Here is a 57,671-nt window from a genome sequence, read left to right as displayed (position 1 = left end):
TACAGTTAGTCCGCCTGTTGATTTGCCACAAGAAGAAGCTATGACATTTGCTCGTTCTTTATTTTCGGATTCATTCAAAGATATCGACCGCTTATTACAAGTGTTTCAAAACGGTGAAATTGACTCACGACAAGTATGTATGCCGTTAGAATGGTACGCGGAGCCACATGATTTTGAAACGAAAAACAACTTATATATTCAGCATGCTATTACACTTGGTAAGCAGGCGGTCGAACAATGCCTCAACAATACGACAACACTGGAGCGTCCCGTGAATGCTGCTGAAATTGACGCGATATTCTTTGTTTCGAGTAGTGGAATTGCCACACCAAGTATCGATGCCCGTCTTATTAATCAATTACCATTTCGACATGATATTAAACGTATCCCTATTTGGGGTCTCGGTTGTGCAGGTGGAGCTTCCGGTATGAGTCGTGCTTTTGATTACTGTAAAGCTTATCCTGAATCGAATGTTCTCGTCCTCGCTATAGAGCTTTGCAGCTTAACGTTTCAACGAGACGATGTATCAAAAAGTAACTTGGTCGGTGTATCGTTATTCTCTGATGGTGTAGCTTGCGCACTTGTTTCTGGAGAGCAATCTACCGTCAAAAGCACACGTCCGATGCCTCACATCCGTGCCACATCTTCACGATTTATGCCTGACTCAGAGGATGTGATGGGCTGGGATATTAAAAATGACGGCTTACATGTTGTATTTTCAAAGAGTATTCCAAACGTCATCAAGAGTTGGTTAGGACCATTTGTCCATCAATTCGTGGAAGAACATGATCTTTCAATGGAAGATGTACAGCATTTCGTTGCGCATCCTGGCGGTAAAAAAGTGTTAGATGCGTATCAAAAAGCATTGGATATGGATCAAGAGCAAACCGCTACATCGAAAAAAGTGTTGCAATATCATGGAAATATGTCGTCTCCTACTGTGCTCTATGTACTCAAGGATTTTATTGAGCAACAGCCTGTTAAAGGAGAATACGGTTTAATGGCAGCACTTGGACCAGGTTTCTGCGGAGAATTATTATTGTTGGAGTGGCAATAAGATGAGCAGGCTTTTCCTGTTTGTTTTTATTATCGTCGTCATTCAACGGTTAGTCGAACTGGTCGTAGCTAATCGCAACGAGCAGTGGATCCGCAATCAAGGTGCAATAGAAATTGGCGCGTCTCACTATAAATGGATGGTTTTAATGCATACTGCATTTTTCATTTCCTTGCTAGTCGAAGTTTTAGTATTCGACCGTCCACTCTCACCATTCTGGAGCATATTACTCGTAGTCTTCCTATTGATGCAAGTGCTGCGTGTCTGGTGTTTGGCATCTTTAGGAAAGTTCTGGAACACTAAAATTCTTATTTTACCTGGAGCAAATGTACAGAAAAAAGGACCTTACCGCTGGATCCGCCACCCGAACTATGTCATTGTAACAACTGAACTAATTGTATTGCCTTTACTATTCAGTGCGTACTTCACGGCGGCACTATTTCTATTGCTGAATATATGGATGCTGTCTGTCCGGATTCCTACTGAAGAGCGCGCACTACGAGAACTGACAAATTATAATGAAGTGTTTTGATGAAAAAAGAATGAAGACAAATCCTGGATAACGAGGATTTGTCTTCATTCTTTTCATTTTTTCATTAGCGTTAGCCTATAGGAATCCTTAAGTAGTTGATCGTAAGTACCTGCATAGGATCAACGGTATCTTGACTCTTACTTAGTCTTTATTTTATTCACAAGCTCGTCCATCTTTATTGCCATCCATCTGTTCTTTATATGCGGGGTGACCTTTTTTAACGCCCTTCGGATATACTTTACGAAGCTCTGTACAGTTCTTGAAGTCCTGTGTTTCACCGTATACAGGGATCTTCACAGAATCTGCAGGATATTTTTCACTGTCAAAACCTCGGTCTGTCGTGTAGTCTTCCAACGTCCAAATTCCGATACCCGACTTCTTCGCTTGTTGCTCAGCTTTTTCAAACGCATCCAAATGCCGTGTGTTCGGTGGATACACATAAGCGACTCTAGCCAATCCTTCTTTCAATAACTGTTCTTGCACACTCTTGCCGTCCACGTAAATATACGCCAATAACCTGTCGTATTTATCATATTTTCCGCCTACATCAAACTCGATTTCGAGCTGACCTTTTTGCAATAGTTCCTGATTTCGAACCTTTGCTTGTTGTCCATACGGCTGCTTGCCAAGACGTGGATGGTTCGTTTCCGGTGTATCAATTAATAAATACCGCACATTTTCTTCTTTACCTTCATACATAATCTTGATCGTATCGCCATCAATTGTTTTAACTAGTTCGACAGGAATTAAACCTTGACGACTCGGTTCTTTTTCTTCATCATCAAATAGTTCTGGGAAATATATAGCAACAATCGCAATTCCTATTGCGATTACGAATGAAGTAATCATTTTCTTACGTTTATTTCTTGTCGTTTTTTGCGTTTTTTTGTTATTCATCCGAACCTCTTTTCTATAAGCTAAAACCTAAAAAGGCCAAGCCTATTCCTACTGTGAACGTTACTAGTGTATAACCGACCGCTCGAATCTTCTGACCTTCAGTCCAGTACGTCCAAATTTCTTTCATTAAGGTAGAATAGGTCGTTAAAGCACCTGCTACACCAGTAGCCCCAAATAACGTCCAACCGTATGAAAGGTTTGAACCGATGATCCAGCCAATGAAGAAACTGCCAATAGAATTAACAAGTAGCGTTCCATATGGTAAACGATCACGATTAAGCTTGGCGGATACTTCAAAACGCAAAAGTGCTCCTATAAATCCGCCACAACTTACTGCGATAAGATGCCAAATTATGACGATCGCCTCCTAGCCAAGAAAAATCCAAGCGCCGCCATAGCTAATCCACCTACTACACTACTACCTACGTAGACACCGGCAAGTACAAGAAATCCATCACGTAGCAATTCAACCGTTTCTACACTAACTGCGGAAAAAGTCGTGAATGCACCGAGGAATCCTGTAGTAATTACCGTCACTGCTAGGGGGCTAAGACTTCCTACAAGACGTGCACGTTCCACAATATAGCAAAGGATAAGCGTCCCTATCATGTTGATCGTGAAGGTCGCCACAGGAAAAGAACCACTGATGATCAATAGCTGACCAATCAGCAGTCTCGTGCTTGCTCCAATAGCTCCAGCCACACCTATGTACAGTCGTTCACGACCGGCATTCATTCGATAATATATCCAAGAGAATGAAGCACATTGTTGATGAATGATTGTGTATATAAATAGACCCCTTCTTGTTCAGGTGCCTGGATGACGTCGTGTTGAACGTCTTTCCATCGCATCCATTGAAGTTCGGATAAATTTTGTGCGAATGCCCACTTACGTGTGTAATCGGTATTGGTGATTGGATCTGCTTCTCCTGTATGAAGTAACATAGGTACATCTTGAATAATTAAATCTGGTTGCATGACGGATTTCATCAGTGTTTGTAACTCGCGATACCAACCACCTGTAACGATCGGCACATACATCGGATCTTCCGCATATTGCTCCAAAAATTCGGGATTACGCGATAATAGTTCGGGTGTAATTTCATGATCTAACGTCATCGATTGAGACCATTTCGTAAACATTTTCGCACGAATTGGCGGATGATGTTCTAGATGTAGCCAAGGTGATGTACAGATCACTCCAGCGCATTCAATTCGTTCCATTTGCAATAAACGAAGTAAAAATGTTGCGCCTAATCCATGCCCAAATAAAAACACAGGCAGATTATCATCTAAACCACTACGGATCATTTTCTTGATAAATCTACGATAATCTTTAAATGCTTCAGCATGTACTTCCAATCCTTCTTTGCCATGACCCGGTAAGTCTCCTGCTACGACATGGAAACCATCGCTTTGAAATTTCTGTATAAGCCACGCATATCTTCTATGATGTTCATAAGCGTTATGTACAAGTACAATAACACCTTTCGCCTTACCTTCTGCTTCCCATTTCCACAAAGATATCACTCCTAATCAGACTATCTTATTCTATCTATTTCATTCTTATGTTTCGCAATAACTAAATGTTTGTTAGGATAAATTATACATGATTATTTAGAAAAGAGGAGATTTGATTGATTTATCCATACGAAGGTAAATTACCTAAAATTGATCCATCCGTTTATATTGCCGACTACGTAACGATTTCCGGTGATGTAACGATTGGACCGGAGTCATCTATATGGTTCAACACGGTAATCCGTGGGGATGTATCCCCTACTATTATTGGAAAAAAAGTAAATGTGCAAGATTTCTGCTGTTTACATCAAAGCCCAAAATTCCCACTAATTCTTGAAGATCACGTGACAATTGGTCATAAAGCGATGTTGCATAGTTGTACGATCAAAACTGGAGCACTTGTCGGTATGGGGGCCACCGTACTCGATGGAGCTGAAGTAGGTGAAGGTGCTTTCATCGGTGCTGGTAGTTTAGTGACGCCTGGCAAGAAAATTCCTCCGAACACGTTAGCCCTTGGTTCACCGGCACGTGTTGTCCGTGAATTGACTGATGAAGATCGCGCAGACATGACAAGAATCGTAAATGAGTATGCACGTAAAGGTCAATTATATAAAGCGTTACAGGAAGAGATTTAATCGTAGCGCCCGTGACAAGCGGACGCCTTGTTAAGTACATCCTTTTGTCCAATACATACTTCATTAACATATCATAGATTAACAGAAGGTTCGCATGACCCGCCTGTTAAACTGATAAGAAGTTTACTTGATGTAATCTAATCAATTACAAGTTTTCACTATATATATGACTTAGGATCGACTCGAAATGTTTCTACTACTTAAAAAACCAGTAATTTAAATGTATTTTTAGAAACAAAAAAGCAGCCCAAGAGCTGCTTTTTTGTTGAACTTATTTCCAGCCTACTTCATTCATCAATTCTACAGCTTTCGGATTGTACTTGCCATAGTCTGCGAAGTCCACTTTTTGTGGTGTGAATGTACCCCATTCAGCCATTACTTCTGGTAATTTAGCTTCTTCGTTCACAGGGAACTCAAAGTTTTCTTCTGAGACTTGTTCTTGTGCTTCGGTAGCCGTTAAGTACTCTATCAACTTCACTGCATTTTCTTTGTTTTTACTGTGCTTAATTAAGCCAGCCCCACTAATATTAATATGTGTTCCTGTTGTTTCTTGGTTCGGGAAGAACACGCCGATCTGGTCGAACACCTTCACATCTTCCGCTTCGTCTGAAACCGACATACGACCTACATAGTAACTATTCATAATCGCTACGTCACCAACACCCGCAACGATTGCACGCGCTTGGTCGCGGTCTCCGCCTTCAGGTTCACGCGCTAAATTATCCGCAATTCCTTGCGCCCACTCTTTAGCTTTTTCTTCGCCATCAATTGCGATCAATGACGCCATTAATGATTGGTTATACAAGCTGTCAGATGAACGAACAAGTAATTTGTCTTTCCATTTGTCTGTTGCAAGATCTTCGTAAGTAGATAATTCTTCAGGCTTCACGCGATCTTTTGAATAGACAATCACACGTGCACGAGTAGATAATCCAATCCATTGGTTGTCTGTGTCGCGAAGCTCGGCTGGTACTGTTTTTTCAATTTCTTCAGATTCAACCGGTTGCAATAGACCTTCCTCTTTTGCAGTGTTCAAGATCCCGCCATCAACCGTGATAAATAGGTCGGCAGGTGTATTTTGCCCTTCGCGTTTTAAACGCTCCATCAATTCCGGTGCTTTTGCTTCGATCACGTTTACTTTAATGCCAGTTTGCTTTGTAAAATCTTCATAAAGAATGGCATCTACGTCATAATGTCTAGCTGTATAGACGTTTACTTCTCCACCCGTTTTCTCATCTTTCTTTGCATCTGTTGCATCTTCAGCAGGAGTTTCCTCTTTTGCTGGGTCTTCCTTTTGTTCCTCTTTATCTGAACTTGCGTTACATGCGCCCAAAATTGCTGCAAGCATTAATAGAGCGAATGCCCATAAAAACTTTTTCAAATGTATTTCTCCCCTTATTATCTCACTTATTTCACATGTTAATGAGAATCATTTTCATAGCTAAAGTGATTGTAATACAATTCCGAGTATAAGTCGAGCTTTCATCTTTCTTTTACTTCTGTAAATCTAAAAAGAGTGCCAGAAGTTTATCTGGCGCTCTATAAGACGACGTTATAAGGTTACAGTCTCTTTATCGGAACCAACATAGGATGCACAATCAATATAAATTGTTCGATCACAAATTGCGTCTACATCCGCTTGATCATGGGAGACGAATAGACACGTGATATTCGCTTTTTGTAAAATATCTCGTACTTCCATTCGGATCAACGATTTTAGATTCGTATCCAAATTACTGAATGGTTCATCCATCAACAGAATAGAGGGTGAAGGTGCCAATGCTCTGGCAAGTGCTACACGTTGCTGTTGTCCCCCGCTTAGTTCATGGGGATAACGCTTTGCGAATTCACGCAATTGGACTAGTTCTAACATTTCATCCAAGCGTTCCTTTCTTTCGGCCCGCTTCAATTTATGCAAGCCAAAGCAAATATTTTCGCTTACTGTCAGATGAGGAAATAGTGCATAGTTCTGGAACACCATTCCCACACCTCGCTTTTCTGCTTCTATATACGTGTTGTCTCCTACTATGAGTCTGCTATCGAGTTCAATACTGCCCGCCGTAGGATCTTCCAAGCCTGCAAGTAATCGCAATAATGTGCTTTTCCCGCTACCGCTCGCACCTACAATCCCTACAATCTCCCCTTTTTCAATCCTAAATGAAAAGCGATCAATAACTGGCGGCTGTTTTTTTGAATACTGAAATGATAAGTTTTGAATGTCTACGAACATATATCTCACTTCTCCTCAAATTTCAAAATAATAATCACCGACACGATGCTTAAACAAATTAATAACAAAGAGGATGGAGCTGCTTCATAAATCCGTTCATCAATCGCATATTGATACGTCCGTGTAGCTAACGTGTCAAAGTTGAACGGTCGCAATAATAAAGTTAATGGCAATTCCTTCATTATTTCAAGGAAGGCCAGAGCAAATCCAATTAAAATCGAACCACGTAATAATGGAAACTCCACTTTCCAAAACGTGTACGTTAAACCGCGCCCTAATAAGAATGATGCTTCTCGATAAGACGGTGGAACTTTCGTATAACCCGATTCAATTGCATTAAACCCTTGTGCCATAAAACGTATAACGTATCCTGTGATCAACATAGCAATCGACATGCTTAAAACGAGGGTGCCCGATTCTACACCAAATAACTTCGGATAAATAAATGCTAGTTTCTCATCTAACGTAATGAATAACGCAAGGACACCTATTGCGACGACCGCACCCGGTACTGCATAACCGGATGTCATAATACGCGCAAGTAAATTAGACGAAGCCGATGGATACAAGTTAATCGTACGAGCAGCCAAGATTGCAAAGAAGCTAATAATTAATGCACCGACGAAAGCGGCTAATAAACTATTGGTTATTAAACTAATAAAGTCCGAGCGCCATACTTTTTCATATGTTTTTAGTGACCAATAGATCAGTTGAGCAAAAGGAATGAGAAAGGCACTCAAGAAAATAATAGAACAAGAAAGGAATGCTAGCCAAGCAGTCCATCCACGTAGCTTTTTGCGTGCGAGAGGTCTACTTTGTGTCACGTTCGTATCGTACTTTCGACCTTTGCGTAAAAAACGCTCGAGCATGAAAATCCCCAATATAATGACAAGCAACCAAGCAGCCAATCGCATAGCCGCGTTAATATCATACATCCCGAACCACGTCTGGAAAATCGCCGTGGATATCGTTCGCACACCAAAGAAACTGGCTACACCATAATCACTTAATACTTCAAAGATGACTAACATCGATCCTGCAATAATTGCAGGTCGTGCGATGGGGAGCGCCAAACGGAAAAACATTTGTATACCATTCAAACCAAGAGTTTTAGCGCTCTCAATATAGGAAGCGCTTTGTTTTTCAAAATAATTGAGCGCAATCATATAGACATAAGGATAAAGAAATAATGTGAGAACAAAAATCGCTCCACGCAGTGACATAATCTCAATTGCGCCAGGTGTAAATTGATAATCAAAATGATTACGGAAAAACGATTGGATGACGCCAGTATAGCTTGTCATCGTACTATATGTGTAAGCCGCTATATAAGGCGGTATAGCTAAAGGTATAATTAATAGCCATTTAAACTGCTTACGAAATGGAAATTCATATGCTGCAATGATCCAAGCTAGCACCAATCCGATAGTTGTCGAAAGGATTCCGACAGAACCAACTAAAATAACTGACCCTTTTATATAGTCAGCAAGTAAAAACTCTTTAATATGTTCCCAATTCTCGCCAGTCGGCTGGAAGAAACTTAATACGACATAAGCGACAGGCATAATAATAACGAGTGCGCCAAGCATAGTAATGATGAACCAGCTATTTGCCCGACGTCGAAGCTCTCTTAGCCATATAGATGTTTTCATATACGATAATACCAACTTTACTACGCACAGTGGCGGTTATGATGTTAATTAATTATAGCTTACATAATGATAGTCACTCTTAAGTATATACAATATCCGTACGCTTTCCAATGTTTCCACAAGAATTCAATAAATCTACACTGTTTAGGCTCAATCATATAAATATTCTTTACTTAATATTTCTACAGTATAATCTCAGTATATAAAAATGAAGACAAACTCATTTTTTGGAGTTTGTCTTCATATAAAATACTACAGATAAAATTTACGTTAGATATTTTAAACTAAGCCAGCTTCTCATTTTCTTTTCTAAAGAACCCGAAGATCCCTACTGTTTGTACGATATTCGTGAAGGCCTGAGGATCTGTCTCATTGATAATCCGTTCCAAATCATATAGTTCATATCTTGTAATGACAACATACAGCATATTCTTATCTTCTTTTGAGTAAGCACCTTTAGCGGGTAGTATGGTGATTCCTCGTACCATTTGACGATGGATTGCTTGTTGGAGTTCGTCAGCTTTCCGCGTGATGATCATTGCGGTTACTTTCTCATGTCGCGTATGAATCATATCAATCACTGACGTCGTAACGTATAGGGCAACCATTGTGTAAAGTGCGTTTTCCGGTTCATATAAAATACCTGCGAATACGATAAGAATACCGTTTAGCAATAAAAAGTAGACACCAATTGGTTTATCCTGCATACGGGATAGAATCATCGCCACGATGTCCATTCCTCCAGTAGATGCACCTAACTTTAAGGATATCCCTACACCGACACCTGCTAGTACTCCACCAAAAACCGCATTCAGCATAATGTCATCTGATATAGATCGAAGTGGCAACAATTCAAGAAATAGTGTTGCAAACGCAACGGATAATATACTGTAAATCGTGAAACCTTTCCCTACTTTAAACCAACCGAGAATAAAGACAGGTATGTTGAAAAGTAACAATAAAACACCTGTACTGACGGTCATATCCAAGTGGTCCTTTAGAACACTTGATACTAACTGGGCTGCACCCGCAAACCCACTAGCATAAACATTTGCATTGATTAGAAAGAAATTTAATGACAGAGCCATAAGTAGCGATCCTATAATTACTACCGCCACCCGTTTTGCTTCAATGAAAAACATAGCAACCTCCTATGGTAAATAACAATTTAATGCACGAACTAGATTATATCTATTCTTCCCTCATAATGGTACCCCTAAGCAACATTTAACACAAAAACAGCCGTTCAAGACGTAATTCTTCTCCTCACTGTCATTACTATGCCACCGAACCACGATTTGCTCTACTACTATTACGGTTCACAAATGTCACGACTGCCAAAGTAAATAATGAAGCAATCGATGCTACTTCATCAGTTTCATAGATTCATTTCGTAATCAGACAAAATACGCTTCCGACCGAATGATTTTGTCATTCAGCGTCGTATAACAAAGCATTCTTCCTTAATTCTTTTGCTATTGTAAATCTACTATAAATCACAAGTCCCTATTACACTACCCCAATTACACAAATCAATTATTCTGACAGTCCGAAAGTTCCAACTATGGATTATACGGTTTAATTCAAAGAAATATCGGCTATATTTAGAGGGGGAATCAAGGAGGAAATGTACGATGAAAACAAACAAAAAGGTAAGTGAATCAAAACGAGACAAAATGATTGAAGAGCTCGTTTCAAATGGGGTATTTAAAATTGATGGGAAACAACTGTACGAATTACCGCTTCAATTATTAAAGCAAGAATATGAAGCTTTCGGACAAACTGACATTCAAATGTAAAGAAAAATGAGACGCGTCCCATTGGACACGTCTCATTTTTCTTTACGCTTCTATCGCCGAAACTTTAGATTTTCTTAAAATCTTATACAGAATGATGAGTAAAACCGAAATCCCTAGCGCAATTCCTATCACGGAATACTGGAAACGAATTGTCGGAAAGCCAGCTAATTTAGCAATCCCGTCCAATATTAAAGGCGAACTAAACTGACCTATAAAAATAGAACTGGATACTATGGCAATCACACGGTCACTATGAAGTGGATTGACCAAACTTAATGCTTTAACGTTAATCATCGGGAACAAAATTCCTTGCCCAAAACCAATTACGCATGTACAAGCTAAAATTAGTGGGACAGAATGACTTAAAGCCAAACCAGTGAATGCAACCCCCATTAAGAATATACTGATCGGCATGATATAGGATTTCAAGATATCTTGTAGCTGAATCAATGTCAGGCTAGTAATCATACCCCCTACAGTTGTAAAAGAAATCACTGTTCCAGCCAATGCTGAGCCACCTATATTGCTTTGCTCCAAGTAGAGTGCCATGTTCGTGGCAACCGAATAGTAAACTAGCATAATACCTGCGGAAGCAGCTGCATAGCCAAAAACAGTCAGCGGCATTTTCCGTTTCTCTACACTCTTATCTTGTTTAACCGGTGTGTCTTTCGGTAAGAATATAAAGACCAGAATGAAAATCACGACCCCCATTAAATACACATTAAACGGAGCTCTCCAACTGATAGCTGCTAAGTAACCTGCTAGCATCATAGTGATGATTCCACCGAAGTTACTGAATGCAGAATTATACCCCATCATCTTCACTTGTTCACGGCCTCTAAAATGATCACTAATTAACGTAATCCCAAGCGGCATGACTAAGCCGACACCAGCTCCTAGCACGAATCGAAAGGCTAGTAACATTTCAATCGTATTGGTAAACTGTGCGCCTACCCCCGCCAAGACATATATGAATAAGCCGATTAAAGCAACTGTACGTTTCGGTATCCTTGACGTTAACCAACTAGATATGAATGTAAATGGAATGATCAATAATGAAGGTGCCGTTAATATCAACTTGATAAATACGGGACTGGCCTCTGGGAAGTTTGCGGCAATCAATCCAAGGGCTGGAGATATAGCGGCTCCTGCCATAACCGTGGCCATCGAGATGGATATGATCGTTGGTTTCAACATGCGGTTCATTGGTCATCCCCCTGTTCTGGATGACGTTTTAGTTGGCGTAATACTTTTTCAGCTGATACTTTAATTGGTGAAATCTTGCGAGCATTTGTTAATAATAAGCCATGCACTAATGATAAATGATACACTGCTAATTCTTCTGCATCCCCTTCAATAAACTCTCCGGCGATTTGTCCTCTTATAATAATACGTTCAATTCTTTCGACCATAAATCGATATTTTTCCACAATTTCTTCTTTTACTTCTTGTGTTAAATAATCAGAATACAAAGCTTGCATAATCAGGATATGGCGGTGCACTCCATCACGCAATGAGCCGGAGTGAGTTGCTTCAGTAAGCCATTCCAATTGCTTTAAAGGACTGTCATGTTTTTCCTCTGCTTGATCCACTGTATCAATGAGTAAAGTAAGTAACTCAAGAATTACTGTGACGTATAGGTCTTCTTTTGCTTTGAAATAGTGATAAAACAAGCCATGACTTTGTTCAGCTTTGTTTGTGATGTCACTAATCTTTGTTGCTGCATATCCTTTCGTACCAAATAATACGATAGCGGCTTCTTTTAAATCATGTTGCCGAGTATCGCGAATCTCTTGAATCTTTTCATTCTTTCGGGGTGACATAAAGGATTTTCAACTCACTTCTATTTATTGATTGACTCACGAGTCAATGTTGAACAGTTTACTGTCTTACTGGCATCTTGTCAACATCCAAATCCAAATGACGCGGAATCATTTTTAATAGAATAATCTGCTTAATCCCTATATTCATCACATATCATTTTCTTTTAAAAAACTGAAGAACAAACCCTATTGGGCTCATCTTCAGTCTAAGATATCATTATCCAATTATTAGCGATGTAATCTCTTTTCCACATCTTCTATGATGTCTTGTACAGAGTTCCCCTCAATGCTAACTACTGGGAAGTCGAATTGGTCGATGTTGACATCACTCAACGCGCGTACAACTCCCATATCGTATCCACTTAAATTCTCATCACTTTCAAACATCTTTACTTCGTGACCCTTTTCCTCTAGTGCTTGTTTCACGTCATCAAATGGTACTTCTACTGCGATTTTCGCCATGTTCTATTCCTCCTCTGTTCATAATTGTGTTCGTTAATACTTTGTATTTCCCCACCTACAATTCAACTAAACATAGCGTCTAATGCAATGTGTGTTTGACTGGTAATAATTAGACGATTTGTTTTGTAGGAAGTGGGTATTTTACTATTACAGTCTTAGAGTTATTATATGAAATAGATTTTATAGAAGGAGTCGACGTGATTATGTTCGGTTTATCAGATCTCATTGGCTTAGTTATTTCTAGTTTCATCATTTTACCTGTTGTTACGTTTCTAAGAGAATCTGGTTATTTCCTAATCAGTGGGCTCTTCGGCGTGAAAAATGCCAGACTTACGATTGGATCTGGACCCAGACTTTTTAAATTAGGCGTTTTAGATATACGTAAATATTATCATGTCAACAGCTGGTTCTCCTTCGATTCAGTTAAAAGAAAGAGTAATTTTGCTTATATATGTATTTATGCCGGTCCTATCTTAATTAACGTAGTAGTAGCTCTCACGATGAATGCTTTGATCGCAAATGGATTCTTTGAAGACTCCAAGACATTCTGGAATCGATTTATTTTCTACGCATTCTATTTTGTGCTATATGACTCCATTCCAATGAAAACGGTAAATGGTAAACCAAATAACGGTATGATTATTTATGAACTTCTGCGATACGGCAAACGTGTCGACTTCAATGAAGAACCTATCATTCCAGGGACAACTGAAGCAGATGAAATGTATCAAGAAGAAGTGGAGAAAATGGAGCGAATAGAAGAAGAGATCAAAGAAGAAATTATACAAAATGACGGCGTTCCACCTGACAAGAAAGGATGAAGTACTATGATTGTACGTGAACACGAGAAGTCATTTAACTTCGTACAACAACATCACCACGGACACCTAGCCGAAGAGTTAATGAAACACTGGAAAAAGGATATGTTCCCTTCAGATCAGTGGCGCCATTCTGTACTAATCGCCATTAAGAACCACGACATTGGTTGGGCTCCTTTTGACGAACAACCTTTTTGGAATGATGCGACGTCTGCACCTTTTCAATTCACCGATTTCCCTCTTCTCCCAAAAACAGTACTTTATCGACAAGGTATTGATGAGGTAGAAAAGATAGATCACTACGCAGCTATGCTTTGCAGTTTTCATTATGAACAGTTTATGCAGAACAGCAATGAGAAAGCAGCACACCTTTTTATCGAGGGCGAACAAAATCGTCGGGAACGATTATCTAGAGAAGTCGAGGGTTATACTAAAGAATTATTTGAAAAACATTTCGCTTTGCTTCAGCTTGGGGATAATTTTTCTTTATATTGTTGTGTGAATGATTCTGGGGTGGATAAAGCGAATGAACATGCATTTTTTCGTAACGGCATTCCTTCCCCAGGTATTTTCCATTCGCTACCGATAGGACGAATTGGGATATACTTTGCAGATCAACACACTATTAAGGTAGAGGATTATCCATTTTGCTGTTCGTTTGATGTGGAAGTGAAGCAAAAGAACGTGTTAAAACAAGATATTAAAGATAAAGGATTGCAAGTAGCTTATGCAGAGGCAGACTATGAAGTAATTACTTATCATTTTTCGCCTGCAACCAAATAAAAAGTGCAGAAAGAGGTAATCCCCCCCTTTCTGCACTTCATGACTTTATTGTTTCACGCTTACTTTACTAGCAAGTTCTTTCAATGCTTCTACTTTATCTGTCTGCTCCCATGGCAATTCGATATCAGTGCGGCCAAAGTGACCGTATGCTGCTGTTTGTTTGTAGATTGGACGACGTAGGTCAAGCATTTTGATAATTCCTGCTGGACGAAGGTCAAATAATTCACGTACAAACTCCACTAATTGCGTTTCGGATAGTTTACCCGTATCGAATGTGTTGATCGAGATAGAAACTGGGCTTGCTACTCCAATAGCATACGCCAGCTGTACTTCACAGTGCTCGGCTAATCCTGCTGCCACGATGTTCTTTGCAACATAGCGAGCTGCATAAGAAGCGGAACGATCCACTTTTGTAGCATCTTTACCGGAGAACGCTCCCCCACCATGTCGTGCATAACCACCGTACGTATCAACGATGATTTTACGTCCAGTTAGACCGGAATCTCCTTGAGGTCCACCAACAACAAAGCTGCCAGTAGGGTTAATAAAGTATTTTGTCTGTTCGTCCAACAAGTTTTTTGGAACGACTGCATCAATGACAACTTTCTTTATATCCTTCTCAATTTGCTCAAGTGTTGCTTCAGGATGATGTTGTGTAGAAATAACGATTGTGTCGATTCGCACAGGATTGTTATCTTGATCGTATTCTACTGTTACTTGCGTTTTTCCATCAGGACGTAAATAAGAGATTAGTTCTTCTTTACGTGCTTGTGCGAGGCGTTGTGCCAATCTATGGGATAAACTGATAGGTAAAGGCATTAATTCCGGCGTTTCATTACATGCATATCCAAACATTAGACCTTGGTCTCCTGCACCGATTGCATCTAATTCTTCATCTGACATAGAACCTTCACGTGCTTCGAGTGCCACGTTGACACTTGCAGCAATTTCAGGTGATTGCTCATCAATCGAAGTAAGGACAGCGGACGTTTCATAATCAAATCCGTATTTCGCACGGACGTAGCCTATTTCTTTAACTGTATCGCGAACAACTTTTGGAATATCCACATACGTTGTCGTAGTGATTTCTCCCATTACTAATACGAGTCCAGTCGTGATACTCGTTTCACATGCCACACGCGCATTTGGATCTTCCGTTAGAATCGCATCTAAAATTGCGTCTGAAATCTGGTCGCACATCTTGTCTGGATGGCCTTCTGTAACTGATTCTGATGTAAACAGTCGACGGTTTGTCATTTTGTTTCCCCCTATATTAAGCATCATGATACGGTACTCTCATAAGTCCCTGGTAAAGTTCCACGCCTAGACGTCAAGCATATACCATAAGGATTCAGGGCTAGACAATATAAAAAGCCCTTCACTCACATTCAATCCATGAGTAAAAGGCAAAATTTCACGCGCAGCACCTTTCACTCTTATCGTCCAAGGAATTAAACCTTGCTTCAGGTTTGGCACCTTCGCGCTAGACTACTGTCTATTGCAGGTTGCCGGGTTTCACAGGGCCTGTACCCTCCACCAACTCGGGATAAGAGTATCCGTTCATGTCACATCTTATTAAAAAGTTTTGATTTTGTCAATTTTTTTATTCTAAATCACTTGAGTTTTCCATTAGTATAGATTAATATTCTTAATGTGTTATACTATTTACGAATTAGGATATTCTTATCAAGATAAATAAATCGACTACGCAAAGGACGGTATGTAAATATGATATCTGCAAAAATTGATGATAGTTTAAAAAGCCTTCTTAGTGGAAGCAACGTGACGATCCAAGCGTCTGTAGCAGAATTAACGGAAAAAGCAGCAGCAAGAGGCGAGGCAAAGCTTTCAGCAGACGGCGCAATTACTGCACGCACAGGCAAATACACAGGACGTTCACCTAAGGACAAATTCATCGTTGAAGATGCAGTGTCTAAGGATAAAGTAGATTGGGGTAGCACGAACAGTCCAATTTCAGAAGAGATCTTTGATTCATTATACACGAAAGTCATTGATCATTTGAAGGAAAAAGACGAGCTCTTCGTCTTTAAAGGATTTGCAGGCGCGGATAAAGACTCCCAATTGTCTATCCAAGTAATCAATGAATTAGCTTGGCAGAACCTATTCGTTCACCAGCTATTCATCCGTCCAACAGAAGAAGAATTACAAGCACACGAATCGCAATTCACAATTTTGGCTGCCCCTTCATTTAAAGCGGATCCAAAAGTGGATGGCACTAACTCGGAAACTTTCATCATCGTATCACTCGAGAAACGTATTGTTTTGATCGGTGGAACAGAGTACGCAGGAGAAATGAAAAAATCTATTTTCTCTGTTATGAACTTCTTGCTACCAGAACAGGGCATTCTTTCTATGCATTGTTCAGCAAACGTTGGTGAAGAAGGCGATGTTGCTTTGTTCTTCGGACTTTCTGGAACAGGTAAAACTACTCTTTCAGCAGATGCTAACCGTAAACTAATCGGTGACGATGAGCATGGCTGGTCTGATAATGGCGTATTTAACATTGAAGGTGGATGTTACGCAAAATGTATCAACCTTTCTGCAGAAAAAGAACCTGAAATCTTCGGAGCAATTCGTTTCGGTGCAGTTTTAGAAAACGTTGTATTGGATGAAGTAACGCGCATTCCAGATTATGATGATAAATCATTGACAGAAAACACACGTGCCGCTTACCCTATCGAAAATATCGATAACATCGTGACACCGTCTGTTGCTGGTCATCCTAAGAATATTATCTTCCTAACTGCAGATGCTTCCGGAGTACTACCTCCGATCTCGATCCTTACAAAAGAACAGGCAATGTACCACTTCTTGAGCGGTTTCACTTCCAAGCTTGCTGGAACTGAGCGTGGAATTACTGCTCCTGAACCAACATTCTCTACTTGCTTCGGCTCACCATTCTTACCACTTCCTGCAGCAACATATGCAGAGATGCTTGGCAAGAAGATCGATGAGCACGGCTCAAAAGTATTCCTTGTGAATACAGGTTGGACTGGCGGAATCTATGGTGTAGGTTCACGTATGAACTTAGGCTATACACGTTCAATGGTACGCGCTGCAATCGCTGGTAAATTGGATAATGTAGAAACAAAGAAAAACGAAATTTTTGGATTGAATATGCCTCTAGAAATAGAAGGTGTGCCAAGTAATGTTCTACACCCTCGTTATGCTTGGGAAGATCCGAATGAATACGATAAAGAAGCAAACCGTTTGGCTGATGCTTTCCGTGAGAACTTCAAGAAGTTCAGCCACGTTTCAGAGGACATCGCAATTAAAGGTGGACCACCTGTTATTAAGTAATGATAGTTGAAAGAGGCTGACCCAGAATTTAATTCTGGGTCAGCCTTTTTTTGTTTGAAGTTTATTTAAGCTTTGGTAAAGGCAAGTAAGATGCGACAATAATGTAAGTATGGCGATCATTGGCCCCAATTCGGTGGTGGTGGATGGCTTCCGCACGTTAGATTGGGTGTAGGGCAGTTCGGATTCTTGTTTTTCTATGTGTTAGTAAGTGCATGGAGTAGATATTCGTACGAGTAAGTAGGATACAATCTTGGGTAGTTATTTTTGCAAACCCCTACTCTTCCTAGTTTTGTGCAGAGGTAGTGGTTTGACTGGAAGTGTAAGTGGGGCGATCATTGGCCCCACTACGGCGGTGGTGGATGGCTCCCGCAATGAGCCAGACAGGAAGTGCGCCTGGCTGTCTGGCTCATTGCTACGCCTACCACTGGCAGCCGCCTACGTTAGATAGTGTGTAAAGCAGTTCTGATTCTTCTTTTGCAAGAATAGGAACTAGTACTACCAGGTCACTGGTTTTATCTACTATAAACCACAACCTGACTTGGTAAGTACTTAGTAGCGCAGGCACAACTGCGGGGTAGGCCGTGGCCAGGAGACAACTAGCAGCCCTACCGCTAGTTGGCTCATGGCTGGAGGCAATCCCCCACGTGCCTGCGCGAGTCCAAAGCAAGACCCTCACTAAGTTCCATGCACAATTAAAAGTCGAGCAACGCCCCCTCCACCTAGGTCCATCGCCTATTCATTAGGCACTTTATATCACTGACTTCAATTTGTAACTATTTATTCAGTTTACGCACTATCCAAAACTACTATTTTTGAGTATAATTTAGGTAATTCACAGAAGGAGCTGGAGCTGACCTTGAAGCCTATTACGAAATTAGCATCTAAAATTTTAGTCATAGTCCTCTTTATCACGGCGATCGCTGCAGGAGTCATTTGGAACTACTTACAACCAACTGGTGGAAATGAGATAACCTTTGCCCAGATGGAAAAACTAATAGCAGAACAATCAGGTGGTAGTGTTTTATTGAATGAAACGGCTGACGGGAAGTTATCTATAACTGTAGATAACACTACTTACAGCACAATGGTCCGTCCACAAAGTACACTAGTAGACGACTTAGTACAAAAGTATAATGTGTCTTATAAATATAAAGCAGCAAGTTCAGCTAGTGGCTGGATTTTCGGAGGGCTAGTTTTAGCTGCCCTACTAACACTGTTCATCCTTCACAAAAAAGGGAAGCTCAATATCGGTGCATCGGGTATGAAGCATCAAGCCTCAAAAGCTACTCCTCTTCCGGACATTACAATGGACGACATTGGCGGAATCCCTGAAGAAATGAAAGAGGAAATTCTACAGACATTAGAAGTATTTAAAAATCCAGGAGTTGCGAAAGATATGGGCATTGCATTGCCTCAAGGGATTTTACTGTACGGACCTCCTGGAACAGGAAAAACATTATTAGCTCAAGCGATCGCAAATGAAATAGGCGCACTTTTCTATTCTTCAAGCGGTGCAGCTTTCACCGAACTATTTGTCGGAGTCGGCGCTTCACGTGTACGTACACTTTTTCAAAACGCCCGTAAACAAGGTCCTGCTGTTATCTTTATAGATGAAGTGGACGCGTTGGCTGGTAAACGAAAAGAGCACGGCGGTGAAGAATCGGAGAAGACATTGACGGAATTACTCGTTCAACTCGATGGTGGTAATGACAACGATGGGATCTTATTCATTGCGGCGACAAACAGAAAAGATATGTTGGATGATGCATTCTTGCGTCCTGGACGTATTGACTTCACATTTAACGTTCAACTACCAGATACTAAAGGACGTCGTGAAATTATCGACATCCACACTAACGGTAAAGCGCTAGGTGCAAATGTAGCCGCTTCTCTCGACACCTTAGCGGAAAGCACATCCGGCTTCTCTGGGGCAGAAATCAGTGGCTTGTTTGAAACAGCTAGTCGTCGTGCTATGAGAGAAGGACGTAAACTCATTGAAAAGCATGATTTAGATTTTGCAATTGATCGGACAATACTTGGAAATACTGCTCGTACGTTAAACGATCAGGAAACGAAACGCCGGGTAGCCATTCATGAATCGGGCCACGCTATCATAGCCGCTATCACTAAGCCGGGGTCTGTGAGAAAAGCAACCATCATTCCACGAGGGCAAGCTCTAGGCTATGTAGCCCCTATTCAGAAGGAACTGCATCTTTCGACAGCTAGTGAATTGCTTGATCAAGTTAGCATGATATTAGCGGGCGGTATTGCAGAACGGCTCTATTTAGGTGAACACAGCATTGGTGTGGGCGGCGACGTCGAACAAGCCAAAGAAATTCTTGAGCGTATGGTGAATACCGGGTTGTTCCAAGAAGGTTTTTCATTAATTTTCAATAAAGCGGAAAAAGAAGAAAAAATGCAGATGTTATTTAATCAGGCTGCAAAAAAAACCGAAACTCTTATTAAAGAACATGCTTATCAATTTGAGGAACTGGTCAACGCGCTTTATAAAGAAGAAACACTTGAAGGTGATGAAGTACAGCGTATCGTTGAGTTGCCAACTCCGAAAGAAACGGTAGTATTTATATAAAAAATCGAAAAAGAGAGGTCCTGAAAGTCATAACGGGGCCTCTTTTTGCATGAGATACAGGTTTGAGAGATACGTTAAATGGATTTACGCAGGGGTGAATGAGTTGGTGAATATGATGATATGAAAGCTCCAGTTGGCAGATGCTTTCCCATGGTCCTCGGGAGCAAACACTAATCCTTCCCCCACTGTTCGTTGCAATACTGTCGTTGTTCGTCCTTTAATAAATGATTGATCTTGACGTACTAAAATTTCACGAATAGCTTCCGGGCTGTTTACAACAAACGTCGGGGAAATTCCTGTCTTCTATGAGATCACATCACCAAGCGGTTGAACACGTGTAAAGAATCTGATCGGATCACGTACAAACTCCAAGTAATTTTGTAAACGTGGTGTCGCAATACCTTGTACAGTAACCATGAACTCTCCTCCAAAGTTAACATAATGTACTACTTCCCCATCTCCTGTATGCATGCAGTGTTTCTGGATATGCTAAGAAAAAGGAGGTGGATCCATTGGCAAAAGACGTATTATGTGAAGTCACGAACTGTCATTTTTGGGAATCAGGTAATCAATGTGGTGCAGATGAAATCAAAGTGGTCTCGCGAAAAGGTAGAAAAGCGAAAGATATTGCCGAAACAGATTGTGGTACGTTCATTCCAAAAGGATGATCCACCAAGTAGCAGCCTCGCTTTTTATGCTTGGCTGCTTTTTCATTATAAAACTGGACGTCTACGCATCGCTTCCCAGTTAACTGCAATCACACTCAAAACCGCAATCAACCCGCCCAGTGTAGATAATCCACTAGGTAATTCTTGAAGCCATATCCAGGCAATGATAATGGCAACGACTGGTTCTATATAGAGTAGACTCGAAACCGCGCCCGCGTCTGCAATCGACAGTGCTGTAGCCCAAGTCACATACGCAATGGTCGCAGGAATGACTCCCATATAGATCGTTGATAATGTAGCTTCCAATGTAGCGCCTTGGATTTCATTGAAAAGACCGGGTATAAAATAAAGAAACGGCAACGTACCTGCCCATGTGAAGTAAGCTGTCAATTCGACAGGCGTGTACTTTTTAAATAAAGGTTTTTGGAAGACGAAAAATATAGAGGTGGAAATAACAGCTACTATTATAAACCATGCGCCTACTGAAACTTCTAGTGCGGCTTCTGAACTTCCTATCGTAATCAATGCCACACCCGACAAACCGATTGCCATACCAATCCAGCCCAACCGACTGATTTTTTCACTTAAGAAAATCACTGCGATAATAGAAGTGAAAATTGGAACCGTCGCAATGAACAGACCGGCAGTTCCGGCCGATACGGTTTGTTCTCCATACGTCAGGCCAAAGTGATAAATACTAATTCCTGCAAAACCTAGCAACATAATCTTCCATATATCTTGTTTTGCGGGTACACGAATTTTCGTTCCAGGCCATAGTGCATATAAAATAAATACTAATGAGGCTACTAAAAACCGTGTCAACACCAAGTGTCCTGGAGAATAACCGCCTAACAAGCTCACACGTATGGCCGCGAAACTTGAGCCCCATGCAATCACTGTAAACAAACCTAAGTAGAATGCTTTCTTATTCATATAAAAACCTACTCTGTGCAGAAATTACATAGTGAACGTAACTCATTTCAACTTGAACGTAGCAGTACAATGGGCTACTAATTCATCTTTCTCATTGAATAACGTCCCTTCAACTAAAGCAGTTGAACGAGTCCTGTTGATCACAGCTGCTTTTGAATACACCGCTTCTTGAACGACTGGCTTTAGAAATTGTGTTGTCATCTGAATGGTCATGACATCATTTGCACCCATCGAGCGGCAAAGCATTCCCATAGTCGTGTCAAGAATAGACATGTACATCCCACCATGAATAGTTCCGCGTACATTGTCATAGTGTTGACGATAAGGTAAATATAATTCTACATGACCTGCTTCTAATTTTTGCGTTTGCAGACCTGCAAATTTCCAAAAAGGACTCGTCTCGAAATCTTGTCGAACTTGTTCCAAGTATTCCACTGTCGTATCGTTCATTTCATTACCTCCAGAAAATGTAGTCATTGTTATTTATACCATATCGTAAAGACGATCTATCGACAATTCAAATTATTTCTTTTTAAACATAAAAAACCAATTCGCTGAAAAATGCGAATTGGGTTTTTATGTTTTTATACAAATAAGTAAAGCGTAAAAGTCTATATTAAATCAAGATCTCATTAGGTTTATCATTCAACTACTTGATGTTTTTTATATTCCGTTCCGAGTTAGAATAGTAAAGATACATTCCTTCCTTTGTCCCGCTCTTAAAACTACTACTCACCACTCACAGTAAGAAGAATCCAATACCCATAATTAGATAAGCTGAGAACAGCACGAGCCCTTCAAACCAGTTTGACTCACCATCCTGACATATGTTGACGACTAGCAAGGTGGCGGTAATCATGGCAATTAGCTCGGGCCAAGTAAAGACGAGCGGCATTGCAGTTGGCATCATCAAGGAAATCAATACAAGAACCGGCGCTACAAACATTGCCACTTGCAATGTAGAACCAATAGCGATTTCAACTGAAATATCCATTTTATTCTTCATCGCCATCGTGATCGCAGATGAATGCTCTGCTGCATTTCCAACGATAGCAACAATGATGACACCGATAAATAACTCCGTCCAGCCAAACTTCTCACCTAACGTCCCAAACGTATGCACTAGCTTCTCTGAAACAAATGCGACCGCTACTGTCGAAATCATCAATACTAATATAGCTTTCTTTTTCGTCCACTCCGGAACTTCATCTGTTTCGTGATCTTCAGAACCGTAAACACCACGGTGAGTAAATAATTTAAATACTAGGCCTGCTAAATAAATCAGAATAAGTATGATTGAAATACCAATACTCAGATTTAGTTCAGTTTTCGTATCCATCGTCATCGAGAATACTTCCGGAATCACGAATGCAACAACTATTGCAAACACTAGTAGTGCAGAGTTAAAACGCGCATCATAAATACTGAAATTCTGTCTTTTATGTTTCAGACCTCCCGCAAAAAACGATAGCCCGAGAACCAATAATAAGTTTCCTAAAACAGAACCTGTCAACGACGCCAGTACAATTGCAATCAATCCGGCTTTTAACGTAAAAATGGAAATGATAAGTTCTACCGCGTTACCGAATGTCGCATTTAACAAACCACCAATTCTTGGACCACTAACAATTGCCAAGCTTTCTGTAGCTCTTCCTATGAATGCAGCCAGAGCAACAATACTATAACAACATAGCGCAAACATCCATAAGTCTGACCAATTCAAAAAAGACGCTATAAATACTAAAGGTACACCAGTGAACGCCATTACAGTAAATACTTTATTCAGTGTCTCCACCTCGTTTCAAAATCAATTTGTTATCATCTTTCCCTTTTACTAGCGTAAATAAACTGGTTAAAAAATGGTTGATCATCGGAATGAAGATCAACTAAATAGCGCATATATAAATGATCACTTATTAGAACCAAAAAAGATGGAGGAGAGTCTCTAATTAAGACTCTCCTCCATCCACTATCATAATCTAGATTATATCAGTTAAAAAACATAGCTTAACTTTTCATTTTCGGATCCAATGCATCACGTAATCCGTCACCCATCAAGTTAAACCCTAAAACTGTAAGCATTATGGCAACTCCAGGGAAAATCATTGTCCATGGAGCATTTTGCAGATAATCCTTAGAGTCAGCTAACATCTTCCCCCACTCTGGATAAGGGGCTTCCGCTCCTAGTCCTAGGAATCCAAGTGCTGCCGCTTCTAAGATAGCTGTAGCAACCGCCAATGTACCTTGAACGATAACAGGCGCCATTGAGTTAGGTAAAATATGCGAAAACAGGATCCTGAAATCTTTCATTCCAATTGCCTTTGCAGCTGTAATATATTCATCCTCTTTAATACTCAATACTTTGGACCGTATCAATCGTCCAAAGTTCGGTACGTTAATGATCGCAATTGCAATTAACGCGTTACGTAAACTTGGTCCTAGTACAGATACAATCGCAATTGCCAATAAAATAGACGGAAATGCGAGCATAATATCGAATACCCTCGAAATAATAGTATCAATCCAGCGACCATAATAACCCGCGATAATTCCTAGGAAACTCCCCACTACAATCGAACCTACTACCGAGAAGAATCCAACAGTTAGAGATATTCGTGCACCGTGAATAATACGCGAGAAAATATCACGGCCGAAATCATCCGTTCCGAACCAGTATTCTGACGAAGGAGGTTGCAGTCGATCTGTCATTAATTGTTCATTGATGCCTTCTTTCGTGACAAGGGGTCCGAAGAGTGCGAGCAGTATAAAGAATATGACAATGACTGCGCCCACGACCGCCACTTTACTTTTACGAAAACCTACCCAAGCTTCCCGCCAAGGTCCTGTTGTTTTTTCTAATTCTGCTTCTACTACTCCATCTACCTTAGGCGTAAATTCTGACATGAACTGTTCCTCCTTCCTCAATCATACTTAATCCTCGGATCGATCAGTCCATACAATAAGTCGACGATGAGATTGATCATGACAAAGATAAATGCGACGATGAGTATGCCTGATTGAATTACAGGATAATCTCTAAAGTTGATTGCGTCATAGATGTAGCGTCCGATTCCAGGCCAAGCGAAGATTGTTTCCGTCAGAATAGCTCCACCGAGCAATAAACCTATCTGCAAACCAATAACTGTCAATACAGGAATGATCGCATTTTTCAACGCGTGCTTATATACTACCCAGAACATTTTCTGACCTTTTGCTCGCGCCGTACGAATATAGTCCGAACGCATAACTTCCAACATGCTCGAACGTGTCATTCGGGCGATAATCGCCATTGGAATGGTTGCGAGCGCTAATCCAGGTAAGATCAAATGTTTAATAACTTCCCATAATTGATCAAACCTGCCCTGGATGAGCGTATCAATTATGTATAAATTGGTTATAGCGGATACGGGGTCTCGGACATTTTCACGTCCAGTTGTTGGCAACCATTGTAATTCGATCGCAAATGCCCACTGTCCCATTAGTCCTAACCAGAAGATCGGCATGGATACTCCAACTAGTGCTAGTACCATTGCTGAATAATCAAACCATGAGTTTTGGAACCAAGCAGAAATAATACCGGCGTTAATTCCTACAACGACCGCGATAATCATCGCAAATAATGCTAATTCTAATGTAGCTGCTAAATAAGGCCAGATTTCATCCGCCACAGGAAGGCGCGTACGCATGGATTCTCCTAAATCACCTTTAAAAATACCACCTAAATAACTGAAGTATTGTGTATACCACGGTTGATCAAGACCTAGCTTGATCGTCAAAGCTTCTACCGCTTCTTTAGTCGCTTGTTGTCCTAATATTACTTGTGCTGGATTACCAGGAATTGCACGAATCAACATAAAAACTAAAAATGTCATACCAAGCAGGACAGGAATCAGCTGTAAAAGCCTCTTAATCGTATAGTTGAACAACTCTTTCACCCCTCCGGCTCTTATCATTTATTAATCAAAGAGAGGGAGAATGCTAGCTTCTCCCTCTACTTCGATCATACAATTTACTTGTAACTTATTTGAACTCTACGTTTGACAACAAATCAGAACCTGTAGGATGTGGAACGAAACCAGTTAATTCCTTCTTACCGCCTAACAAAGGAATGGAGTGTGCAAGTGGTACCCAAGGCGCTTCTTCATGAAGAATTTCCTGAGCTTGCTTATACAACTCGATACGCTTGTCCTCATCTACTTCTGATTGTGCTTCAATGAATAGTTTATGTGTTTCGTCGTTCTTAAAGTACGTGTAGTTATTGCTTCCAATATTATCTTCATCTAACAATACATATAGGAAGTTGTCCGCGTCACCGTTATCGCCAGTCCAACCTAGCATGAATGCATCTGCTTCTCCCTTGCTTGCTTTATCAAGGTAAGTTGCCCACTCATACGAAACGATTTTCGCTTTAATACCAACGTCAGCCAAGTTGCTTTGGATCGCTTCTGCTACTTTCTTGCCGTCTGGCATATATGGACGTGGAACCGGCATAGCCCATAGTTCCATTTCGAATCCATCTTCAAGACCTGCTTCTTTCAATAATTCTTTCGCTTTTTCAGGATCATATGCATACGCTTCTACATCATCGTTATAACCTGAAATTGATGAAGGCATAGCATTTTTCGCTACTTCTGCACGTCCTTCAAAGAATGAATCGACGATTGATTGTTTATCGATAGCATAGTTCATTGCTTGACGAACTTCTTTTTTATCAAATGGCTCACGCGTTACTGTTAATCCAAGGTATCCTACGTTCATGGAAGGACGCTCGAACAACTGCAATACATCGTTGTCTTCAATCTTTACTCCATCGGCTGGATTGATTCCATCTGCCAAATCAATTTCACCAGATAGTAATGCGTTCAGGCGAGCAGAGTTATCCGGAATTGCTTGGAAAATGATGCGATCCAATTTCGGTAATCCTTCTTGCCAATAGTCTTCGTTCTTTTCAATTGTAATTGTCTCATTTGGCTTCCACTCGACAAACTTGAATGGACCTGTTCCTACCGGGTTACGCTCATACTCGTCATTGCCCTTTTCGAAAGCTTCAGGACTAGAGATAGCGAACATACTCATCGCAAGATTTTTCAAGAATGGTGCTTGCGGACGCTTCAAAGTAATAATCACTGTAGATTCTCCGTCTGCTTTAACAGATTCAATTACGTGATCTTCATCGTCTTTAAACCCACCGAACATAGAGTTATAGTATGGGAATGTATCTGAATCTCCATTAGCCCAACGCTCAAAGTTCTTCACAACAGCTTCTGCATTAAAGTCTGTGCCATCATGGAACTTTACGCCTTCTTCTAATTGGAATGTATACGTTAATCCATCTTCACTTGTATCATATTCTTTTGCAAGACCCGGTTGAACCGTAGTATCTTGCTCCCCAAAGTTTAATAACGTTTCGAATAAATTCACTGTAACTTTAAAAGTTTCCCCTTCTGTTACACGGGATGGGTCAAGAGATGTTGAATCTCCACCTCGTCCAAATACTAACGTCTTGTTTTCACTGCCGCCTTTATCTGCAGCGTCTTTGTCTTTGTCCCCACTGCCTTCTTTGTCATCGCCACCTGAACAAGCTGCCAGTGCAGTCGATAATACAAGAAGCATGATCAACGCAAACGACCACAATTTCCCTTTTCTCATACAGATCCCTCCAATTGTTTTTTTCTTTCTATATCATCGTTGCCTTCATCTGTATACAGATGGCAAGCAACAGAATGACCAATATTCTCCTCTGCTAACACAGGGGTTACTTTCGTACACACATCCATTTTGAACGGACAGCGAGTATGGAATGCACAACCACTTGGAGGATTCGCCGGGCTAGGCATGTCCCCTTCAATAATGATTTGCTCCTTTTTGTAATTTGGATCTGGTACAGGAACCGCAGACAACAAAGCTTGTGTGTAGGGATGGAGTGGGTTTGCATAGAGTTCTTCACTTTTCGTAATCTCTACAATTTTCCCCAAGTACATAACTGCTACACGATCACTAATGTGACGTACAACACCGAGATCATGCGCAATGAAGATATACGTTAAGTTAAATTCTTTTTGCAAATCTTGCATTAAGTTCAATACTTGCGCCTGAATCGATACGTCCAGCGCAGATACCGGCTCATCTGCAATAATCAATTTAGGATTCGTCATTAACGCGCGAGCAATTCCGATACGCTGACGCTGCCCTCCACTAAATTGATGAGGATAGCGCTTAGCATGATATTCACTTAAACCAACAATCTTTAAGAACTCTACAACCTTTTTACGACGGTCTTTTGCATTGTGACCACCATGGACAATCAACGGCTCCTCCAAAATTTTTCCGATTGTATGCCGTGGATTCAATGAAGCGTAAGGATCCTGAAAGACCATTTGGATATCTCTACGAATCTTACGTACTTCATTAGCAGGTAGTTTAGCTAGATCTCTACCCTGAAATTCCACTATTCCCTCTGTAGGTTCAAGTAACTGCATAATCGTTCGACCAGTCGTCGATTTACCGCAACCACTTTCCCCTACAATTCCAAGCGTCTCGCCTTCATTGACATGAAAAGAAATATTATCAATCGCCTTGACGTGACCAACTGTTTTACCAATTAATCCTTTACGTATGGGAAAGTACTTTTTCAACCCTTCAACCTTTAGCAGCGGTTTGCTCATTTGCACTCGTCACTCCTTCTTGCTCGTCATATAAGAAGCATCTAGTTTGATGATTTTCGGAGTTTCGGTACAATTCCGGCGTTTCTACCCAGCATCTCGAGAAAGCGCTTTCACATCTTGCTGCGAATCTACAACCCGTCTCGATGGATCCCGGTTTCGGCACATTGCCTGGAATGGAATAAAGACGGTCTTTTTTATCCCGCATATCTGGAACAGATTGAATCAATCCGCGAGTATATGGGTGACAAGGATTTTCAAAAATCACATGAGTTGGTGCTTCCTCAATAACTTGCCCTGCATACATAACTACTACGCGTTCACAAGTCTCAGCTACTACCCCTAAATCATGCGTAATAAGTAGGATCGCTGTATTCATACGTTCATTTAGATCCCGCATCAATTTCAGGATTTGTGCTTGGATGGTTACATCAAGTGCTGTTGTAGGTTCATCTGCAATAAGAACTTTTGGATCGCATACAAGCGCCATAGCAATCATGACACGCTGTCGCATACCACCTGATAGCTGATGAGGATATTCTTTCATAATTTCTTCAGAGCGAGGCAATCCGACTAATTTCAACATTTCAATTGCCCGTTCTTTAATCTGCTTTTTTGACCACTTTTTCTGATGAAGGGAAATTGCTTCAGACATCTGATTACCTATTGTGAAAAGAGGGTTTAGTGAAGTCATAGGCTCCTGAAAAATCATCGCGACATCGTTTCCGCGAATTCCTCTCATTTCCTTCTCCGATTTTTTTAGGAGATCCTGACCTTCAAACAAGATTTCTCCTCCAGTGATTTTCCCGGGCGGACTCGGCACCAACTGCATAATAGATAAAGAGGTTACACTCTTCCCACAGCCAGATTCTCCAACAATCCCCAAGACTTCTCCTTCTCTCACATAAAAGTCCACATGATCTACTGCTGGAATTTCTCCCGAATCCGTGAAAAAGGTCGTTTGCAAATCTTTAACTTCAAGTAATTTCTTTCTTTCGTTCATTTGCTCACCTATTTCCATTTTTCTGAAATAACTCATTAATCATTATTATACTTTTATTCTGATTAAACGCAAGAAACTTTTTTTAAAGAATAATATATTAAGAGAATGTAGTAATGAAAAAAGAAGTGCGTTAGGAAAGTTGATACCTACGCACTTCTTAAAAAATCTAGTTTTTCTAATGTTATGCTTACTCTTTTAACTGCATAATTATTTCCCTTACCAAATGGCCTGACCGTCTACAAATTCTGGCGGTTCTAAATCTAGTAGTTTGTATAGACTTGGTGCAATATCGGTCATCGTTATTCTTTCACTAATTTCTCCACTGCTAATCTTAGGACCTGCTGCAAATAGAATAGGTCGTAATGGCAAACGCTCAGGATTACCACCATGACTCCCCAATTCTTGGGTTGGTTCGACAGCAATTTCCGCGTCTTTTCCCATCAAATATCCCGGAGCAGCAGACAGGAATACATCACCACTATTATCATTATTAAATGTTACATACTCTTCTTGTTCTTCTGTCCAAACTGCTTCATACGGTGAAATTTCACTATTTTTCTGTTTAGATAAGACTGAAGGTGCCGGGTAAGTATAGGCTAGGTCCGCTTTACCAGTGAGCCAACGCAAAATAGGATGAGCCACTTTTTCAGGATCTTGTGACAGGGCAGAAAAAACGGTCTTATCGGTAAAGACTGATACAATTTCATTCTTTACTCGTTCATATTCCTCTTCTTTTACAATTCCTTTTTTCTCTCTGCCCTTTAGATTTACATACACATGCGCAATCGTTCCACTCGCTTCCGCATACGCTTTCGTCTTAGATGTATCCACATTTCCTTTTTCGTCTTTTACAAGCAGTCCCGCTTTCTCAAGCTCTTTATTCGGTGAAAGCCTCGTATGGATTGGTTCTAAACCATGATCCGAAACAATCAACAAGTGATCTTCAGGGTTAAGATTATTTTTGATTCGCCCAATCGCTCGGTCCGCTTGCCCAAATGCCCAGCTAACATATTTCTCTTTTTCCAACACATTCGATAATTCATATCCCGGCTGGGCAGGTTCTCTCAATAAAAAGTTATGCAGTTCAGTATCTACGACTGGATAATAATAAAATAATAAGTCTGGTTGATAGTGATCTTTAATATATAAGCTGACATCCGTCACCCAATTTGCAAAACGTTCGCCTACTTGCTCATATTCTTCTCTTGTAATATCTCCATTTTTGAAGGCATCTATCTCATCAGCCGCGGGATAAAATCCAAATTCAGATTCAATCTCGTCCGTGAATTGATCAGGACCCTTGTACAACCCTCCCATTACAGTACCTTGAAATAACTTTAGCTTCTCTTTATCTTCAGGATCTCCTTTCAGTTTTATATAGAATCCTGCACTATCGAAGTCTGGTAGGTCCAGCACGATACTGACCCAGTCATTTACTGATACTTTTTCTCCTATTTGTTTAGGATCCATTGAAATATAAAGTTCCGGTTTTTGCTCTTCTGTTCGCAACACATATAACTGTTGGGAAGGTGAGTTTTTTATATCTAATGTGATTACAGCTTCTTCTACTTCTGTCGTTGTGGTTGCAGTTAATTGTTTAACGCGTTGATCATCTATAGGTAAAAATTTCAAATGATGAAGGTTCGAATCCGCTAAGGTCCCGCCTGAATACACAGCGTACGTAGCAGCAGAAGCATTTTCAGGATTCGAATCGGGGAAAGAGACCGTCGCTGTTACTTTCCCTTGATTTCTCGCTTCTTTCCATATAGGTGTAACGCCTAACGTTTGTGCAAATCCACTTTGATCATCTTTTACTTTTTCACCTGACGAGTGAAACTGATTACTCACAATCCCCGTCTTGGAAGGTGCTGCACCGCTCGCCATTGTCGCATGTGATGGCGCAGTTAGTGAAGGTGTAACTGTAATGAAATCCGTCGCATAAGCAGCCTCTTTTTGAAATCCTTCTAAATTCAACATGATTCCTTTATCTATATATCTCTGTGCGTCTTGATAACCCAATCCATCAAATGACACAACACTAATTGTACCGGTTGATTGTGCTGCTTGAACAGACGAAGAGGTAGTAGTACTAGTCATGCTACATAAAACTATAGTTATAAAAACAATCAGTGGCTTAAACATTTGGCATCCCTCGCTTTGTAGAACTATTCCCTTCCTAAAATCATGTAAACTTGCTAACTACAAATATGTGCTGAAAAAGTCTTTTAGCATTAATTAATTAATTAAAGCTTTAAACTTGAATTCACAGCAGTTCTTTCGACTCATTTACTAGTTCTTTAACAAAAAAGCCTTGCAAAACTTTCATTTCTTTATTAATGTTGCCTTAAGGAAACATTATTTCCTTAGGGAAACTTTTAACGTTTTCTATAGTTTCTTTGGAGGTGAAAATTTGAAGCCATTTGTTCTTCCTGCTTTGCCTTATGCAGTAGACGCTCTGGAACCGTATATCGATGCACGTACATTGGAGATTCACCACGGCAAACATCATCAAACGTATGTCAATAACTTGAATGCGGCATTAGAAAATCAAGAAGAGTTGCAATCTCAATCTCTTGAAACCATATTGACTGATCTCAGTCAGGTACCTGAAGAGATACGCACTGCTGTTCAAAACAATGGTGGTGGACATTACTGTCACAGCTTATTCTGGGAATCTATGACGCCAAAAAGCAAAGGTGAACCTTCAGCAGATATCAAGAGAGAAATCGATAAGTATTTTACTACATTTGATAATTTTCAAGATATCTTGTCTAAAGCGGCGATCAGTCGCTTCGGCAGTGGATATGGCTGGTTAGTGCTAAATGACGGAGAGCTAGAAGTCATGAGCACGCCAAACCAAGATACGCCATTGAAGGATGGTAAAACTCCATTACTCGTCATCGATGTTTGGGAACATGCTTATTATTTAGCGTATCAGAACCGCCGCCCCGAATTCGTACAAAATTGGTGGCATACTGTGGACTGGGACGTTGTCAATGAGCGTTTCATCCAAGCTGGTAAAACAGCGGCAAAGTAAATTTTTTCTTCTTTCCTTATCTCCAGTTTTATCCTACATTCCAATTTAGGGCTGCTTATCCGCGGAAACGGGTAAGCAGCCCGCCTTTTATTGATTAAAAACACCTCCCGCAATTCTCTTAAGCGGGAGGTGTTTATCAATTTATAGTTGCAATGCAAGCTGCTTTAGTCTATTTCTTTCAAGCCACGTCAAGCTTTTATCAAACAATTCATTTTCAAAAGAATAGCTTGAAAATGTATGATCAGCCTGTTCAATATATTGTTCTATTACACGCTCTCCGTTCAAGCGCTTATTGAGTGAGTTGACGTATCGTCTCGTATGTTCTATTGATATTTGTTCATCTTCTTTTGCATGAACAATATGCACTGGTCCCATAAATGAACGAATTGCTTCGATAGGCTGATGCCTTTTCAAATCTTTAAGGAAAGTTTGGCTGATCATAAATCCGTGATAGTCATGACGGCCTTGCCTTGAGATTTCATGAACCGCTTTCGGTCCAAGAATTCCCGCTATGTCTTCGTATGGTGTACCTACCGGTGACCAGAGAATCAGTTGTTTAATCCGTGAATCGCTCGCTGCCGTCAGCGACGCAACTGCCCCTCCCATACTGTGTCCTACTAATGAAATTCGTTCTTTATCTATACCGCGAATCGAACTTAAATAATCCACGACATCCTGTACTTCTTTTAATTGATTAGTCAAGGTTACATCTGCATAATCTCCGTCACTTTCGCCACACCCACTAAAGTCAAAGCGGAATACCCCATATCCACACTCTGTGAAATATCGGGCGGCTTTAACAAATAGACGATGTTCCCCTACTTTACTACCTACAAAACCATGTATAAATATAAGCAACGGTATAGCTTCTTCTCTATATTCAGGCAAATGCAACGCACCCGACAAATTATTTTCCCCAGAACGAATCGTGATGTTTTTTTGCATTTCTTCCACACTCCAGTCAAAATATATTATTCCAACATGTTTAATAGGTATTATACAATTTAGATACCTTTAAGTCAAATCAATCCATTGGAACTTTAATTTTTACATAGAAAAAGACTCCCCTAGTAGGAAGTCTCGATAGTATATTAAAATGAGGAATTAGTGAGTGGATTGGCATTTTCGTTTTAGAGCAAACACATCCGCTTAGAACGCATATCAACGGTGCCCATTCACTTACTTCACAATCCCAAGCGTATTCAAGAACACTACAATAATCGTCAATGGCACTATCCACTTCATCAAAAAGTGCCAGAGCGGATAAAAACCTTTAGACTGCGTATGGTACTGTGTGAACTCATCACGTACCAACACCTGGTCCATCTTGCGAACAATAAATAACGCAATCAACAAACAACCTGCCGGAAGTAAAATATTACTGACCAAATAATCTGTCGCATCAAAAATACTCTTATCAAATATCAAGAAACCTGACAATGTACTGGATGATAAGGCAGAAGGTATAGCTGCGATGAATACAACCGCACCTATCAACCATGTCACGGATTTGCGCGTTCGCTTACCACTCGCCGTCATCGCCGCCACAATAATCTCATACAAACTAAATGAGGAAGTCAATGTAGCAAAGAGGAATAAAATTAAAAACAATGCTAAAAATACTTGACCGAGCGGTAACTGAGAGAACACTGCTGGCAACACCATGAACAATAATTCAGGTCCTGCAGCTGGTTCTTGACCAAATGCAAATACTGCTGGAAAAATGGCCAGACCCGCAAGCAAAGAAACAAATAAATTCATGCCAACAACAGAAGTTGCAGATGAAGTCAGGCTAACGTCTTTTTTCAAATAGGAACTATATGTTACCATACACGAAAATCCTACTGCCAATGAGAAGAATGATTGTCCAAGTGCATACAATACGGAATCTCTAGTAATACTGGAGAAGTCAGGCTTCAGGAAGAAAGATACCCCTTCCATTGCACCCGGCAACGTCAACGATCGAATAACTAAAATAATAAAAAACACAAATAATAAAGGCATCATATACTTATTCGCTTTTTCAATACCGTTTTGTACACCTGAAGAGACGACCAATATATTAATAATTGTAAAGAGAAGCAAGCCGATCAAAGTTGTTAGTGGTGAACCAACGATCGAGCCAAATTGTTCTGAGTAGGAAGCACCTTCACTAATAATTTTACCGCCAATAGACAATCCGCTATACACGAACACCCAACCACCGACTACACTATAGAAAGATAGTAAAAGAAAACATCCTGCTACACCGAGCTTACCTATCCAAGACCAGGCACCAGTCGGCGCTAGCTTTTTATACGCGCTAATTGCTTCTTTACCTGAACTGCGTCCAATAATGAATTCAGATATCAACATAGGTAAACCGATTAAAATCGTAAACACGATGAATAACAGGAAGAACGCTCCGCCTCCACTCATACCTGTAACGTAAGGGAACTTCCAAATCGCCCCTAGACCAATTGCTGCACCAGCTGAAGACATAATAAACCCAAGCTTAGAAGACCATTGTTCTTTTCGTTGTTCCATATTCTCACCCATTTCCTTTACTTCTGCATATAACAGTTATACTGTACTGCTTCCTTAGAAACAAGAGTAGATTTATATAGTTTATAGTTATACACACTAAAATAGACATACCCGAATCGAAATGACCGCTTCGGGCATGCCTTTTTTTATTGAATATCTTCCTGTTCATTTATTTAACTCATACTTTTATTTTGCTGGGCTCTTGCTTCTCCACCCTTACGTCCAATTTTCTCATAGAAATTTTTATCGTGTTTCTCAGAAGTTGCTTTTCCACCTTTACGTCCGATTTCTCTGTAAAACTCACTACTATGTTTCTGGGCTGTGGCTTCCCCACCTTTACGCCCTATCTGTTCATAGAATTCTTTATCGTGTTTTTTAGAGGTTGCTTGACCGCCTTTACGTCCTGCCTCTTCCAAAGACATTTTCTTTTCCTGTTCGGTGTTTTGTTGGTTAGCCATATATAGTATTCCTCCTACTAGTCGTTTTACGAATCCTGATGCTTAATGCATATATTCCCAATCCGCTACGTACTAAACACCAGACGACTAAATAAGCCGTTTTTCGATAGAAAGGCTTATGGAATAGAATTCATCAATTTTTATAGTTATCGACTAAATTGATCTTCATCTATGCGTATAACTTTTCAATTTTGATCCAACTTACTTGAGAAGGTATCAAGAGAAGGGAGAATCAGATATGGGAAGAGATGAACACAAAAAAGGAAGTAATTCTGCCGGTTCATTACCACAAACTCCAAAGAACCAGACGATTGCCCCGAAAGACATGAAAGAAGAAATGTCGAAAGAACTTGCTGAATTACGCAAAGCTCCTACTCAACAGAAAAAACGTAAATAATAACGGCAAAAAGACCGGGAAAATTCCCCCCGGTCTTTTTCATTTTCGAAGAGGAGCTTGTTCATCGATGATCTTCTCCAAACATTCGTCCCACTCTTCCGTTAATGTATTCCACACCCTAGTAAAGTGCTTCTTTTCTGAACGATCATATAGATAAAATTCTACACAAGGAATCAATTGACTATCTAAAATTTGTGGTATCTCTATCTTATCAATAACCTTCTGAAGCATGCCTTCAGCTGTTTCAGCATCGACCGCGAGAAGTGCTATGCGCAACTGATCATCAGTTAACGCTTGCGCTTTGCTTGAATACTTCTTGGCTAATCGGAATTCTTTAACTTTTGCTGTAAAGATCTTTTCAGGTTGCTGACATAAAATCGAATCATGATACGCACTATAGTAAAACTTGTTTTCTTCCTTTTTAGGTGGATGTTCGTAAACACCTGCTTGCAATTGTTTTACACCGATACTCGTCAGCTCAACACTTTCTTTTCGCCATTCGATCATCCGTGAAGCTTCCATTTTGCTAAATAAATTCTCGACGAATAGCGGCTCGACCGCAAGAAATTCTGCGATCTTTTTTGATTCAGACACTTCTAGTCGTTGAATCGTCAGCAATATCATTTTCATTAATATGTCCATAGTTGTACGCTTACTCGTTGTGTAGGGTATATTGATGAGCTCAACCGGCAATCCCCAGCTGTCTGATTGTTGTATTTGGATATCGGGCTGTCGTTGCAATTCTTGCTGCAACTTTTTTCGAATCGAATCCATCTACTCACCCTCCTTGCATCTATTCTATTTTACGAAATCCACCTTGATGTTCTACTACTTCCCTCAACTGTTTATACATATCTCGCGTCGTGGAATTCTTTGTTCTGACGGTGAACATCTCGGAACTACCGACAATAATCAGCAACTCTCGCGCTCGTGATAATGCCACATTCAATCGTCGATAGTCTTTGGCGAATCCAATATCTCCACTTTTTTCTCCATGATTTCTGACGAAGCTCAATATAATAATGTCCATTTCCATACCTTGAAATTTATCTACCGAACCGGTGCGACAATGCAATTGTTTCGGACGAATCTCTTGCTGAATAAGTCGGTCAATTCGCTTCACTTGTTCTCCATAAAAACTAATTACACCTACACTTTTCTTTTCATCAGGTTTCATCAAGCCATCTTTTTTAGCATTTTCCGTAGCCTGTTCAATATCGAGCAATGTTTCTTGAATGACAGTCAGTTCCGCTTCATTGAAACGACTTGTTCCGCCTTTGACTTGCGCTTCGAAAAATGACGGGGTATTAGGTGTGTCCAACCATAATAAATGATCTTTTCTTGTGATGTTCTTGCTTTCTAGAAGGTGATCCCGTAATTCATCTGAGTTGGGAAGTCCACATTGTAATTGATAGTTACCTTCTTTATAGAACGGTGCAATTGTAGCCATAATTTTTTCATGCATACGATACTGAATACTGAGCATCGTTTTATTTTGCTTTGGCAACGTTCGGAATAGGCGTTCAAATAATGATTCATTGAGCAATTTCTTCATTTCTCGTTGCACTTCTGGATCTTTTTGTTGATCCACTAGTTCGTCCATCGTTTCTTGCCCTACTAGCGGCGGCAACTGGTGATGGTCGCCTACCAGAATAATTTTCTTACCTTTTAACATCGGCAATAGTAATTCTGGCGGTGTTGCTTTTGATACTTCATCAATAATGACTACATCGAAGACCGGGTATTCATCCATAAACTTCTTGGAAGCCGATGCGACACATGTGGTACCAATTACATTTGCATGATCGATATAAAGCTTACGGATTTCATCTAGATCATAGTCATTGGCCTCTTGTAGCAACTCTTCCCACTGCGCTTGTAATTCTTGGAGGATAGGTAGCTGTTGTTGTTCTTTCGCTACTTCTGCTTGCTGCGGTTCGGTTTGCGCTAGCACTTTTTCTACTTTTTCAAGTTGGTCTTTTATATCCGGTTTTAATTGAACCGCAAGCTCTTCTATTTCCTGCTGTCGTTGATGTTGTTCATCTGTCAATTGCTGTGTTTTTCGCTCTACTACTATAACTTCTTCTATTTCTGCTTCTAACTTTTGTTTCGCCTGCGAACATTTTAGTTCTGATGTAGTGATAGTTGCAGTTAATTGTGTTACTTTTTTTATTTGTTGTCTGCATTCACCTATCATCGTCTCCAACTGATTAATTTCCTCTATTAATTGACTTTCTTCCCACTGCTTTTCAGGCAGCTCATTTTTTTGCAACCATTCTTTGATTCGCCCTTCTACTTCTGTTTGCTTGGAATGTAGTTCTTGGTTATGTTCGTCTTTTCGCTGTATCTCCAGTTGTGTTTTTTGAAGTTCATGCTGCAAAAAACGTAGAATTTCATGCTTCACCTCTGCAAAAACTTCCTTTACGGAGTGGACTTTCTGTTGCTGAAGTTCTATTCCTTTTGCCCGAACGATTTCTTCTTTACCGTAAAACAGTGACATACCTTGTGCAATCTTTTGTAGTACTTCTGTTTTGGCGGATGAAATTTCTTTGTTTTGCAGCACCTTTTTCGTCGTAGGATTGATTAAAAACTTACCTAAACGATCAATCATGTCATGCATTTCCTGAATGGTTTTGAAGTTTTCGGTTGACCGCTTATCAATAGTCTCTACTGGGTAACGATGCGTTTGTAAAAGAGACTGTGTTTTACTGATAGCCGTTTGAAAACGCTCATGAAGTTCTTTCCATTCTTGAAACTCATAGGAATACTCTCCACTTTCAATCGATTTAATGATTTTCTGTAAGTCGTTATTTCGTAGCGTAATATGAATAGGTAATTCAATATGATTTACAGATAGTATCGTTTGAATATCTTTCATTTTCGTTTGTGACAGCACTTCACTATAGGTTTCTTCTAGCATTTGTTTCCTACTAGGTAGTTCTTGTTTCTCTTCCTCACTTTTTTGTATAGCTTCAGTATTACTTTGTAATTCGGATTGCAATTTGATATATGTTTGTGCTTGTATTAGTAGCTGCTGTTGGTTCGACCACTTTTCTACTTGAGCTAATAATTCCACTTTACTTAGCTCTGAATGTAATTGGTCTCGCAATAGTTCTATTTCTTCTGTACGTTGCGCTAGATCACTTTCTATTTGCTCAACTATCTGTTGTTTTTGAGATAGCCGACGAATGGCTTGATCGAGCAGTGATTTTCGAGAGAAGTATTCAGATTTCAGCTTTTTCAACTTCTCTTGTACTATATTTTGTACTTTTAGTTGTTCGGTCAATGAAAGTTTTAATTCAGTGTTTTGTATGATCAGTTCTGATAATTGATCTGCTCGCTTTTGTAATTCTATATCTTTTGTTCGATAAACTGCACGTGTCGCCTGTACCGTTTCAATCGTTTCATTTCTCCAATGTAACGCAACATTTTCTTCCATGAAGCGTTTTCCCTCTTCTTCGATACTTTCTGATCGTCCATAGCGTAAAATACGTGTCGCTGGATCTGTCAGTAATCGCCCGAGTGCATTATCCACTGCGAGATTTGATTGGGAAGCGACAAGTGTCCGCAAGCCAGCTTTGACATTCTGATAGCAAATCTCGGAAATTACTGTCGTTTTTCCTGTGCCGGGTGGACCTTGGATCACAAATAGATCATGTGCTTTCATCGCACCCGAAACGGCTTCTTGCTGGAACTCATTTAAATTATTATGGAATTCCAGTTGTGGCTGCTTATTATTAATCTGCACGACAGGCCGTTCTTCAAATAAAACCCTCTCTAGATTCCCATTGGCGGCAAGTCCATCCTGCAAATCCTTGAAACCTTTACGTAACCGACGAATCTGACTCAATTCAGCAAAGTTCGTCAGCACTATACTTTTATTACGCGTAGGCAACCATTGTTCAGATCTAGCTTTCTTTTGAAACCGCTGATTCAATTCCACTACAATGATTTTTTGCCCCTTTTGCGTATCAACAATTTGTCCGATATCAGTAGATAGCTCGTTCATTTTCACACTAAATCCACGAAGTTGCTTCCAGTTTTTCGTTTGCAAATCATTACATTGAAGACGTAACTTTGTGAAATCACTAGTGAAACTAGCTTGGGTAAATGTACAATTGATATCTTCTACATCCGCATTTTTCTCTGCTATTTGCAGATATCCTTCCCAGCTTTCAATTCGCTTTTTTACGTATTCTGAGCGTTCTTCTGCAACGGGTAATTGGCGCAATTTCGTATAGAATTCGATTGGAATTGCTACTCCAGATCTATTTAATCGGAACTTAATTGCTGTATGTAGTCGACGATTCGTCTGAACTGGCTCTCTTGCACCTCTGACATGAAATCCGGTTGCTAGCAGACCATCCGGTTTCAGTACACATTCCATGACTGCCACACGTTGTTGTACTTCTTTGGCAAATCTTTTATTTGTTTTCGGATCAAAAAACAACGCATAGGATTGGTTCCCCATACGATTCTCAGGCTTCTTCTCAATATGTATATCAAAAGTAGACTCTGAAGAAACAAAAGCCTCCTCACTTAAAAACCACTGTTCTAAACCTTTTCTTGCATTTTTCGTTATTTCAAGACTGCAAGGTATCATTTCTATATTTTGTACTGGACTCATAATAGTAAATTCTCTTTCACATAGGGCTTTACTTCAGCAAGATCTTTCATCGTGCTTCTCCCTGTTAATCCCTTGTTCAAAGCTCTCACCTCAGTCCTCTATTATAGATCATAAGTACATTAACCGCGAGTTATAAAAAACTTTAAAAAGATTTTAAATTAATTTTAAAAAAGATGTTTAGGAATGGTTTACCTGGGTATACTATATATACAAGGCAAACTGAAGGAACTAGTTAGAGAAGTTAAGCTACTAGATCTGGAAGAGATGCACAGCCTTGGCGGAAAATTTTTCTTTACTGGCAATCGGTACACTCGGTTTGGGAATCTGTTTTTAAGGTTCCAACAGAAGGACAGGTTTACCAGGCAATACGAAAGAAGTTTTTTGTGTAAGTGCAAGTGAAATACCTGCTTCAAAGAAGTTAAGCAGTGTAAGATGCAACATGCATACGACGAGCGTACAATTTTTATTTCGTCAGTATGGAGTAATCGCAACATAAAATTTTCCGCATAGTAAGACAAGAACAGTCAGCAGTCGAGAGTTTTCGATTGCTGGCTGTTCTTGTTTCCGCCCCTTTACATTGATTTGTTTAGCATGAATGGAAACTGGGAAAACAACATAATAAGAAACGATAACGAGGAGGAGCACTTTATGAAAAAGAGAATGGCTTTAACAGCAATCGGTTTAGGTGCAGCCTATTTAATGCGCAACAAAGACGCACGCGACAAATTATCACGCCAATTTGACGAATTCAATGACACACCCATGCGTGGTGAACGTAAAAACCACAATCAAAAACCCGCACCGAATAAAGGATTATTAGGTCGATTTTTAGATTAACTTAACTAGACAGCAGAGGAGTGGATCGTCATGAGTAAAGAGAAAAAAGTATTTACAGAAAAAGACCGCCAAGATGCAAAAGGCGGCTATATGGACAATCCTGAAAATTTAAAGACTGATAAAGAAAGTATTTACGATATGCATGAAGACATGCAGACTGTAGATGCTATTCCATTGGAAGATGTGCGTATGGAAGAGGAAGAAGAAAGAAATCATCGCCAGACGAAAGACAATTCATCTAGCGAAGAGAAATACGATAATAAATAACTGTATTGTGTATGAGCAATACTTTAATTGTATAAAGAAAAATGGCGCCCTAATTAATTAGGCGCCATTTTTCATGTCATTTTCAATAAGGCTTCTGAACCGATCATACCTGCTGAAATACCATAGTGTTCAGCTTCAAGTGTTACGGATTCTAAAGGTGCAGCGAGCAGCTGTTCAATCGTTTTCACTCCTACCGCGCGTCCCGCAATAATTTTACGATCCGCCAAGACACTGTTTAGCAAACCTACATCTAGGGCACCACACATAATATACCCTTTGTCATTTGAAACTGTAAGTAGCGTAGTTTTAGGCAACTTCACTGTGACTGCTTGAAATGACTTTCCATCAATAGATATACTTTGGTGTTCAATCAAGACACCCACCCCTTTCTTTATCAGCATATGTAGAATCGTTCAAAATGTGAAAGTAAAAAAGACACCTCACGCACTAAGCACGTCTGGTGTCTTTACGTCTATAATAAATCGCACAAGCTGTATTTCCTCTTCAAAGCCATTTAGTTTTTCTGTAAAGAATTCACTTTTCAGATCAGCAATTTCAGGTCGCTCATTAATTAGTCTTTCATATACATCATGATGAATGAGTAAATCGCCACCGGTACTCTTGTCTTGAATGCGAGCAGCTTTATTAACAGTTCCTCCAAAGTAATCCAATAAATCATTTGCGTTTACTGCAATAACAGAGCCTGTATGGAAACCAACTTTGATTTGGACTGGCTGTGATAACTTTTCATTTAAATTGTTTATGCCCTGTTGTATGGCGAACGCTGCCTTAAACGAGTCGAATTCATTCGTAAATGCGCCCATTACTGAATCCCCTATAGTTTTGACGATCGTTCCTTTGTGTTCCCTTATACACTTCATCAAGTATTCAAAATGCTTTTGAACATCAGAGTAAGCTTTTGCATCTCCAACCCGTTCATATAGCTTAGTAGAGTCCTTTAAGTCGGTGAATAAAATAGACATATGTCCAACGCCAATTTGAAGACCTGGGGCCAATACTTCTGTTCCAAGTAAATCACGGAACAACTGAAGAGAAGTAGCTTCCCGTGCAGTTAGTGCATCATCATTCCAGTTACGTTTTTCGAAGACGACTACAATTTCTTTATCGGTTTCATTTTGAATTGTAAATTGCTTTGCATAGGAAACTGATTCTTGAATAAATCCTTCTGATGTATAGGTGATGTCCGCAGATTCAGACCTTTCATCTGTTATCTCTAAACTGTCATTATATTTCAGTACCCGACATCTAAGTTTTTCATCAAATTCCGGCCAATGGATTGTTTTATTGGTATGGGGAGAAATTCTGAATTGACCCAGCACATGAGGTGTCTTGATAGGACCATTAATACAATAAATTGTTTGATCAACTTTTCGAATAGCTGCATTCACATGGAATTTCATTTCGACATAGCGATCAAAGTCCAATTCATAATCGACACCACATAATTCACAGTGAACCGTGTTTGTCATTTGCTTTAACGCAGCAGCTTTTCCTTTGGGCACACGGCAATTCGGGCACATTAAACTCCAGTCATAATCCAACAGCCCTGCTGCATTTGCTAATAAAAATAGCTCAACTGATGAGAATCGGTCAAAATGATGAATTCTCGCCCAATGATATGGTTGCATTTCGGTCACCATTTCATCCGAACCATTGCGAATTGTTTTTTCCAATGCATCAACCATTTCTTTAGTAGAAAACGAGTCTCTTAATAATGAAATGGCGTGATCTAAGCGTGTCGATTCAAGATCAATCTTCATTTTCCCAAGTGGTTTTTCTTTCCCTTTGTATTTTTCAAACTCCATAGCGTACGTAATCATATTTCGCAGTTGCGGATAGACTATGGCTCGCAGTGCTATTGGACCGAGAATATTTTGACAAACGAAATCTCCATGTAAAATGATTTTCGTCTTCTCTTCAGGTAACGGCTCGAGTCGAATGCTCCAAAAAACGGTATCAAAGGGCCCTTTTATATATTTACGCACTACCGAGTAATGTGAATATCTAACCCATTCAAAAACGTATTCTTTCCATTTCAACGGTATCACATTAAAAACAGAGGCATCCGCATAACGAATGAGTTGTTGATCTTCTTCAATAAATTGATTGAAGTTAACTGGAAACATACCTGCATACTTATTTAACTCATTCGTGTTAGCTAACAACTCCCATACCACGCTAGGCGACAAATCCACTACTTGCTCATCACGAAAATGCATAGTTTTTCTCATAGTAACTCTTCACTTCCATCTACAAATTCATTACGGATGGCGATGAATTGATCTAAATTCTCTAAGAATATATCAACGAGCCGCCCATCAAATTGTTTATACCGTTCTTCTTTCATATATGCGATAATTTTTTCAAGTGGCCAGGCCTTTTTGTACACTCGATCACTTCCCAATGCATCAAATACATCTGCCACCGCAGTAATACGCCCATATATATGAATGGCTTCCGCTTGTTTACCAGCAGGATAGCCTTTGCCATCCCATCGTTCATGATGTTCATTCGCAATAATCGCAGCGATTTTCAGTAATTCACGTTTTGACTTTTTGAAAACATTATGACCAATTGTCGTATGCTGTTTCATCAATTCAAATTCTTGTTCAGTTAATTTCCCAGGTTTCAATAAGATACTGTCAGGAATTGCGACTTTCCCAATATCATGCATCGGCGAAGCGTATTTAAATTTTAATGCTTCCGTTTCCGAGATTCCTGAAAGACACGCCAATAAATATGAATATTTGGCCACTCTTTTTACATGAAAGCCTGTTTCCTGTGAACGACTTTCCCCTATTTCCCCCATGCGCACAATAATTTCTTTTTGCGTTTCGACTAATTCGTTTCGCAAAATGAAGGCTTCTAGTGATTTTCCTGTGAAATTCGAAGCAATCTTTAGTACTTCTAAGTCATTATGTGAAAAAATTTGTGATTCTGTTTGTTTATTGATGGCTTGAAACGCACCAATGATTTCTCCTTCTGCATTATGAAAAGGAATACAGAGAATAGAAGTCGTATGGTATCCTGTTTCTAAATCAACTGTACGATTAAACCGATGATCTGAGTATGCATCTTCAATTATGAGCGCCTCCCCAGTCTTCACACAATGGCCAACCAATCCACTATCGTCTGGGATACTAATTGTCTTAACGCCATGACCGCCGACAGTCCATAGTATTTTTTCGTTGGCTTCATGTAACCAAACAGAACAGCGATCTGCTGCTACAAGTTCTTTGCCTAAATCCGCTAGATTCATAACCATCTTTTTTATATCCGTTTCAACTGATATCTTTGTCATATATTCAAAAATGACCGCTAATAAGCGATCTGAATTTGATCCATTTATTTTATTATTCGTAAATGCATTGGATGAAGCCGGCAAATTTACTGCCCCCTTTAGAAAAATAATTGACTTATCTTTCCCCTATATATGTTAATATTATCATGATATAGACATAAAACATAGTTACTTTGTTTCATATTTAGTATTGGAGGGCCACCAAATGAATCTATTTACTTACTTACTACTTGGTCATCTAGTTGGAGATTATCTATTGCAGAACACGTGGATGGCCATGAATAAAGCGAATAAGTGGATTCCTTTATTAACGCATTGTGTACTTTACACACTTTCATTGGTGGCGGCCATGGTCGTTGGTGGGTTCTCATTAAGCTATTTAGCTATAGCCATGATCTTTGTCAGTCATGTTTTTTTGGACAAACGTATTTTTGTCTTATGGTGGGTCAGAACGATTATGGGGGTCCATAAACCAGAAGGAAACTGGCTGACGATTGTAGTCGATCAAGTTTTTCATTTACTAGTTATAGGTGCAATTATTCATTTTCTATATTAGGTAAATAGTAGTTTTTTACAAGTTCTCAAATTGAGATCTTGTTTTTTTGTCTAAAACAAGAACTTAAGCCTTATATTTATTTCAATATCTAGTTAATAACTCTTGTAATCTGTCTTGCTGCGCATTATTATAGAAAAATGTTACGAAGAAGATTCGTTTCAAACAATCATAAGGAGTGTGGTTAGATGGGAAGCATTACAAGAGAAGACGTTTATCGATTCGTGAAAGAGAAGAATGTAAATTTCATCCGTCTTCAGTTTACTGATATTTTTGGCATGATTAAGAATGTAGAGATTCCAATCAACCAGCTCGAAAAGGCATTAGACAATAAAATGATGTTTGACGGGTCTTCTATCGAAGGTTTTGTACGGATTGAAGAATCTGATATGTATTTAGTACCTGACTTAGATACATGGATGGTATTCCCATGGCCCTCTGGTACGGGGCGTGTAGCCCGCTTAATTTGCGATGTGTACTTAGCGAACGGAGAACCATTTTCTGGAGATCCTCGTGGGAATTTAAAGAGAATCGTAAATGAAATGAAAGAACTCGGCTTCACTGATTTCAACTTAGGACCTGAACCTGAATTTTTCCTTTTCAAATTGGATGCTAATAAACAACCAACGATGGAGCTTAATGATCATGGTGACTATTTTGATTTGGCACCCATGGACTTAGGTGAAAACTGCCGACGTGATATTGTATTAGAACTTGAGGAATTAGGATTTGAAGTGGAAGCTTCCCATCATGAAGCGGCGCCAGGACAACATGAAATTGATTTTAAATATGCAGATGTATTAACAGCTTGCGATAATATACAAACCTTTAAACTGGTTGTCAAAACGATAGCACGTAAACATGGTCTACACGCTACGTTCATGCCTAAGCCTTTATATGGTGTTAGCGGTTCTGGAATGCATTGTAATGTTTCCCTATTTAAAGATGGAGAAAATGTCTTTTTTGATGAAGGAGGCGAGCGCAAATTAAGTGAAACGGCTTATCAGTTCATGTCTGGTGTTCTAGATCATGTCCGCGGTTTTACTGCTATTACAAATCCGACTGTTAACTCTTATAAACGCTTAGTTCCTGGCTACGAAGCGCCTTGCTATGTTGCTTGGTCTGCACAAAATCGTAGCCCTTTAATCCGTATCCCTGCATCACGTGGAATGAGCACACGTGTGGAAGTCCGTTCTGTTGATTCGTCCGCTAACCCCTACTTAGCGTTAGCCGTTATTTTAAAAGCAGGACTCGATGGTATTAAGCGAAAACTTACTCCTCCAGCCCCTGTTGATCGCAACATTTATGAAATGAAGTCTGAAGAGCTTAAAGAACATGGCATCGACACATTGCCTACCGATCTCGATCATGCGCTCATCGCGTTATCTGAAGATCCGATTATTCAAGATGCACTGGGTTCCCATATCTACGCGAACTTTAGTGAGGCTAAGCATCAAGAATGGGAGAGCTATCGTATTACGGTACACCCTTGGGAACTCGAACGATATATGAAGATGTATTAAGTTAGTAGCACGATAATAGAATATGAACTAAAGTAAACGGCTGTATGTACAGCCGTTTTTTAATTGCATAAACTAGTTAAAATCAGTTCTATTGTTCATTCATCCTAATCGGTTTACTATAGAAAGAAAAGGTGGTTTCTATATGACAACAATTTGGTTTAATGCACTCTTTTACACTATGCAAAATGAAGGACATACAATAGATGCTTTACTAACGAAAGACGGAAAAATCATAGCAACTGGTTCCTATGATGAACTAAAAGGGCAAGCTGACGAACAAATAGATTTGAACGGTGCATTTGTATATCCGGGGTTTATCGATAACCATATGCACATTATTGGGCAAGGTGAGAAGTTGTTACGCCTTGATCTATCCGATACGATTTCTTCAGAAGAGATGATGGAGCGACTTTTGAATGCCTATAAAGGATTGCTAGAGGATGAATGGTTCATTGGAGAAGGTTGGGATGAAAATGTGTTTCCTGACAAGAAGATTTTTACTCGCTATGAGTTAGATGCTGTAACGAATTCACCTATGCTATTGAAACGTACTTGCTGGCATGCTGCTATTGTAAACTCCAAGGCGCTTGAACTAGCTGGTATCACCAAAGACACACCCGATCCTGATGATGGCGTTATTGAACGAGATGAAAATGGAGAGCCTACTGGATTGCTAAAGGAAGGCGCCATGCAACGAGTACTCCAGTTATTACCGAATCCTACAGTGGACTATGTAACAAAAGCATTGGAAACTTCTGTGGATCACTTACTATCTGTTGGTTTGACAGGTGTTGTAACGGATGACCTAGGATATTACGGACAGTATCAAACACCTTTAACAGCTTTTAATACCGTACTTGGTGGTGATCGTAAATTTCGCGCTCACTTACTGCGTCACTTTAGCGTGTTTGCAGAGTTAATGGAAGATCAAGCTTTCTATAATGCACCATGGATCGAACCGGGAGAGATGAAGTTCTTTATTGACGGCGCTTTTGGTGGCAGTACTGCGCTGTTGAGTGAACCATATGCCGATCAACCGGATAATGTCGGCACAGCCGTCCTAACCGACGAGGAGCTAGAGAACCACGTTAAAATGGCACGACATTACGGAGAAGCTGTTGCAATACATATGATTGGGGATCTGGCAGTTGAAAAAGCATTGGATGTCATTGAAAAGTATCCCGTACCTGTAGGTAAAAAAGATCGATTTATACATGTCATCTTGTTACGTGATGATTTAGTAGAGAGAATGCAAAAACTTCCGATCGTTTTGGATATACAGCCTGCTTTCGTTCCTTCCGACTTCCCGTGGATTGGAGATCGACTTGGCATGGATCGTCTAGAATGGGCATATGCTTGGAAAAAGCTTCTCGCCAAAGGGTTTATTTGTGGCGGAGGATCGGACGCACCTATTGAAGATCCCAATCCTTTACTAGGCATACACGCAGCCATCACAAGAAGATTGCCGATTGAACAGCACGAAGGGTATTTACCTGATGAAAAACTTACTCGTTTTGAAGCAGTACAATTATTTACTTCAGGCGCTGCAGCTACAATAGATAAGGCTGATTCCCGTGGGCTTCTTTCGATTGGATTTGATGCGGATTTCACTGTACTGAAAGAAGATATTTTCACCGTGGCAGTTGATCGTATTACTGAAGTGAAAGTAGCGAAAACTATAGTTGCGGGCGAAGTGATGTATTCAGCGAATATGTAATAACGGTTTAGTAAGTAATGAAAGGGGAAAACTTTCTAAAAAGGAGGTGTTATCTTGGAATTACTTAAAGTACAAGGGCAACTGGATTGGAAGAAACTTACGCGCAATGTGTTGATTCCCGTAGTGGGTGGCTCACTCATTGGATACTTTGCAAACCGCAATACACAGGAGCAGTATGCAGAGTTGGAGAAGCCTTCATTCTCTCCTCCTGGTGCCGCATTTCCGATTGCTTGGACCGCACTCTATACGATGATGGGGGTAGCGAATTACCGCATAGAAATGAAGCAACAAACGCAGATGAAGGATGTTGCCGAGCCATTATATGATATTCAATTGGGACTGAACTTCCTGTGGTCGTTCCTGTTCTTTAAATGGAATTTACGAGGCACAGCCTTGGTAGAGATGACGATTATGTTAGGTGCAATCGCCATGACGGCTTATGAATTCAATAAGATCGACCGTACAGCAGGCGCTTTGATGGTTCCTTATATTGGATGGGTCATGTTCGCATTGATGCTTAATTACTCTACTTGGAAATTAAATAAGTAAACAAAATGTCCTCGCCATTAGTGGCGGGGACATTTTTTATCGTTGATTATATTGATTTTGATTGTAGTTCATACGTTCAGCAGTCTTATACGCATCGTACATTCCCCAAATCCATACAATTGGATACGTAATGAAACCGATGCCTACAAACATAAGCAAACCGTTGATTCCTTGTAGGATAATAAGTAAAATCCCTTTTAGAATTTGTCCATTATAGATTTGACCAACGCCAGTCCAGAAAAAACTTAGCACGGCGGCAATACCTGGTTGCTTAAACATGTCATCTCCCCTTCCTGGCTATTACTTCTATCTTACATTATGCAGAAAGGGAATGACAAGGCGTTTGCTATCTATCTATTTTAGAATCGGTCTTTGTCCAACTGATCACCTTTAATATCTACGTCACCTTCTTTTTCAAAGTGTACTTCTTCACGTTTCACAGTGTCATGGATTGTTTCATTTTCTACAACTTCTCGCTTTTTGAGGATGATTTCTTCCGTAACAACTGGTTTCTTCGTCACTTCTACACGTTCCTCAGTAATCGGAATACGAATCGTTTCCTCATCTTCTCTAAATGCCGTTGCATCGTTACCGTATTGGCTTTCGTGACCTATTTCACCATCTACAACAGGTCTGCGTTCAATCGTTACTTCGTCATGTGAAACACTGACATCTATTGATCTAGGTTCTTCTACTACTTCTTTTTCAACACGAATCTCTCCACGCTTTGTTTCATGCTTATCTACTTGAAGACGTTCTTCATGCAAACGTAAACTCTCTTCTTCTGTGTTCTGGCCGGATAAAGCATGTTCATTCGTATGAATTGCAGGGTCTACTTCATGATTTTGATGATTAAGTGTCTGATCAGGAAGTGTCTGGCTTAATCTAAAAGCAGGATCTCCGCCGTTCAATTCTTGGTCTGTTACGCTTAAACCGTTCGCTCCAAGATTCACATCTGTACTTTTTCCATCTCTACCATAGAAGTCTGTGTTGTCCATGTAGTGACGGTTTGCTTCACCAGAATCTACATAAAGCAACATGCCGCCCTGTTCAATTTCCTGATAATACTTTACTGTATCTTCTGCACCGAACTCTAGGCTATCTACCATACGACGTACATGATCTTCTCCGGATACGAATCCCATGAAACGATCCCACCATGAATCGTCAGCTGATTTAATTTCTGCATCTGTACGACTTCTCACCATAGTTAACTGATCATCATTTTTTACAACTACATAAATATCGTCTTCAGGCCATCCTTCTCTTTTCAGTTCGTCCACGCGGTTCATCAATTCTGTTTCATTGAAATACATTCCAATATATCTATTCTTACCCATTTAAATCTCCTCCTAGTATTTTAGTTAATTATTGTAGAATTTGTTTCATCTTCTTCGTGTTGATACTTTTACCCCGGTTGTCAGAATTAAAAACATTTTCGTGATTTTTTTTTGCGATGTATAAATAATTGCTACTAAGGAATGCTTATAGAAAGGAGTGATTTCATGCTGGAATTAGATACGTCAATCGAAGGCAAACTAGCGTGTTTTGGGACTTTACGGGATAAAGTGGATCAGCACGGTTATCATTTTGGCGGTGGCTGGGATTATGACAAAGGTAGTTTTGATTCCATTCTTCATAGAGAAGGTGGCGAAACGATTTATTTACGTGTTCCGTTCGAAGCGCATGACGGTGAATTGGATGATTTTAATACTTCGATCAAGTTCAAAAAACCATATGTGATCAAACATGTGGTCAACTTAGGACTAGAACACGATGATAGTTCTTTACTAAGTGGTTCATTCAATCAGTTCCAAAAGCCATTGGATAAAGATGCAGAAATCCGTGATAAGAGCCGCTGGGAAACCGCTGGCGAACTCGCCATTGAAGAAATATTACAGTATTTGGAGTGAAAAATGAGGATCTTCTTGCCAACATTGGCTGAAGATCCTCATTTCTTATTTTGTTATATTTTGTACTTTTTGATCCATTTCATCTGAACTTAGCACTTTTTTCGGGAATTTTTCAAAGAGTGGTTGGAGTTCACTCATTAACTCTTCTAGTTCCGCGCCTGTATAGAAAAGCGATTCGAAATACTTTGTTTCCCCTTCTGTTTCTGCAATTATTCGGAGTTGTTGCAGAGGTTCTCTGCCTGCTAGATCCTCGTCTGACATGATGTCTTCTTCTCCGACATAGTCTGTTTGATTGATCCATGATGTTCCTGTTCGGCTAGCCCCGTCAGCAAATGACAAGAGTTCTTCTACGTCTGCTGTTTGTTTTTTCATAGAAACCCCTCACTTTACTCGTTTCCTTTAGTGTTCCCTGTTGATCACTCTTAAAACACTCGTGCTGGAGACGAAATAGGATAAAAACAGTGGTTTTTGGGTGGGGATATAGTGCAAAGATGTGCTCCTAACGCTACGCTTTTACTCGCAAACTCACTATTAAGAAGCATTTTTTCTAGAACTAAACTATATAAAAAAGCCCCTGCAATCGTGAGTTCACGACTACAGAGACAGTTTGTTTTTACATATCTTTATGCGTAAATGGGCACTTCCCTGTTAGTGGCACGCAATCGTCGCCGATGAAGGACTGTTTCCATTCATTATGCGTTGGATCTCCGAAGTGGCTAATGTCCGGATGCTTCGGAAGATCATCCCATACCTCGACACGCTCACGAACCTTTTCACGCGAGTTGATTCCACCCTTTTCCGTGCCTGTTAGACCTTTAAAAATCTTACGTGGCTGAAAACCGATGACCATTGCATTTCCTAGATCACGCGTCTTCCTTTGTTTATAAGCAGGCGCATTGCCAAAAGCAAAAATCGGCTCGCCTTGGAAATGGAAGTCCCATAGGTAGTGATCAGGGTCACGTGGTGCTTCAGCTGGCCATTCTTTCGGATCTTCTTTATGAACATACTGCAAAATATCCCAAAACTGCTGACGGTATTCTTCTATTGAACCTTCTTCTTCAAAAGGTTCAACAAAGACAAATAATCCATGACGTTTATGCTTAGGATTTTCGAATAGCTTTAAAAAAGCTGACAACGCTTGAGGTAAGTTTGACCAGTCCTTTTGAGAAACATAGGCATAGCGCAACTCGCCTTTATTTTCACCAGCCATTCCAAAATAGCATGGAAACGTTTTGTCCGTCACAATAGCATGGAACGTCTGATATTCTCTAAGTAGCCATTCTGGTAAATCATTACGTTCTGTAAAGTCTTCCTTTGTTAATAACGCGTTTGATGTTTGGATCAATGTTTTATATCCCCCTCTGACTAACTATGCTGTATATCCGTTACCCTAACCTCAACAGAATGAAACATATGGAAGAAGTGGTTCTCACCTACCATTTACACTCCTCGAGAGCAACTTATACAAGATACGGAATACGATGGGGTCCTAGAACACATTACGATTTTATACAAAGAGAACACCTCATCGATTTCATTCGACAAGGCGTTCTCTCATTGTATAGGTTTTGGATTTTCCTGTAATTCATCGATCGTTTGCATAACCAACGTGACTGCTTGGCTCAAAGCACTTCCTCCGCCAAGTGCAGCTGCTACTCCGACCGATTCCAGCACTTCTGAAACTGTACAACCTGCATCCATACAAGCTTTTGTATGGAAAATAATGCAGTATTCACTATGAGCGTACACACTAACTGCAAGTGCAATGAGCTGCTTATATTTTTGACTGATATCTCCTTCTTCAAAACTTACTTCCGTAAATGCATGGAATGATTTCATTAACTTCGGCAATTGTTCGCTCATTGCGCCCATACCGGTTTTGTAATCTGCCAGTACGGCATCTGTAAATGTATAGTCTTCCATATAGATCGCCTCCCGTTATAGCAACAGTATGTCCGATTCTTTGTTTGCTATGCAGCGATTACGGAAATGATATAAGCAATTACAATTCAAGGAGGTGCATCATGAAAATTGTCATTACAGGAGATACACATATTCCTGGTAGAGGAAAAGTTCTGCCTTCACGGTTACTTAAAGAATGTGCTACGGCTGATTTGATCGTACATACAGGTGATTGGAAATCCATCGAAGTAGTGCAGATGCTTTCTGAATTCGCAGAGGTAAAAGGAGTTTCAGGAAATGTAGATGAAGAGGATATTACAGAACAGTTTCCATTGCAACAAGTGATTCAAGTAGGACACGTTAAAATCGGCTTGGTACATGGTCATGGAGAAAAAAAGACTACAGAAAAACGTGCAATTGAAACATTTGAAGGAGTGCCACTAGACGTCATCGTCTTCGGGCACTCCCACATTCCGATGCTTCGTTACATGAATAAAACCTTGCTGCTAAATCCTGGTTCTCCGACAGATAAGCGGAAACTCCCACATTATTCATTCGCTATCTTACATATCGAGGAGGAGATTCGTGCAGAGTTAATTTTCTTTGATGATAAAACATAAACTACAAAGTGATTAGAACGTCCAGCCGCGTTTATATTGAACAGGTGATTCGATTTCGACACCAAGTTCTTTAGCCGCTGTATATGCCCAATAAGGATCACGTAATAATTCGCGAGCAAGCAATACAATATCCGCACGATCATTTTGGAGTATTTCTTCTGCTTGTAGCGCCGAGGTTATCAATCCTACTGCACCTGTTGCAATATTCGCTTGCTGACGAATTATATCCGCATGAGGCACTTGATAACCTGGGAATGGATGAATTGCTGCAGGTACTACACCGCCTGTGCTCACATCAACCAAATCGACACCTTGCTCTTTCATCCAGCGAGCCATTTCTGCATATTGTGAGGCGTCCATGCCACCCTCTTGATAATCTTCGGCTGAGATTCTGACAAATAAAGGACCTTCCCAAACGGATCGTATTGCCTCAATCACTTGCCCTAGTAAACGGTAACGATTTTCTGCTGATCCACCATACTCATCTTCACGATGATTACATAATGGTGTCAAGAATTCATTAAGTAAATACCCATGAGCGCCGTGGATTTCAATGACATCAAAACCAGCTTCCTTGGAACGGATTGCGCCTTGTTTGAATGCTTCAATCGTTTCTTCAATATCCGTAATTGTCATTTCTGCCGGCGTCTTATATTCTTCATTGAATGCGATGGGACTTGGAGCATAAATCGTTCCTTCCACTGTCGCTTTTCTTCCCGCATGTGCCAGTTGGATACCCGTACGAGACCCGTGTTGCTTCATCAAACGCACGATTTCTGTTAAGCCTTCGACGTGTTCGTCCGACCAGATTCCCAAATCTTCACTCGAAATTCTGCCTTGCGCTTGAACAGCTGTTGCTTCTATGATAATGAGGCCGACTTGACCGACTGCACGTGTTGCATAGTGAGTTTTATGCCAATCTTCCACTTTTCCATCTTGATTATGTGAAGAGTACATACACATTGGTGCCATTGCAATCCGATTTTTAAATTCTACGTTACGTATAGTATAAGGGCTAAATAATTTTGTCATGAAAATTCCTCCTTGAATAGTAGCTAGTGAAAGTATAGCAAAACTATAGTGGTTTTTAAGGAATCAGGATTTCACTAAGATGATTCATCATTATTCTTGGTTACTAAAAAAACTGAAGACAACTCCACTTTTAGAGTTGTCTTCAGTATGATGCGAAACTTAATGTACTTTGTGCTTTATTATTTATTGACCATTTTCATAAATTCTCTCATTAATCCTGGAAGATCAGGCCAAGCATGACCTGACACGAGATTTCCTTCTGTATGAAGATCTTTTTCGATATATGTTGCGCCTGTTGCAGTAACATCGGGTTTACATGCAATATACGCCGTGTATTCTCTACCCTTCATAAGGTCTGGAATAATGGATAATACTTGAGCCGCATGACAAACAGCCGCCACCGGTTTATCTTCTTCAAAGAAATGACGGACAATTGCTGGTAACGATTCATCCAGACGAATGTATTCTGGCGCTCGTCCACCTGGAATAATGAGTGCATCATAGTCTGCAGGATTGACATCTTTGAATGCAATATGCGAATCCAAGCCATAAGCAGGTTTTTCTACATACGTTTCCATTCCGTCGATGAAGTCATGTGTAACAGTATATAACTTTTTTACAGACGGTGAAGCTATAGTCGTGTCAAATCCTTCTTCCAAACAGCGATAGTACGGATAGAAAATTTCTAGCGCTTCTACAGCATCTCCGCCTAGAATTAATACTTTTTTACTCATGTGCAGATCCTCTCCCTATTCTGAATTGTGTTACTCCTTTACTTCTTTCGACAGTTTACGAATGAATCCTCTTTCTTTTAATGAAATTGGCTCCCTTACGTATAGTTATCTCGAATCGCAACATATTATGGCGAGGAGGGATTTCTATGGACAAAGATATACGTCACCTGTTTCACAAAGGAACCATCAACGAAGAAATGGGAATGGAGTTTGAAGACATTGCGGAAGCAGCTTCAAAAGCTAGGGAAAATTCGAGTGGTAAAGAATATCGAGACGCATTGAAAGAAGTGTATCGTGAAACAGAAGATAAAAGAAATAAGTAATGAAAAAACCAGACAGCTTATACTGTCTGGTTTTTCATATCTTATTGTATGTGATCCTTTTTCTTCTGCGTATCATATATTGCTCAATAATTATGGCGAGAATCGTTCCTGTAATCAATCCGTTAGATAACGTAGAAGCTACAACGGCAGGAAGTTCAGACAAGCTTTCTGCGGGTACGAACATAGTACCCACACCCACCATCAATCCAAATGCTACAGCTTGACGCGCGCGTTCCTTTTCTGGATCGGCATCCAGTTCATTGAATGCCATCGATACCATCTTCGTAAAAATCGCGAAGGTTACAGCGTATGCAACGGGAGCAGGTAATGCCGCAAATATAGCCATGATGCTGGGAAACAGTGTAATCAACACCAATAACGAACTACCGATAATGAATGGTTTAATAGATGGCATTCGTGTCGTGCCAACGAACCCTGCAGATCCTGAGATGGGTACGGAACCAATAGCGGAAAAAGCGCCTGCAATTAGATGTATAAATCCTGAAGCAAATGCTCCTTGGCGCAAGCGATCTGGCGGATGGATATGAAAAGATTCCTTCAGTAAATGCTCCATGACTCGAATAGACGCAAGCATATTCGCTACCAGTAATAATGTAATGAATACTGCCGTAACGAGTACTCCACTGTCCCAGACAGGTTTCCCGTAAACAAACATTTTCGGCAGCTGGATCAGTTGATCAGACACCCGCGCTACCGCTGGCGTTTTCCCTAGTGCTAGGAAGATTCCCCAACCAAGTGCAATCGAAATCAATACAGCGTATTTAGATATCGACGGACGTTTATTAGCCATCGTAATGAATGTAATCAACAAGACAATAAAACTTCCCAGCAAAATGATGGGGTCGAGATGATCTCCTACTTCTTCTATGCCCATCATGCCTTTAATGAATGTTCCACTTAATTGTAAGATCAGCAACATTAAATAAGTAAACGTAATAGCTGGCGTAAAAAGTACTTTCATTTTTGTAATGATTCCAGTAGCCGCTAGGATAATGAATAGCACACCACTGTATAACATACCGCTTTGTAAGGCTTGCAAGACGTCTGTTGATGTTGTATAAAAGATGCCAATCATTCCAGCATAGACTACATAGATGCCCCACCATAATCCCGCGGGTCCTTCGTTTATGGGCATGCGGTGTCCGAAGAATGCTTGAATCAGACAGGCGATACCGAGTACGAATATGGTTCGTTGCATGAACAGCGAAGTGGCGATTGGGTCCATGCCGAAGACGTGTGCGATGGCGATGGGTGCTGCGATGGATGAGGCGATGAGAAAGACGGTCCATTGTATGCCGCCTGCTAGATGTTTCATTGGACAATTCCTCCGATAAGTGTTGCGTTGTTTAGAATCTTTATAGTATATCATGGGAGGTTGTTGTTTTCGAACCTACGGATAATTTGTTTGAACAAGTAAGTAGGATACGACGTTGGATTTTGGTTTTGCCACTCTTGCTTTTCCTTGTTGTTGCAGAGGTAGTGGGTTGACTAGCAGAGTAAGTGGGGCGGTCATTGGACCCACTTCGGCGGTGGTGGATGGCTTCCGCAATGAGCCAGACAGGAAGTGCGCCTGGCTGTCTCATTACTACGCCTACCACGTGCAGCCGCCTGCGTTAGATTATGTGTAGGGCGGTTCAGATACTTGTTTTTATGAGATAAGTGATTAGTTCGGGAATACATTTGTTTCTAGAATTAGTGCGTAATATGGCGGCATTGGGTTGTTGTTTTACGAGTTCTTTTCTCTTCCTTGTTTTGTGCATAGGTAGCGGTTTGACTGGCAAAGTAAGTGGGGCGGTCATTGGACCCACTTCGGCGGTGGTGGATGGCTTCCGCAATGAGCCAGACAGGAAGTGCGCCTGGCTGTCTCATTGCTACGCCTACCACTGGCAGCCGCCTACGTTAGATAGTGTGTAAAGCAGTTCTGATTCTTC

60 protein-coding genes and 1 riboswitch (1 of these 61 running past the window's edge) are annotated in these 57,671 nt (G+C 40.2%); of the genes, 20 read left to right on the top strand and 40 right to left on the bottom strand.

Translation table 11 applies throughout. From position 1 onward, the window contains the following. A protein-coding gene (locus tag Q7P97_RS12170; protein ID WP_303969430.1) for a type III polyketide synthase crosses the window boundary here: on the top strand, nucleotides 1-1,057 show its 3' portion. The gene continues 23 nt to the left of window position 1, outside the view; only the last 1,057 of its 1,080 coding nucleotides appear in the window; its start codon lies off the left edge, out of view; the stop codon is at nucleotides 1,055-1,057. Nucleotide 1,058: 1 nt separating this feature from the next. After that, nucleotides 1,059-1,586, top strand: coding sequence for an isoprenylcysteine carboxyl methyltransferase family protein (locus Q7P97_RS12165; protein WP_303969429.1), 528 nt, complete (start codon nucleotides 1,059-1,061; stop codon nucleotides 1,584-1,586). Between the two features lie 153 nt (nucleotides 1,587-1,739). Here the strand turns inward: Q7P97_RS12165 and Q7P97_RS12160 are convergent, their stop codons facing one another. From Q7P97_RS12160 to Q7P97_RS12145, 4 genes are read right to left on the bottom strand one after another with little or no spacing between them, the layout of a single operon-like run. Next, complete coding sequence (locus Q7P97_RS12160; protein WP_303969428.1) at nucleotides 1,740-2,483, bottom strand: thermonuclease family protein; 744 nt, start codon at nucleotides 2,481-2,483, stop codon at nucleotides 1,740-1,742. 13 nt (nucleotides 2,484-2,496) lie between these two features. Then, a complete protein-coding gene (locus tag Q7P97_RS12155) occupies nucleotides 2,497-2,823 on the bottom strand; it encodes a fluoride efflux transporter FluC (RefSeq protein WP_303969505.1) in 327 nt (108 codons plus the stop codon). An 11-nt stretch (nucleotides 2,824-2,834) separates the two neighbouring features. Further along, nucleotides 2,835-3,218: a fluoride efflux transporter FluC gene (locus tag Q7P97_RS12150; protein ID WP_303969427.1), complete on the bottom strand. Its 384-nt coding sequence runs from the start codon at nucleotides 3,216-3,218 to the stop codon at nucleotides 2,835-2,837. Then, nucleotides 3,215-4,012, bottom strand: coding sequence for an alpha/beta hydrolase (locus tag Q7P97_RS12145; RefSeq protein ID WP_303969426.1), 798 nt, complete (start codon nucleotides 4,010-4,012; stop codon nucleotides 3,215-3,217). The genes Q7P97_RS12150 and Q7P97_RS12145 overlap by 4 nt, the downstream gene beginning before the upstream one ends. A gap of 107 nt (nucleotides 4,013-4,119) precedes the next feature. On the opposite strand from Q7P97_RS12145, the gene Q7P97_RS12140 reads away from it, so the two are divergent. Then, nucleotides 4,120-4,638 (top strand): gamma carbonic anhydrase, encoded by a 519-nt coding sequence (locus tag Q7P97_RS12140; protein ID WP_303969425.1) that lies wholly within the window; start codon nucleotides 4,120-4,122, stop codon nucleotides 4,636-4,638. 271 nt (nucleotides 4,639-4,909) lie between these two features. Here Q7P97_RS12140 and Q7P97_RS12135 read toward each other — a convergent pair whose 3' ends face one another. The 4 genes from Q7P97_RS12135 to Q7P97_RS12120 form a co-directional block, all read right to left on the bottom strand. After that, on the bottom strand, nucleotides 4,910-5,986 hold the full coding sequence (locus tag Q7P97_RS12135) for a Fe(3+) ABC transporter substrate-binding protein (protein ID WP_483315739.1): 1,077 nt from the start codon (nucleotides 5,984-5,986) through the stop codon (nucleotides 4,910-4,912). Between the two features lie 204 nt (nucleotides 5,987-6,190). Then, nucleotides 6,191-6,868, bottom strand: a complete 678-nt coding sequence (locus Q7P97_RS12130) for an ABC transporter ATP-binding protein (RefSeq protein ID WP_303969423.1) — start codon at nucleotides 6,866-6,868, stop codon at nucleotides 6,191-6,193. Between the two features lie 5 nt (nucleotides 6,869-6,873). Continuing rightward, on the bottom strand, nucleotides 6,874-8,520 hold the full coding sequence (locus tag Q7P97_RS12125; RefSeq protein WP_303969422.1) for an ABC transporter permease: 1,647 nt from the start codon (nucleotides 8,518-8,520) through the stop codon (nucleotides 6,874-6,876). Nucleotides 8,521-8,804: 284 nt separating this feature from the next. Continuing rightward, nucleotides 8,805-9,662: a YitT family protein gene (locus tag Q7P97_RS12120; protein WP_303969421.1), complete on the bottom strand. Its 858-nt coding sequence runs from the start codon at nucleotides 9,660-9,662 to the stop codon at nucleotides 8,805-8,807. A gap of 492 nt (nucleotides 9,663-10,154) precedes the next feature. Here Q7P97_RS12120 and Q7P97_RS12115 point away from each other — a divergent pair, with 492 nt between their 5' ends. Further along, complete coding sequence (locus Q7P97_RS12115) at nucleotides 10,155-10,319, top strand: Fur-regulated basic protein FbpA (RefSeq protein ID WP_085426748.1); 165 nt, start codon at nucleotides 10,155-10,157, stop codon at nucleotides 10,317-10,319. A 42-nt stretch (nucleotides 10,320-10,361) separates the two neighbouring features. Here Q7P97_RS12115 and Q7P97_RS12110 read toward each other — a convergent pair whose 3' ends face one another. From Q7P97_RS12110 to Q7P97_RS12100, 3 genes are all read right to left on the bottom strand, one after another. Further along, nucleotides 10,362-11,525, bottom strand: a complete 1,164-nt coding sequence (locus Q7P97_RS12110; protein WP_303969420.1) for an MFS transporter — start codon at nucleotides 11,523-11,525, stop codon at nucleotides 10,362-10,364. Next, a complete protein-coding gene (locus tag Q7P97_RS12105; protein WP_303969419.1) occupies nucleotides 11,522-12,142 on the bottom strand; it encodes a TetR/AcrR family transcriptional regulator in 621 nt (206 codons plus the stop codon). Before Q7P97_RS12105 ends, Q7P97_RS12110 begins: the two co-directional genes overlap by 4 nt. 228 nt (nucleotides 12,143-12,370) lie before the next feature. Beyond that, complete coding sequence (locus Q7P97_RS12100; protein ID WP_303969418.1) at nucleotides 12,371-12,604, bottom strand: YkuS family protein; 234 nt, start codon at nucleotides 12,602-12,604, stop codon at nucleotides 12,371-12,373. Between the two features lie 203 nt (nucleotides 12,605-12,807). Here Q7P97_RS12100 and Q7P97_RS12095 point away from each other — a divergent pair, with 203 nt between their 5' ends. Both Q7P97_RS12095 and Q7P97_RS12090 read left to right on the top strand, forming a co-directional pair. Next, entirely contained in the window at nucleotides 12,808-13,425 is a 618-nt protein-coding gene (locus Q7P97_RS12095; RefSeq protein WP_303969417.1) for a hypothetical protein, read from the top strand. Nucleotides 13,426-13,431: 6 nt separating this feature from the next. After that, a complete protein-coding gene (locus Q7P97_RS12090; protein ID WP_303969416.1) occupies nucleotides 13,432-14,205 on the top strand; it encodes a DUF3891 family protein in 774 nt (257 codons plus the stop codon). 45 nt (nucleotides 14,206-14,250) lie between these two features. On the opposite strand, the gene metK is transcribed toward Q7P97_RS12090, so the two are convergent. Then, nucleotides 14,251-15,462, bottom strand: a complete 1,212-nt coding sequence (gene metK / locus Q7P97_RS12085) for a methionine adenosyltransferase (RefSeq protein ID WP_303969415.1) — start codon at nucleotides 15,460-15,462, stop codon at nucleotides 14,251-14,253. Between the two features lie 176 nt (nucleotides 15,463-15,638). After that, nucleotides 15,639-15,758: riboswitch (SAM riboswitch) on the bottom strand. A gap of 175 nt (nucleotides 15,759-15,933) precedes the next feature. Here metK and pckA point away from each other — a divergent pair. Beyond that, complete coding sequence (gene pckA / locus Q7P97_RS12080; RefSeq protein ID WP_085426754.1) at nucleotides 15,934-17,526, top strand: phosphoenolpyruvate carboxykinase (ATP); 1,593 nt, start codon at nucleotides 15,934-15,936, stop codon at nucleotides 17,524-17,526. 418 nt (nucleotides 17,527-17,944) lie between these two features. Here pckA and Q7P97_RS12075 read toward each other — a convergent pair whose 3' ends face one another. Further along, the gene (locus Q7P97_RS12075; RefSeq protein WP_303969414.1) at nucleotides 17,945-18,193 is read right to left on the bottom strand and encodes a hypothetical protein; all 249 of its coding nucleotides are present in this window, start codon (nucleotides 18,191-18,193) and stop codon (nucleotides 17,945-17,947) included. Between the two features lie 189 nt (nucleotides 18,194-18,382). Between Q7P97_RS12075 and Q7P97_RS12070 the strand changes: the two genes are divergently transcribed. Both Q7P97_RS12070 and Q7P97_RS12065 read left to right on the top strand, forming a co-directional pair. Beyond that, nucleotides 18,383-20,116 (top strand): AAA family ATPase, encoded by a 1,734-nt coding sequence (locus tag Q7P97_RS12070; protein ID WP_303969413.1) that lies wholly within the window; start codon nucleotides 18,383-18,385, stop codon nucleotides 20,114-20,116. Between the two features lie 512 nt (nucleotides 20,117-20,628). Continuing rightward, on the top strand, nucleotides 20,629-20,784 hold the full coding sequence (locus tag Q7P97_RS12065; RefSeq protein WP_085427090.1) for a DUF1540 domain-containing protein: 156 nt from the start codon (nucleotides 20,629-20,631) through the stop codon (nucleotides 20,782-20,784). A 45-nt stretch (nucleotides 20,785-20,829) separates the two neighbouring features. Here Q7P97_RS12065 and Q7P97_RS12060 read toward each other — a convergent pair whose 3' ends face one another. The 9 genes from Q7P97_RS12060 to Q7P97_RS12020 form a co-directional block, all read right to left on the bottom strand. Next, nucleotides 20,830-21,717, bottom strand: coding sequence for a DMT family transporter (locus tag Q7P97_RS12060; RefSeq protein ID WP_303969412.1), 888 nt, complete (start codon nucleotides 21,715-21,717; stop codon nucleotides 20,830-20,832). Between the two features lie 42 nt (nucleotides 21,718-21,759). Beyond that, nucleotides 21,760-22,167: a PaaI family thioesterase gene (locus Q7P97_RS12055; protein ID WP_303969411.1), complete on the bottom strand. Its 408-nt coding sequence runs from the start codon at nucleotides 22,165-22,167 to the stop codon at nucleotides 21,760-21,762. Between the two features lie 289 nt (nucleotides 22,168-22,456). Beyond that, entirely contained in the window at nucleotides 22,457-23,482 is a 1,026-nt protein-coding gene (gene cax / locus Q7P97_RS12050) for a calcium/proton exchanger (protein ID WP_303969410.1), read from the bottom strand. A gap of 242 nt (nucleotides 23,483-23,724) precedes the next feature. Continuing rightward, nucleotides 23,725-24,621 (bottom strand): nickel transporter permease, encoded by an 897-nt coding sequence (gene nikC, locus Q7P97_RS12045; protein ID WP_303969409.1) that lies wholly within the window; start codon nucleotides 24,619-24,621, stop codon nucleotides 23,725-23,727. Nucleotides 24,622-24,638: 17 nt separating this feature from the next. Next, on the bottom strand, nucleotides 24,639-25,670 hold the full coding sequence (locus tag Q7P97_RS12040) for an ABC transporter permease (RefSeq protein ID WP_483315738.1): 1,032 nt from the start codon (nucleotides 25,668-25,670) through the stop codon (nucleotides 24,639-24,641). A gap of 67 nt (nucleotides 25,671-25,737) precedes the next feature. Then, nucleotides 25,738-27,366, bottom strand: coding sequence for an ABC transporter substrate-binding protein (locus tag Q7P97_RS12035; RefSeq protein ID WP_303969407.1), 1,629 nt, complete (start codon nucleotides 27,364-27,366; stop codon nucleotides 25,738-25,740). Then, entirely contained in the window at nucleotides 27,363-28,382 is a 1,020-nt protein-coding gene (locus Q7P97_RS12030; RefSeq protein WP_303969406.1) for an ABC transporter ATP-binding protein, read from the bottom strand. Before Q7P97_RS12030 ends, Q7P97_RS12035 begins: the two co-directional genes overlap by 4 nt. Further along, a complete protein-coding gene (locus tag Q7P97_RS12025; RefSeq protein ID WP_303969405.1) occupies nucleotides 28,357-29,382 on the bottom strand; it encodes an ABC transporter ATP-binding protein in 1,026 nt (341 codons plus the stop codon). Before Q7P97_RS12025 ends, Q7P97_RS12030 begins: the two co-directional genes overlap by 26 nt. Nucleotides 29,383-29,598: 216 nt before the next feature. Beyond that, on the bottom strand, nucleotides 29,599-31,524 hold the full coding sequence (locus Q7P97_RS12020) for an alkaline phosphatase family protein (RefSeq protein ID WP_303969404.1): 1,926 nt from the start codon (nucleotides 31,522-31,524) through the stop codon (nucleotides 29,599-29,601). A gap of 268 nt (nucleotides 31,525-31,792) precedes the next feature. Between Q7P97_RS12020 and Q7P97_RS12015 the strand changes: the two genes are divergently transcribed. Next, complete coding sequence (locus Q7P97_RS12015) at nucleotides 31,793-32,419, top strand: superoxide dismutase (RefSeq protein ID WP_303969403.1); 627 nt, start codon at nucleotides 31,793-31,795, stop codon at nucleotides 32,417-32,419. Between the two features lie 141 nt (nucleotides 32,420-32,560). Here the strand turns inward: Q7P97_RS12015 and Q7P97_RS12010 are convergent, their stop codons facing one another. From Q7P97_RS12010 to Q7P97_RS12000, 3 genes are all read right to left on the bottom strand, one after another. After that, nucleotides 32,561-33,364 (bottom strand): alpha/beta hydrolase, encoded by an 804-nt coding sequence (locus Q7P97_RS12010; protein ID WP_303969402.1) that lies wholly within the window; start codon nucleotides 33,362-33,364, stop codon nucleotides 32,561-32,563. 234 nt (nucleotides 33,365-33,598) lie between these two features. Then, nucleotides 33,599-34,945: a sodium-dependent transporter gene (locus Q7P97_RS12005; protein ID WP_303969504.1), complete on the bottom strand. Its 1,347-nt coding sequence runs from the start codon at nucleotides 34,943-34,945 to the stop codon at nucleotides 33,599-33,601. A 173-nt stretch (nucleotides 34,946-35,118) separates the two neighbouring features. Then, nucleotides 35,119-35,403 carry a KGG domain-containing protein gene (locus tag Q7P97_RS12000; RefSeq protein WP_303969401.1) on the bottom strand — a complete coding sequence of 95 codons (285 nt, stop codon included), beginning with the start codon at nucleotides 35,401-35,403 and terminating at the stop codon, nucleotides 35,119-35,121. Nucleotides 35,404-35,641: 238 nt separating this feature from the next. On the opposite strand from Q7P97_RS12000, the gene Q7P97_RS11995 reads away from it, so the two are divergent. Then, a complete protein-coding gene (locus Q7P97_RS11995; RefSeq protein ID WP_199170413.1) occupies nucleotides 35,642-35,800 on the top strand; it encodes a hypothetical protein in 159 nt (52 codons plus the stop codon). Nucleotides 35,801-35,839: 39 nt separating this feature from the next. On the opposite strand, the gene Q7P97_RS11990 is transcribed toward Q7P97_RS11995, so the two are convergent. Both Q7P97_RS11990 and Q7P97_RS11985 read right to left on the bottom strand, forming a co-directional pair. After that, nucleotides 35,840-36,574 (bottom strand): hypothetical protein, encoded by a 735-nt coding sequence (locus Q7P97_RS11990; RefSeq protein WP_303969400.1) that lies wholly within the window; start codon nucleotides 36,572-36,574, stop codon nucleotides 35,840-35,842. A 19-nt stretch (nucleotides 36,575-36,593) separates the two neighbouring features. Next, the gene (locus Q7P97_RS11985) at nucleotides 36,594-40,427 is read right to left on the bottom strand and encodes a DEAD/DEAH box helicase (RefSeq protein WP_303969399.1); all 3,834 of its coding nucleotides are present in this window, start codon (nucleotides 40,425-40,427) and stop codon (nucleotides 36,594-36,596) included. A gap of 648 nt (nucleotides 40,428-41,075) precedes the next feature. On the opposite strand from Q7P97_RS11985, the gene Q7P97_RS11980 reads away from it, so the two are divergent. Together Q7P97_RS11980 and Q7P97_RS11975 are read left to right on the top strand one after the other, a co-directional pair. Beyond that, the gene (locus Q7P97_RS11980; RefSeq protein ID WP_303969510.1) at nucleotides 41,076-41,264 is read left to right on the top strand and encodes a hypothetical protein; all 189 of its coding nucleotides are present in this window, start codon (nucleotides 41,076-41,078) and stop codon (nucleotides 41,262-41,264) included. Between the two features lie 30 nt (nucleotides 41,265-41,294). Further along, nucleotides 41,295-41,531 carry a YczO family protein gene (locus tag Q7P97_RS11975; protein ID WP_303969398.1) on the top strand — a complete coding sequence of 79 codons (237 nt, stop codon included), beginning with the start codon at nucleotides 41,295-41,297 and terminating at the stop codon, nucleotides 41,529-41,531. Nucleotides 41,532-41,602: 71 nt separating this feature from the next. Here the strand turns inward: Q7P97_RS11975 and Q7P97_RS11970 are convergent, their stop codons facing one another. The 3 genes from Q7P97_RS11970 to Q7P97_RS11960 are packed head-to-tail and all read right to left on the bottom strand — an operon-like array spanning nucleotide 41,603 to nucleotide 44,937. Then, nucleotides 41,603-41,932, bottom strand: coding sequence for a YunC family protein (locus Q7P97_RS11970; RefSeq protein ID WP_483315737.1), 330 nt, complete (start codon nucleotides 41,930-41,932; stop codon nucleotides 41,603-41,605). A 39-nt stretch (nucleotides 41,933-41,971) separates the two neighbouring features. Next, nucleotides 41,972-43,783, bottom strand: coding sequence for an adenylate/guanylate cyclase domain-containing protein (locus Q7P97_RS11965; protein WP_303969396.1), 1,812 nt, complete (start codon nucleotides 43,781-43,783; stop codon nucleotides 41,972-41,974). Continuing rightward, a complete protein-coding gene (locus tag Q7P97_RS11960; RefSeq protein WP_303969395.1) occupies nucleotides 43,780-44,937 on the bottom strand; it encodes an HD domain-containing phosphohydrolase in 1,158 nt (385 codons plus the stop codon). Before Q7P97_RS11960 ends, Q7P97_RS11965 begins: the two co-directional genes overlap by 4 nt. A 121-nt stretch (nucleotides 44,938-45,058) precedes the next feature. Between Q7P97_RS11960 and Q7P97_RS11955 the strand changes: the two genes are divergently transcribed. From Q7P97_RS11955 to Q7P97_RS11940, 4 genes are all read left to right on the top strand, one after another. Then, nucleotides 45,059-45,409: a DUF3307 domain-containing protein gene (locus tag Q7P97_RS11955; RefSeq protein ID WP_303969394.1), complete on the top strand. Its 351-nt coding sequence runs from the start codon at nucleotides 45,059-45,061 to the stop codon at nucleotides 45,407-45,409. A 185-nt stretch (nucleotides 45,410-45,594) separates the two neighbouring features. Next, complete coding sequence (gene glnA / locus Q7P97_RS11950; RefSeq protein WP_303969393.1) at nucleotides 45,595-46,929, top strand: type I glutamate--ammonia ligase; 1,335 nt, start codon at nucleotides 45,595-45,597, stop codon at nucleotides 46,927-46,929. A gap of 142 nt (nucleotides 46,930-47,071) precedes the next feature. Then, nucleotides 47,072-48,646 carry an amidohydrolase gene (locus tag Q7P97_RS11945; protein ID WP_303969392.1) on the top strand — a complete coding sequence of 525 codons (1,575 nt, stop codon included), beginning with the start codon at nucleotides 47,072-47,074 and terminating at the stop codon, nucleotides 48,644-48,646. A gap of 54 nt (nucleotides 48,647-48,700) precedes the next feature. Continuing rightward, nucleotides 48,701-49,195 carry a TspO/MBR family protein gene (locus tag Q7P97_RS11940; protein ID WP_303969391.1) on the top strand — a complete coding sequence of 165 codons (495 nt, stop codon included), beginning with the start codon at nucleotides 48,701-48,703 and terminating at the stop codon, nucleotides 49,193-49,195. A gap of 36 nt (nucleotides 49,196-49,231) precedes the next feature. On the opposite strand, the gene Q7P97_RS11935 is transcribed toward Q7P97_RS11940, so the two are convergent. Further along, complete coding sequence (locus Q7P97_RS11935) at nucleotides 49,232-49,474, bottom strand: hypothetical protein (protein ID WP_303969390.1); 243 nt, start codon at nucleotides 49,472-49,474, stop codon at nucleotides 49,232-49,234. A gap of 80 nt (nucleotides 49,475-49,554) precedes the next feature. Then, on the bottom strand, nucleotides 49,555-50,535 hold the full coding sequence (locus tag Q7P97_RS11930) for a YsnF/AvaK domain-containing protein (RefSeq protein ID WP_303969389.1): 981 nt from the start codon (nucleotides 50,533-50,535) through the stop codon (nucleotides 49,555-49,557). A 165-nt stretch (nucleotides 50,536-50,700) separates the two neighbouring features. Here Q7P97_RS11930 and Q7P97_RS11925 point away from each other — a divergent pair, with 165 nt between their 5' ends. Continuing rightward, entirely contained in the window at nucleotides 50,701-51,108 is a 408-nt protein-coding gene (locus tag Q7P97_RS11925; protein WP_303969388.1) for a YugN family protein, read from the top strand. A gap of 45 nt (nucleotides 51,109-51,153) precedes the next feature. Here Q7P97_RS11925 and Q7P97_RS11920 read toward each other — a convergent pair whose 3' ends face one another. From Q7P97_RS11920 to Q7P97_RS11910, 3 genes are all read right to left on the bottom strand, one after another. Further along, entirely contained in the window at nucleotides 51,154-51,480 is a 327-nt protein-coding gene (locus tag Q7P97_RS11920) for a hypothetical protein (protein ID WP_303969387.1), read from the bottom strand. A 241-nt stretch (nucleotides 51,481-51,721) separates the two neighbouring features. Further along, nucleotides 51,722-52,453 carry a YqcI/YcgG family protein gene (locus Q7P97_RS11915; protein WP_303969386.1) on the bottom strand — a complete coding sequence of 244 codons (732 nt, stop codon included), beginning with the start codon at nucleotides 52,451-52,453 and terminating at the stop codon, nucleotides 51,722-51,724. Between the two features lie 209 nt (nucleotides 52,454-52,662). Continuing rightward, nucleotides 52,663-53,031 (bottom strand): carboxymuconolactone decarboxylase family protein, encoded by a 369-nt coding sequence (locus tag Q7P97_RS11910; protein WP_085427121.1) that lies wholly within the window; start codon nucleotides 53,029-53,031, stop codon nucleotides 52,663-52,665. 101 nt (nucleotides 53,032-53,132) lie between these two features. On the opposite strand from Q7P97_RS11910, the gene Q7P97_RS11905 reads away from it, so the two are divergent. Next, on the top strand, nucleotides 53,133-53,630 hold the full coding sequence (locus tag Q7P97_RS11905; protein WP_303969385.1) for a metallophosphoesterase family protein: 498 nt from the start codon (nucleotides 53,133-53,135) through the stop codon (nucleotides 53,628-53,630). 12 nt (nucleotides 53,631-53,642) lie between these two features. Here Q7P97_RS11905 and namA read toward each other — a convergent pair whose 3' ends face one another. Both namA and Q7P97_RS11895 read right to left on the bottom strand, forming a co-directional pair. Then, nucleotides 53,643-54,662: an NADPH dehydrogenase NamA gene (gene namA / locus Q7P97_RS11900; RefSeq protein ID WP_303969384.1), complete on the bottom strand. Its 1,020-nt coding sequence runs from the start codon at nucleotides 54,660-54,662 to the stop codon at nucleotides 53,643-53,645. Between the two features lie 179 nt (nucleotides 54,663-54,841). After that, entirely contained in the window at nucleotides 54,842-55,396 is a 555-nt protein-coding gene (locus Q7P97_RS11895; protein WP_085427124.1) for a DJ-1/PfpI family protein, read from the bottom strand. 146 nt (nucleotides 55,397-55,542) lie between these two features. Between Q7P97_RS11895 and Q7P97_RS11890 the strand changes: the two genes are divergently transcribed. Then, complete coding sequence (locus Q7P97_RS11890; RefSeq protein ID WP_303969383.1) at nucleotides 55,543-55,719, top strand: hypothetical protein; 177 nt, start codon at nucleotides 55,543-55,545, stop codon at nucleotides 55,717-55,719. A gap of 34 nt (nucleotides 55,720-55,753) precedes the next feature. Here the strand turns inward: Q7P97_RS11890 and Q7P97_RS11885 are convergent, their stop codons facing one another. The 3 genes from Q7P97_RS11885 to Q7P97_RS11875 form a co-directional block, all read right to left on the bottom strand. Further along, nucleotides 55,754-57,055: a purine/pyrimidine permease gene (locus tag Q7P97_RS11885; RefSeq protein WP_303969382.1), complete on the bottom strand. Its 1,302-nt coding sequence runs from the start codon at nucleotides 57,053-57,055 to the stop codon at nucleotides 55,754-55,756. Nucleotides 57,056-57,095: 40 nt separating this feature from the next. Continuing rightward, entirely contained in the window at nucleotides 57,096-57,338 is a 243-nt protein-coding gene (locus Q7P97_RS11880) for a hypothetical protein (protein ID WP_303969381.1), read from the bottom strand. A gap of 94 nt (nucleotides 57,339-57,432) precedes the next feature. Beyond that, a complete protein-coding gene (locus tag Q7P97_RS11875) occupies nucleotides 57,433-57,624 on the bottom strand; it encodes a hypothetical protein (protein WP_303969380.1) in 192 nt (63 codons plus the stop codon). Between the last annotated feature and the right edge of the window lie 47 nt (nucleotides 57,625-57,671).

Origin of the sequence: Sporosarcina ureae (genome assembly GCF_029267015.1) — a bacterium.
GTDB classification, from domain to species: Bacteria; Bacillota; Bacilli; order Bacillales_A; family Planococcaceae; genus Sporosarcina; species Sporosarcina ureae_D.
The sequence above is the reverse complement of the archived record's forward strand: the minus strand, read 5'-3'. Positions and strand labels throughout refer to the sequence as shown.

Bases quoted from the DNA above. Each gene is read 5' to 3' on its own strand.
- Q7P97_RS12165 (WP_303969429.1), top strand. From the start codon at position 1,059: ATGAGCAGGCTTTTCCTGTTTGTTTTTATTATCGTCGTCATTCAACGG.
- Q7P97_RS12160 (WP_303969428.1), bottom strand. From the start codon at position 2,483: ATGAATAACAAAAAAACGCAAAAAACGACAAGAAATAAACGTAAGAAA.
- Q7P97_RS12150 (WP_303969427.1), bottom strand. From the start codon at position 3,218: ATGAATGCCGGTCGTGAACGACTGTACATAGGTGTGGCTGGAGCTATT.
- Q7P97_RS12135 (WP_483315739.1), bottom strand. From the start codon at position 5,986: ATGCTTGCAGCAATTTTGGGCGCATGTAACGCAAGTTCAGATAAAGAG.
- Q7P97_RS12130 (WP_303969423.1), bottom strand. From the start codon at position 6,868: ATGTTCGTAGACATTCAAAACTTATCATTTCAGTATTCAAAAAAACAG.
- Q7P97_RS12125 (WP_303969422.1), bottom strand. From the start codon at position 8,520: ATGAAAACATCTATATGGCTAAGAGAGCTTCGACGTCGGGCAAATAGC.
- Q7P97_RS12120 (WP_303969421.1), bottom strand. From the start codon at position 9,662: ATGTTTTTCATTGAAGCAAAACGGGTGGCGGTAGTAATTATAGGATCG.
- Q7P97_RS12115 (WP_085426748.1), top strand. From the start codon at position 10,155: ATGAAAACAAACAAAAAGGTAAGTGAATCAAAACGAGACAAAATGATT.
- Q7P97_RS12110 (WP_303969420.1), bottom strand. From the start codon at position 11,525: ATGAACCGCATGTTGAAACCAACGATCATATCCATCTCGATGGCCACG.
- Q7P97_RS12105 (WP_303969419.1), bottom strand. From the start codon at position 12,142: ATGTCACCCCGAAAGAATGAAAAGATTCAAGAGATTCGCGATACTCGG.
- Q7P97_RS12100 (WP_303969418.1), bottom strand. From the start codon at position 12,604: ATGGCGAAAATCGCAGTAGAAGTACCATTTGATGACGTGAAACAAGCA.
- Q7P97_RS12095 (WP_303969417.1), top strand. From the start codon at position 12,808: ATGTTCGGTTTATCAGATCTCATTGGCTTAGTTATTTCTAGTTTCATC.
- Q7P97_RS12090 (WP_303969416.1), top strand. From the start codon at position 13,432: ATGATTGTACGTGAACACGAGAAGTCATTTAACTTCGTACAACAACAT.
- metK (WP_303969415.1), bottom strand. From the start codon at position 15,462: ATGACAAACCGTCGACTGTTTACATCAGAATCAGTTACAGAAGGCCAT.
- pckA (WP_085426754.1), top strand. From the start codon at position 15,934: ATGATATCTGCAAAAATTGATGATAGTTTAAAAAGCCTTCTTAGTGGA.
- Q7P97_RS12060 (WP_303969412.1), bottom strand. From the start codon at position 21,717: ATGAATAAGAAAGCATTCTACTTAGGTTTGTTTACAGTGATTGCATGG.
- Q7P97_RS12055 (WP_303969411.1), bottom strand. From the start codon at position 22,167: ATGAACGATACGACAGTGGAATACTTGGAACAAGTTCGACAAGATTTC.
- cax (WP_303969410.1), bottom strand. From the start codon at position 23,482: ATGGCGTTCACTGGTGTACCTTTAGTATTTATAGCGTCTTTTTTGAAT.
- nikC (WP_303969409.1), bottom strand. From the start codon at position 24,621: ATGTCAGAATTTACGCCTAAGGTAGATGGAGTAGTAGAAGCAGAATTA.
- Q7P97_RS12040 (WP_483315738.1), bottom strand. From the start codon at position 25,670: ATGATAAGAGCCGGAGGGGTGAAAGAGTTGTTCAACTATACGATTAAG.
- Q7P97_RS12035 (WP_303969407.1), bottom strand. From the start codon at position 27,366: ATGAGAAAAGGGAAATTGTGGTCGTTTGCGTTGATCATGCTTCTTGTA.
- Q7P97_RS12030 (WP_303969406.1), bottom strand. From the start codon at position 28,382: ATGAGCAAACCGCTGCTAAAGGTTGAAGGGTTGAAAAAGTACTTTCCC.
- Q7P97_RS12025 (WP_303969405.1), bottom strand. From the start codon at position 29,382: ATGAACGAAAGAAAGAAATTACTTGAAGTTAAAGATTTGCAAACGACC.
- Q7P97_RS12020 (WP_303969404.1), bottom strand. From the start codon at position 31,524: ATGTTTAAGCCACTGATTGTTTTTATAACTATAGTTTTATGTAGCATG.
- Q7P97_RS12010 (WP_303969402.1), bottom strand. From the start codon at position 33,364: ATGCAAAAAAACATCACGATTCGTTCTGGGGAAAATAATTTGTCGGGT.
- Q7P97_RS12005 (WP_303969504.1), bottom strand. From the start codon at position 34,945: ATGGAACAACGAAAAGAACAATGGTCTTCTAAGCTTGGGTTTATTATG.
- Q7P97_RS12000 (WP_303969401.1), bottom strand. From the start codon at position 35,403: ATGGCTAACCAACAAAACACCGAACAGGAAAAGAAAATGTCTTTGGAA.
- Q7P97_RS11995 (WP_199170413.1), top strand. From the start codon at position 35,642: ATGGGAAGAGATGAACACAAAAAAGGAAGTAATTCTGCCGGTTCATTA.
- Q7P97_RS11990 (WP_303969400.1), bottom strand. From the start codon at position 36,574: ATGGATTCGATTCGAAAAAAGTTGCAGCAAGAATTGCAACGACAGCCC.
- Q7P97_RS11985 (WP_303969399.1), bottom strand. From the start codon at position 40,427: ATGAGTCCAGTACAAAATATAGAAATGATACCTTGCAGTCTTGAAATA.
- Q7P97_RS11980 (WP_303969510.1), top strand. From the start codon at position 41,076: ATGAAAAAGAGAATGGCTTTAACAGCAATCGGTTTAGGTGCAGCCTAT.
- Q7P97_RS11975 (WP_303969398.1), top strand. From the start codon at position 41,295: ATGAGTAAAGAGAAAAAAGTATTTACAGAAAAAGACCGCCAAGATGCA.
- Q7P97_RS11970 (WP_483315737.1), bottom strand. From the start codon at position 41,932: ATGCTGATAAAGAAAGGGGTGGGTGTCTTGATTGAACACCAAAGTATA.
- Q7P97_RS11965 (WP_303969396.1), bottom strand. From the start codon at position 43,783: ATGAGAAAAACTATGCATTTTCGTGATGAGCAAGTAGTGGATTTGTCG.
- Q7P97_RS11955 (WP_303969394.1), top strand. From the start codon at position 45,059: ATGAATCTATTTACTTACTTACTACTTGGTCATCTAGTTGGAGATTAT.
- glnA (WP_303969393.1), top strand. From the start codon at position 45,595: ATGGGAAGCATTACAAGAGAAGACGTTTATCGATTCGTGAAAGAGAAG.
- Q7P97_RS11945 (WP_303969392.1), top strand. From the start codon at position 47,072: ATGACAACAATTTGGTTTAATGCACTCTTTTACACTATGCAAAATGAA.
- Q7P97_RS11935 (WP_303969390.1), bottom strand. From the start codon at position 49,474: ATGTTTAAGCAACCAGGTATTGCCGCCGTGCTAAGTTTTTTCTGGACT.
- Q7P97_RS11930 (WP_303969389.1), bottom strand. From the start codon at position 50,535: ATGGGTAAGAATAGATATATTGGAATGTATTTCAATGAAACAGAATTG.
- Q7P97_RS11925 (WP_303969388.1), top strand. From the start codon at position 50,701: ATGCTGGAATTAGATACGTCAATCGAAGGCAAACTAGCGTGTTTTGGG.
- Q7P97_RS11920 (WP_303969387.1), bottom strand. From the start codon at position 51,480: ATGAAAAAACAAACAGCAGACGTAGAAGAACTCTTGTCATTTGCTGAC.
- Q7P97_RS11910 (WP_085427121.1), bottom strand. From the start codon at position 53,031: ATGGAAGACTATACATTTACAGATGCCGTACTGGCAGATTACAAAACC.
- Q7P97_RS11905 (WP_303969385.1), top strand. From the start codon at position 53,133: ATGAAAATTGTCATTACAGGAGATACACATATTCCTGGTAGAGGAAAA.
- namA (WP_303969384.1), bottom strand. From the start codon at position 54,662: ATGACAAAATTATTTAGCCCTTATACTATACGTAACGTAGAATTTAAA.
- Q7P97_RS11895 (WP_085427124.1), bottom strand. From the start codon at position 55,396: ATGAGTAAAAAAGTATTAATTCTAGGCGGAGATGCTGTAGAAGCGCTA.
- Q7P97_RS11890 (WP_303969383.1), top strand. From the start codon at position 55,543: ATGGACAAAGATATACGTCACCTGTTTCACAAAGGAACCATCAACGAA.
- Q7P97_RS11885 (WP_303969382.1), bottom strand. From the start codon at position 57,055: ATGAAACATCTAGCAGGCGGCATACAATGGACCGTCTTTCTCATCGCC.